Below are 57,671 nucleotides of genomic sequence, written 5' to 3'. Positions count from 1 at the left end.
ATAGACAAAGGACGAATGATTGAGCTTGCCGTGGTTGCCCGACCAGTCGCGGCGCACGGCGTAGTCGTTGGCCGGATCTTCACGAAGCCGGGCTCTGCGACGAGACCGCGCCAGCCGCCAGGCCAAAGCCGCAACGACAGCGGCGAGCCCGACAAGGAGTATTGCCTTGATCACGGACGGCTCAAGCAATGCTGTCGGCATCTGGATCTCCTGCGCATGCATCGATCATATATCGATGCTGCAGGCGCTTGAGCAACCGGACACGGGACTGGCGGACACGGCATCGGCGTCACATACCCATTTCAGGCACCTATTCCGGCGATGGCACCGGCGGCCTGGTGGTCAGCGCGGCTCCGAAGGCGGCGACGACCACGGCGGCGATGCCCGCGCATTGCAACGGGCTCAGGATCTCGTGCAGGAACAGGAAGCCGGCCAGCGCGCCCAGCGCCGGCTCCAGACAAGTCAGCGTGCCGTAGAGCCTGGCCGGCATCCGGGTCAGCGCCACCATCTCCAGCCAGAACGGCAAGGCGCTGGAGAACAGCCCGACCAGCAGCGCGCTGACCAGGATCGCGGGTGCGATCAGGCCGGTACCCGCCTCGGCGAGGCCGAACGGCAGGGCGACGGCAGCGGCTATGACCAGCCCGTAAGCCGTGGTCTGGCTGCCGAGCTCGGCGCCCGCCTTTTGCGCAAAGACGATGTAGAGCGCCCAGCAGCAGCCGGCTGCCAGCGCCAGCATCACGCCGAGCGGGTCGAGTGCACTGCCGGAGTGGATGAAGGGCGACAACAGCAATATGCCGGAAACGGCCAGGACCACCCAGACGAAGTCGGTGGCGCGCCGCGACGACAGCGTCGCCACAAGCAGCGGGCCGGAGAATTCGAGCGCCACCGCGACGCCGAGCGGAATTCTGGCGAGCGCTGCGTAAAACAAAAGGTTCAGCGCCGCGAGGTTGACGCCGTAGGCGATGAGCCAGGGCAGCACGGCGCGCGACGGCCGCACCCGCCACGGCCTCAGCACCGCCGCCAGCATCAGCGCGCCCACGACCAGCCGCAGCGCCGTGGTGCCGTTGGCGCCAATCAGTGGAAACAGGCCCTTGGCGAAGGTGGCGCCGATCTGGATCGACACCATTGCGCCAAGCAACGCGCCGATCGGCAAGCCCTTCGCTTCAGCTACGGCAATCGGCGTCGACGTCAATTCCAGTCCCTCCCCACGCGGTGCGCCGCAGCGTTGGCCCGAGATATGGATAATAGGCCTGGCTGTCGTGTGGCACGGGCAGACTGTTGATGGGGCAAGACGTGGAAAGGCGAACGCCGACGCATTTCCTCTCCCCCGTCGATCGGGGGAGAGGTGTCGAGCGTAGCTCGACGGAGTGGGGGTCGACCGTTCATCCGCTGATTNCTCTCCCCCGTCGATCGGGGGAGAGGTGTCGAGCGTAGCTCGACGGAGTGGGGGTCGACCGTTCATCCGCTGATTGCCTGCTTGCAGGCGTTTCGCGCTCGCTTCCGTCGCTCCTGTTTCGCGGCGACCGTGGGTTTCATGAGCGCCTTCCCCCACTCCGTCGCCGCTTCGCGGCGCCACCTCTCCCCCCTCCGGAGGGAGAGGAAAATGCCAGCTCGCATAAGCTCGCGCCCTTCCTCTCCCCCGTCGATCGGGGGAGAGGTGTCGAGCGTAGCTCGACGGAGTGGGGGTCGACCGTTCATCCGCCTGATTGCCTGCTTGCAGGCGTTTCGCGCTCGCTTCCGTCGCTCCTGTTTACGGCGACCGTGGGTTTCATGGCCGCCTTCCCCCACTCCGTCGCCGCTTCGCGGCGCCACCTCTCCCCCCTCCGGAGGGAGAGGAAAAGAAGCTAGCTCGCCAGCCCATACACCAGGCTCACACGTCCATCCGAAAGCGCCTCGGCCTTGCGCAGTTCCAGTCTGTGCCGGGCGTGCACCATGCCGAACAGCGCCTTGCCGTCGCCGGCGAGCAGCGGGTAGACGATGAGCCGCATTTCATCCACTAGCCCCGCCTGGATCAGGCTGGCGGTGATGCGGGCGCCGCCCATGAGATAGATGTTCTTGCCGGGCTCGCGCTTCAGCGCCGCGATGTCGTCGAGGCTGCGCAGGAAGCGCGTCGAGGCCCAGGCGGCCGAAGTCATGGTGTTCGACAGCACATAGTGCGGGGTTTTCGCGGCAAAGCGCGCCCATTCGAGTTCGGCCGGGTCGACCAGCCTGCCGGTCATCGGCAATGGCTGGTCCGGCTCGTTCTGTTGGATCGCGCTCCAGTAGCGCTCATAACCGGCATACATGACGCCGCCGAGCAGGCAGGCGTCGATCTCAGGCATCAGGCCGTATTCCTCCGACCAGTTGTCGACCCAGTCGGCAAAGCCTTCGGGGCCTTCGATCTTGCCGTCGATGGAGATCTTCATTCCGGTGATCAATTTACGCATGACTTCCTCCTTCGGGCTTGCGGGATGCAAGCACGTTGCCTGGTTTCATTTCCGCTGGCGCGCCGCGGTGTCTGGCGAAGGCGCGTGTTTCGCCGGCCCCTGCGCCGGCATCCGGCGCAAGGGATCGATGGTGCCCGGTTGGACCGGGCGATGCGTCAGGTCAGGTCAGGCCGGCAGGCGCCGGTCGTATTCCGCCACGATACGGCTAAAGCTGTCCCAGAACGGTTCGGGCTTCTCGGCCGCCACGCGGGCAACCAGGAGGTCGAGATGCACGTGCCAGCCTGCGGCATGCATCATCAGGCTCGAGCGGTCTGGCAGGCGGCGGTGGACCAGGGTGAGCAGAACGTCGTCGCCGCGCTGCGCCAATTCGAAGGTGACATTGCCGCTGCCGTTCCAGGTGATGGTGAGCTTGCGCGGCGGATCGCACTCGACAATCTGGTTGTGCATCCGCTGCTCGCCGCCACTGAAGCTGGCCGGCCTGTCGCCGGGCGGGTCGGTCAGTTCGTCATTGCGCCAGACCAGCTCGAAGGAAGAGCCTTCCTCCATCTCCATGTCGCCGGCCGCCAGCCATTTGCAGCGCAGATCGCTCTGCGTCAGATATTCCCAGACGCGCTCCCTGGTTCCGGGCAAAAGCCGTTCGATCCTCAAAGTGGCCGGCTGGATCAGCTGGGCGTAGCCGTCGAAGCTGTTCATCTGATTCATCGGTCGTCTCCCTTGGAAGGTGTTGGCCTGGGTGATTCCGGCTTGGATGGTTCTGGATTTGCCGGTGCCGGCATTGTCTGCGTTGTCGACGTTTTGCGCCCCGCCTCCTCGCGCAAAAGCTGTTCGAGGACATCGAGGCGGCTGTTCCAGAAACGCGCGTATTGGCCGAGCCACTGATAGGCGGTGGCCAGCGGGCGGGCCTCGAGGCGGCAGACATGGGTGCGGCCGCGCACTTCGCGCCGGATCAGCCCGGCATGCTCCAGCGCCTTGATGTGCTTGGAGGCGGCGGCCAGCGACATGGCAAAGGGTTGAGCCAACTCGCTCACCGTACGCTCGCCGCCGGCGAGGTGGTTAAGCATGTTCCGGCGCGTGGCGTCGCCAAGGGCGTGAAAAACCTGGTCCATCTGGGGCGTCTCTAATTCAACCATGTAGTTGAATATAGAGGCGAGATTTTAGATAGTCAACTAGTTGGTTGAATGTTTTGGGGAGAGGCGCTGGCCCCCTACCTCCCCCTTGTGGGGAGGTCGGACCGTAGGTCCGGGCGGGGGTGCTTGGCGCAGGCGAGCGCGAGGAGCGCAATCTCCCCCCTCGTGGGGGAGATCAGCAGCTTCAATCTCACCCGGCCATGGCCAGCGGCACTGCGCTCTTGTTGGGGATCTGGATGTCGATCTCCAGCGTCGACATGGTCTCGCCGCGGTCCATCGAGACTTGCAGATAGTCCTGGTCGATCTGCACATGCTTGGCGATCACCGCCATGATCTCCTCGCGCAGGATGGAGACGAGATCGGGCTGNATCGGGCTGGCTGCGGTTGCGGCGCTCATAGGCGAGAAGCACTTGCAGCCGTTCGCGCGCCACCGGCGCGCTGGTGCGCCGCTTGAAGATGTCGAGCAGGTTCATGCCGCCCTCCTTCCCAAAAGACGATCGAGGAAGCCCTTGCGCTCGAAGGGCACGATGACCGGCAGCTGTTCGCCCTCGAGGCGCTTGGCCGCGTCGATGTAAGCCTTGGCGGCGGCGTTCAGCGGCTCCGACAGCGTCACCGGCGAACCGAGGTTGGAGGCGCGCAGCACATCCTGGCTTTCCGGAATGATGCCCAGCAGCGGCACCGACAGGATTTCCAGCACATCGTCGATCGACAGCATTTCACCGCGCGCGGCGCGTCCCGCATCGTAGCGCGTGACCAGCACATGCTTGGCGATCTGCTCGCCCTCCTCGGCGCGCAAGGTGCGGGAATCGAGCAGGCCGATGATGCGGTCGGAATCGCGCACCGACGACACTTCCGGATTGGTGACGATGACCGCCTCGTCGGCAAAGCGCATGGCAAGCTGCGCGCCGCGCTCGATACCGGCCGGGCTGTCGCAGAAGACATAGTCGAACACCGAGCGCAGCTTGCCGATGACCTCGGCCACGCCCTCCTCGGTCAGCGCATCCTTGTCGCGCGTCTGCGAGGCCGGCAGCAGGAACAGCGTCTCGACCCGCTTGTCGCGGATCAGCGCCTGCGACAGCTTTGCCGAGCCCTGGATGACGTTGACGAGATCGAACACCACGCGCCGTTCGGCGCCCATGATCAAATCGAGGTTGCGCAGGCCGACATCGAAATCGACCAGCGCCACCTTCTTGCCGGTCTTGGCGACCGCCGCCCCCAGAGCCGCGGTAGAGGTCGTCTTGCCGACGCCCCCCTTGCCCGAGGTGACCACCACTACCTTGCCCATCAATAAAGCCTCCGTTGTTGTTCGTTATGTCGTTGTCGGGCGACGCATTAGCTGAAAGGGGCGATGCGCAGCATGCCGTTGTCGAGAAATGCCTGCACAGGCTTGCCCCGGACTGACGGGTCCATCTCCTCGGCCGTGCAATACCAGCCATCGACCGAGAGAAGCTCGGCCTCGTTCCTGCGGCAGAAGACACGCGCCGCCGTGTTCCCTTGAGCGCCTGCCGAAGCGCGGCCGCGCAGCGTGCCATAGACATGGATCGAGCCGGTGGCGACGATCTCGGAGCCGGACGCGACGGAGCCCAGCACGATGACATCGCCATGCGGATGGAAGATCAGCTGGCCCGAACGGATCGGCGAGCGGATCATCAACGTGCCAGCGTCGGGTGCGGCAATTTTGGCGTCATGCGACGGCTTTGCATCGCCCGCCGGTTTCAACTCCCCTGCCTTCAAATCGCCGGCCTCAGCCTTGATGCCACCGGTCGCCTTCATGTCGCTTACGGCAGTGGCGTCCTCCGCCCTGCCCGCCTTGCGGCTCGGCTGCAGCAGCAGACCGTCGGTGGTCGCCTCCTTGGCGCCGACCAGCACCGGCGGCAGATGCGCGCCAAGCTCGGCGCCGCCATCGAGCTCCATGGCATAAATGCGGATGCCGCGCTGGCCGAGCAGATCGACCAGCGCTTCGATGGCGACGACATCGGGCTTGAGCACGTTCAGGTCGAGCACCACCGGGCGCCCGGCAAAATAGCCCGGCGAATTGCCGACCCAGCGATCGAGGCTCTCCAGCCAAACATCCAAAGGCGCCTCCGGCGTCAGCGTGAACGCGACGAAGGAGCGGGCGCGAAAGCGAATGGATTTGGCCTCGAGGGGAGCGGCAAAGGTCACGGCGGGCGATTCCTTACTGTGAGGTAAACGCTAGCGGTGGTATGGTTAATGAAAGGTTAACGGGAAGGGGGGTGATGACACCAGTCTGGCGCCCACCCGCCAAGCCTATCCAAGGCTGCCGGATGGAATCATCGGCGGTTGAGAGGAAAAAATACCGAACGATACCAACACGTCGGCGCGAGGCAGGTTAAGTGTACAGCTTAAAAAGCGTTCGCCCAATGGACGTAGCTTTCACCAACAGATAATGAGAAACTCCGACTTCACTTAGCTGGAAAGTACGTAGTCATTGGGACATAATCAAATTCGGATTGCACTGCTTGCCAAAGGGTATTTTCCAAAGGAGCTTCCTGCGGTCTTCACGACGAGCGACTTCGGAACTCATTCCGCGGAGATACTGTCCGAATGGAAAGTAGGCGCTGTATTCTCAACGGACACGAAATCTCTGGGAAAGACGTCCGAAAAGAAGATACGCCGTAACGCATATACATATAAAATTTGGGACGCAGAAGCCGAGATTATCTCAAAACCCAAGAAGGGCTACGAGAGACGGAATATCCACATTACGCATCCGATTCCTCAGGCTCTTTTGATTCACGAATTATCAAACAACTGGAAAGCCGTCCAGAAATGGCTTTGCCGACAAACGTTCTCCGAGGACGAGATACGTGTTTCGAGTCAGTACGAACGATCTATCAAAGGTATAAATTTTCCTATTCACGGAGCGAAGAAGGCGTACCTAGAGGCAACTTCAGACTGGGTGGTCAAGACAGACATATCTCGCTTCTCTCCCACCATATATACTCATTCCATTTCTTGGGCGGCATATGGGAAAACACGCGTAAAGCAAGAAATTAACAAGTATAAAGGATCTCTCGCTGATCGTCGATTTGCTGATTAGATCTTGCAACCGCAATCAAACAATAGGGATTCCAATCGGCCCGGAAAGCTCACGAATAATAGCGGAAGTCATATCCTCTAGGATAGACACTGAATTCCATAGTAGGTGTAGGCATATACCGAGAGAATGCATTGATCGCCTCCAGGACGACTGGTTCGTTGGCGTAGACAGCCTCGAAAAGGCAGAGAAAGTACTCTCGATAATAAGTTCAGTTTATCGCGATTATGGATTGGAGATTAATGGTAGTAAAACTTCCATCGAAAGCTTAGTTGCATCAAAAACTACAAGCTGGATCGCTGAAATCGGCGCCTTCCTGTCTCACCGGCCCGGTCAGCTCAATTCCGTGCGCCTCCGAGAGTTCTTGCAATTATGCCTTCGTCTTCAGACCGAGTTCCGGAGCGAGCCTGTCGTCAGCTACGCTCTTTCAGTAATTGAGAGTTCACTTAGCGCACGGTCAGAGGTGGAGATATTGGAGTCGTTCCTCCTCAAGGCTGCGGCAATCTCCCCGATGTCAATGGATCGTGTCTGCAGAATATTTTTGAACCTCCAGCATCGGACCAAGGCTTTATCGAAGCAGAGAGTTACGTCCCGATTCACAACGCTCGCAGAACGTTACATGGAAAGGGGCCACTCGTTCGAAGTAATTTGGCTATTATACACTTTACGAGGACTCAAATGTCCCCTTTCGTCGAAGGTAATTTCAGACGCGGCAGAAACCACTGCCTCGAGTTCACTAGGGCTCGTGCTACTCGACATGCAGAGCAAGGGCTTGTGCATTAGATCGCTGCCAAAGGCTGAATGGGAAAATTCCATTACTGATGACAGAGTGCGCTCGGACTGGATCTGGTTGTTGGCGTATGAGGGTTTTCGGCATGGTTGGCTCAATGATAAAAAGGGCCTTATGGCTAAATCATTTTTCAAGCCGATGGCATCGAGAAACGTAGTCTTCTATGATCCAAAAAAGAACGTTCAAAAGTCAGAGAAGATAGTCAAAGCAGTCCGCGGCGCAAGCGTGCGCAATGCCTTCGCCGTTGCCAAGATGTTCGAAACGCTTCGTGGGCTAAATAACTTTACTATTTCTGAGGGCTACTGAAGCGTCGATTTTGCTAGGGCGCGGATAGGTCCTGTGACGAGGGAGATTGGCCGTCATCTCCGCTTTCGCCAATCTCCAACGCGGCCGAGCAGCCTCCAGGATCTGGTTCAAGGCCTCCCTCACCTCACCTGCCCGGCGAACGCGACCCACCGCAACGTGCCTAACGCCGGAGCAGCTTGTCGTGTTACGATTGCCCGTCGGCAGCCTGCTGCCCTAACGCGGCTGCAAGTGCCGGCTCGTGAATATACTGCCAAACATGACGGCAGAAGATTTTCCTGCCGCTTCGCAAAGCAAGGAGACGATGATGAGCGCAAGGGGCCGAATTTGCCGTAGCCTGGTGGCTGTCCTGTTTGCCGGTGTCTTCTGGGTGGATGCCGCCCATGCGCAGGATGCAGGGTGTACGTTCGAGCCGGTGGCCGGTACGTCCCGACAGATTCTGAGATGTCGAGAAGGCCTTGCCGTCATTGTGGAAGGTGGCGCTCGCTTTACGCTGCAGGATCGCGATCGAAACGGCAGTCCCGACGCGGTCAGGTTGCGGCGCAAGGCGCTGCTGCTCGATGCTCCGGCCGGCGCGGTCCAGGGTGGCTTCGCGGTGACCACCCCGCAGGCGATCGCCGCGGTGCGAGGCACAAAATGGGCAGTCGACGTCGGCAACGGCAAGACGTCTGTTTTTGTCCTGAGAGGTCGCGTCGCCGTGCAAAGACCGGCATCCACCGCCGTCGTGGTCCTCGCACCGGGCGATGGCGTGGACGTCGAGGCCGGGACAGGCAAACTCATCGTCAAGCGCTGGCCCGCCAAGCGCGTTTCCGCATTGCTGGCCCGTTTCGGCCAGTGAGCTTGCCCAGTGAGCTGGCCCAGTGAGCTTGCAATGAGCCGACGAGGGCTTCCGACGCTGATCGCGCTCATTCTGGCGGGGCTTTGGGGCGCCGGCCTGGGCTTCGCGCACTGGCGCGGCAATTTGTGGTTTCTCGATCGCGTCGAGGCAACGATGACCGATCTTCGAACGCTTGTTCGAGGAACGGCAAAGCCGCCGGAGCTGATCACCATTGTCGCAATAGACGATGAAGCGGTGCGGCGCGAGGGCAGCTATCCCCTCAGCCGCGCCACGCTTGCCCGAATCATCGATACGATAGCGCCGCTTGGGCCGAAAGCCATTGCGCTCGACCTGCTGCTGGTCGACCCCGGGACAAAAGATACTGACGAGGCGCTCGCGCGTTCGCTGAGCAGGAGCAGAAGCGTAATCGCTGCAGCGGCGATCTACCCCGGAAGCAAACAATGGACGCTGGGCGAAGGACCGCTGGCCCGCGTGCCGAACGCCGAGCGGTTTCTGTGGCCCCTGAAAACCTTTTCGGACGCCGCCGCTGTGGGCGTCGTGAACGTTGTGACCGACAGGACTGGAACGCCCCGGTTCGCGCCGTTGCTGTTTCGGGCCGGAGACCAGTTGCAAGCGTCCTTCTCCTTGGGTGTCGCCGCCATGGCGGCGGGAGAGGACGCTGGAATTGCGCCGGATGATCTATCGCTGGACGGACGGTCGATCCGAACGGACGTTGGTCACATCCTGCCCCTGACATTCTATGGCCCGCGCGGCACGATCCGCACGATAAGCGCCGCGACGGTGCTGGAGGGCCGATTCGATCCCGGCACTATCCGGGGTCGGATTGTCTTGATAGGAGCGACCGCAACCGGCACCGGCGATGTCTTTCCGACACCGTTCGATCCCATACTGCCGGGCGTCGAGGTCATGTCGACGGCGATTGCCCATCTGATGACCGGCGACGGCGTAGTGCGCGACCAGAACGTTCGCGTTGCAGACGCGGGCTTTGCAGTGGCGCTGCCCATGCTTCTTGTCGGCCTGTTGGCGTGGCGCCGAAACGCCATCGGCCTGGCGGCGATCGCCGGCGTGGTCCTGATCTGGGTCGTGGTCAACATGACCGCTTTCCTGCACCATATCTGGCTGAGCGCCGCGCTGCCGATGACCGCTGCCATTCCGCCGGCAATCCTGTTTGGGGCCGCGCAGCTTTGGCTGGGCAGGAGCCGGGCCCAATATTTCGCCACGCAGAGCCAATTGCTTCAACGCGTTGAAGCCCTAGGACTGGGGGCATGGCTCGCCAAGCATGGCGACTTCCTCTCGGAACCCGTCCGGACAGAAGCCGCCATCCTGTTCATCGACCTGTCCGGCTTCACCGGACTGAGTGAAACATTGGGACCGAGCGCCACACGCGAACTCCTGAACAATTTTCACGCATTGGTGGACGAAGAAGTGACAAGCTGCGGTGGCGTCGTCACGAGTTTCATGGGTGACGGAGCCATGATCCTGTTCGGCCTGCCGGAACCGGCGACAGACGACGCCTTCAATGGCGCCCGCTGTTGTGTCGGGCTCTCCAGCCGCACCAACGATTGGCTCGCCTCGTTGCCTGCGTCGACCGCATCCCGGATCGGCTTCAAGATTGGGGCGCATCATGGAACAATCGTGGCCTCTCGACTCGGCGGCGAAGGGCGTCAGCACATCGCGGCCATCGGCGACACCGTCAACGTTGCAAGTCGCTTGATGGAAATCGCTGCCGACCAGAATGCCGAAGTGGCGGTGAGTTACGAAATGCTCGAAGTCGCCGGTCGCGACTGCGCGTTGTTCAAATCCGGTGCTTTAAGAGGACCTGTGGAGACACATATCCGTGGACGATCCGGCTCGCTCGCAATCTGGTTTTGGCAGAGTGCCCGGGCGCCGCAGTAGATCCGGCCTTGTGATCGACAGCGCGCCATCCATGCCTTCGCCCGGCGCGCATGCCGAAATGGTGCACCAAAGCCTCGACGCTCGACACCGCTTTCGGCCTGCACATAGCTCGCAATCAGGACTTCCGCCTCCCCTCGCTCCCCCTCGCCGCCTGCTCAACCGCCGCCCGATCCGTGCCCAGCCTGTCGATCAGCTCCTGCGCCTCATCACCCGATATGCCGGTGCGCACGGCGAGTTCCTCGACCGCCAGGATGTCGGTGCTGGCGATCTCGCGCGGCAGGGCGTCGTCGGCGGTTAGCGGCAGGGCTGCTTCGCGGTCGATTTCGGCCTCGGCCCGGTGCCAATGATGCTCGGGGTCGCCAGTGCCTTCGCGCTCCCAGATCTGGTAGGCGCGCTGCTGTATCTTGTGATGCCGGTCGTCTTCCATGGTGGTTCTCCCTGGGCTTTGAGGACGATCCGAACGACCCCAGAAATCGCGCGGTCGCAATCGTTCGCGGCGCCCTTCGCGCTGGCTATTCGCATTGCCGTCTCGGCCCGCCGGAATATGGCTGGTAGCTGTTGTCTTCCGGACGGTAGGAGCGATAGCGGCTGAAGCAGGAGGCGACATGGTCCGGTTCGCCGCCGGCGGCCGCGTAGGCGCCCGCGCCCTCGACATAGCTTGCCTCTCGCGGCGCGGCGCGGTCGGCGGCGAGATAGGGCGAGACGCAGGTGCGCTGCTGTCCGCTATAGGACATGTAGCTGTTGTCGTAGGGATCGTAGGAGCGGTAGCGGCTGGCGCACCAGGCGAGATGCGGCGGCGGCAGTTCGGTCCGCGCGATGGCGCCGGTGACTGTGGGATCGGGCTGCTGCCTGGCCGGGTCCTGGGCTGGCTCCTTGGCGGCGATGTCGGCAGGCGCGGACTGCTCGGGCACACGTTCGAAGTCCTGCGCCGTCTTGTCCACGGGCCGCGCTTTCCGGGTCCACAGTTCCGCCACGCTGACGGTGGGCCTTGCCTCCCGCACAGGCTTGGCGGCAAGCAGCCAGGCTGCGAAAACCAGCCCGCTGCCGAACACCGCAAGGGTCAGCACGAAGCCGCCGACCAGTCCCAAAATCGCTTTCACTCGACACTCCTTGTGTCCCTGCCAATAAAATGCGGGACATCACGGCTTGTTCCAGAAAAGCAGGCGCGAGGGACCTAAGTCTGACCGACCCACAACCGGCAGCTCGCCGAGAACCGGGTGCGGCGCGATTTCTTTCGACGGTGAAAATCAAGGGAGCGGTCGAGCCATTGGGCCAGATCACGTCCCGGCTATTCCGCCGCCTCGGCATAATCCACGGGCACATAGTTGAGGATCGGCCCAAGCCAGCGCTCGGCATCGGCCAGCGGCATGGCTTTGCGGCGGGCATAGTCCTCGACCTGGTCGCGCTCGACTTTGGCGACGCCGAAATAATAGCTTTCGGGATGGGCGAGATAGATGCCGGACACAGACGAGCCCGGCCACATCGCATAGCTCTCGGTCAGGCCGACGCCGGCATTGCGCTCGCCGTCGAGCAGCCGGAACAAGGTCGCCTTCTCGGTATGATCGGGCTGCGCGGGATAGCCGGGCGCGGGGCGGATGCCGCGATAAGGCTCGCCGATCAGTTCGTCGGGCGCCAGCTTCTCGTCTGATGCATAGCCCCAGAATTCCTTGCGCACCTTCTCGTGCATGCGCTCGGCAAAAGCTTCGGCGAAACGATCGGCCAGCGCCTTGACCATGATCGAGGAATAATCGTCATTGGCGCGCTCGAAGCGCTCGGCGATCGCCACCTCCTCGATCCCCGCGGTGACGATGAAGCCGCCGATATAGTCCGGCTTGCCGCTGTCGGCCGGTGCGACGAAATCCGACAGCGCGACATTGGCCTTGCTGTCGCGCTTGATCAGCTGCTGGCGCAGCGTGAAGAAAGTGGCAAGCTCCTGCGAGCGCGCCTCATCCGTGAACAGCCTGATGTCGTCGCCGACGGCGTTCGCCGGCCAGAAGCCGATGACGCCGCGCGGCGCGAACCATTTTTCCGCGATGATTTTTGTCAGCATCGCCTGCGCATCCTCGAAAAGCTGGCGTGCCGCCGGTCCCTGCTTCTCGTCGTCGAGGATCTTGGGGTAACGCCCTTTCAACTCCCAGGTCTGGAAGAACGGCGTCCAGTCGATGTAGCGCGAGAGCTCAGTCAGGTCCCAGTTCTCGAACACTTTCACGCCGGTGAAGGACGGCTTCGGCGGTTCATAGGCGGACCAGTCCACCCTGTGCGCATTGGCCCTGGCCTTGGCCAGCGGCAGCCGCTGCTTGTCGGCCTCGGAGCGGGCATGCGCGTCAGCGACCTTTTTGTACTCGGCCCGCACTGTGTCGACGTAGCCGCCCTTGGTCTCCTTCGACAGCAAGGACGAGACGACGCCGACCGCCCGGCTGGCGTCATTGACATAGACCGTCTGTCCCCTGGAGTAGCGGGGATGGATCTTCACCGCCGTGTGCACGCGGCTGGTTGTCGCGCCGCCGATCAAAAGCGGAATGTCGAAGCCTTCGCGCTCCATCTCGGCGGCCATGTGCACCATCTCGTCCAGCGACGGGGTGATCAGGCCGGACAGGCCGATGATGTCGACATTTTGCTCGCGAGCCGTCTGCAGGATCTTCGCCGCCGGCACCATGACGCCGAGATCGATGATCTCGTAATTGTTGCACGCCAGAACGACGCCGACGATGTTCTTGCCGATGTCGTGGACATCGCCCTTCACCGTCGCCATCAGGATTTTGCCGGCCGTCTGGCGCTCGCCATTGTCGATCCCATTGGCGGCATTCGCCAGTTTTTCCGCCTCCATGTGCGGCAGCAATCCGGCCACCGCCTGCTTCATCACGCGCGCCGACTTCACCACTTGCGGCAGAAACATCTTTCCAGCGCCGAACAGATCGCCGACGACATTCATGCCGGCCATCAGCGGGCCTTCGATGACATGCAGAGGCCGCTCGGCCGCAAGCCGCGCCTCTTCGGTGTCGGCGTCGATGAATTCGGTGATGCCGTTGACCAGCGCATGCGAAATCCGCTGCTCGACTGTCCAGTCGCGCCAGGCGAGATCGCGCTCCCTGGCTTCCTTGCCGGCCGTGCCCTTGAAACGCTCGGCGATCTCCAGCATGCGTTCGGTGGCGGTGCCGCCGGCCCTGGGCGCGCGGTTGAGCACGACGTCCTCGCAAGCCTCGCGCAGTCCCGGTTCGATCGTGTCGTAGACGGCAAGCTGGCCGGCATTGACGATGCCCATATCCATGCCGCGCTGGATGGCATGGTAGAGGAACACCGCGTGCATCGCCTCGCGCACCGGCTCGTTGCCGCGGAAGGAGAAGGACAGGTTCGAGACGCCGCCCGAGATATGCACATGCGGCAGCGTGGCGGTGATCTCGCCGGCGGCCTCGATGAAGTCGACGCCGTAATTGTCGTGCTCCTCTATGCCGGTGGCGACCGCGAAGACATTGGGGTCGAAGACGATGTCTTCGGGCGGGAAACCGGCCTGTTCGGTGAGCAGATTGTAGGCGCGGGTGCAGATCTCGACCTTGCGCGCCTTGGTGTCGGCCTGACCGGCCTCGTCGAAGGCCATGACGACCACCGCCGCGCCGTAGGCGCGCACCAGCTTCGCATGATGCAGAAAGGCTTCCTCGCCTTCCTTCATCGAGATGGAGTTGACCAGTGGCTTGCCCTGCACGCATTTCAGCCCGGCCTCGATGATCTCCCATTTCGAGGAGTCGACCATCACCGGAACACGGGCGATGTCGGGTTCGGCGGCGATCAAATTGAGGAACTCGACCATCGCCTTTTTCGAATCGATCAGGCCTTCATCCATGTTGATGTCGATGATCTGTGCGCCATTGGCGACCTGGTCGCGCGCCACGTCGAGCGCCGGGACATAGTCGCCCGCCGTGATCAGCTTTCGGAACTTGGCCGAGCCGGTGACGTTGGTGCGCTCGCCGACATTGACGAAGGGAATCTCATCAGTCAGCGTGAACGGCTCCAGCCCGGACAGGCGCATCTTGCGCTCGATCTCGGGGATGGCGCGTGGCGGATATTTCTTGACAGCCTCGGCGATGGCGCGGATGTGGTCCGGCGTCGAGCCACAGCAGCCGCCGACGACGTTGACGAGCCCTTCCCGCGCAAAATCCTCGATCTGCGCGGCCATGAAGTCCGGGCTCTCGTCATAGCGGCCGAATTCATTGGGCAGGCCGGCATTCGGATAGGCGCAGACGAAGGTGTCGGCGACGCCCGATATTTCAGCCAGATGCGCGCGCATGGCGTTGGCGCCGAGCGCGCAGTTGAGGCCGATGGTGAAGGGGCTCGCATGGCGCACCGAATGCCAGAAGGCGGTCGGCGTCTGGCCCGACAGGGTGCGGCCGGAGAGATCGGTGATGGTGCCGGAAATCATCACCGGCAGCCGTACGCCCTTTTCGAGGAAAATCTCATTGCAGGCGAAGATCGCCGCCTTGGCGTTCAACGTGTCGAAGATAGTTTCGATCAGGATGATGTCGGCGCCACCGTCGACCAGTCCGCGCAACTGCTCGCCATAGGCCAGGCGCAGATCGTCGAAGGTCACGGCGCGATAGCCGGGATTGTTGACGTCGGGCGACATCGAGGCGGTGCGGTTGGTCGGCCCGAGCGCGCCGGCGACGAAGCGCCGCTTGCCGTCCTCCTGCTGTGCCCTCGCCGCTGCCCGACGCACCAGCCGCGCGCCGTCGCGGTTCAGCGCGTAGACGGCATCCTCCATGCCGTAATCCGCCTGGGCGATCGAGGTCGAGGAGAAGGTGTTGGTCTCGAGGATATCGGCGCCAGCGATGGCGTATTGATAATGGATCTCCTCGATCGCCTTCGGCTGCGTCAGGATCAAGAGGTCGTTGTTGCCCTGCTGGTGGCAGGCGCAGCCGGCGAATGCCTCGCCGCGAAAATGCTCCTCGTCGAAACCGAGACCCTGGATCTGCGTGCCCATGGCGCCGTCGAGGATGAGGATGCGCTCGCGTGCCGCTGCCGTCAGCGCCGCAAGCACTTCGGACCCATCGGGCTTTGCCGCGACGGGGCCGAACAATGCGTCCAGCGATGCAGAATTCTGCGACATTTTTTATCCTTGAGGCGACAACCATCACATAAGGATATCTTTATGTCAACATACGGAATGCAGGCGAACGCGTCGTGGCGAGAGTTTGGTGCGATGGTCATCCCGATCGACAATGTGACGGCGGCGGTCATCGTCGCCGCTGCGCCCTGCCTACACCACGACGTCCCGATACAGCCTCACCTCGCCGTCCTGGCCGCGGATGCGCCAGTCCTGCCCGTCCCGGCCCTCGACATGGCATGGCCCGAGCGGCACCTTGCCACCGCCTTCCGGCAGGTCCAGCACATAGACCGGATTGCAGATGCCCGACAGGCGGGCGCGCAGCGCGCCGGCCAGCGCCTGTCCCTGCGCAATCGTGGTGCGCCTGTGCGCCATGCCGCGCGCGAGGTCGCCATGGTGCAGGTAATAGGGTTTGACGCCGAGCCGGTACATCAGTTCGCGGCAGAGTTCCTCCAGCACCTCGACCGTGTCGTTGACGCCCTTGAGCAGGACACTCTGGTTGAGCAGCACGAAGCCTGCCTGGCGCATGACGCGGCAGGCCAATTCGGTGGCCGGCGTGATCTCCCGCGCATGGTTGAAATGGGTGACGATTGTGACCATCAGCCGGCCCTGCAACGCGCCAACCAGCCCCGGCGTGATGCGCGCGGGCAGTACGACAGGCACGCGCGTGTGGATACGCAGCAGCCTGACATGCGCGATCGCCTCGATGCGGGCGCGGATTTCAGCCAGCGCCTTGTCGGGCAGCGAAAGCGGATCGCCGCCCGTCAGGATCACTTCGCGGATTTCGGTATGGCCTTCGATATAGGCAAAAGCCTCTTCGAGCGCTTCTCGCGTATAGCCGCGGCCGATCGAGGTCAGGGATTCCTTGCGGAAGCAGAAACGGCAATAGACCGCGCATTGGTAGGTCGCAAACAACAGCACGCGGTCGGCGTGGCGGTGCGTCAGTCGCGGCACCGGACTGAAGGCATGGTCGGCGATCGGATCGTCGAGCTCGCCTTCCGTTTCCGTCAGCTCATCCGGCGATGGAATGACCTGGGCGCGGATCGGATCGGCGGGATCGTTCCAGTCGATCAGGTCGAGATAGGTTTTTGGGGCACGCACCTTGTGGCGCGTAGCCGCCTCCTGCGCCGCCGCGCGCTCGGCGGGTGACAGCGGCAGGGAGGCGAGATCGCGGACGTGGCGCACGCCCGCGCGGATGTCGTTTTGCCAGGCGGTGTCGGCATCGCGTCCTTCGTCGGCGATGGCCGCGTCATCGAAAGTTGAGTCTGGGGTCATTGGGGCCTCGGGGCAATTCTGGCGGTGCTATCGGCCGGATGGACGGTTCGGTCAACTCCAGTGGCTCGGCGCGGATTGTCGCTGCGCTGCGGTCCTTCGCATCCCCCGACTATCGCCGTAATCGACCAGCGCAGCAATTTCAGGCAATCTGACCGATAAGGCGCTCCAAGGGGAGATGGGCGCCGCTTAGGGAGGACCGCGATGAGCAAAATGCCGCGCTATGAGGATGCCGTTCAGCGCTTTCGCATCGAAGATGAGATCGCGCGGTTGTATGGCAACCCTGGGACCGGCATCAATGCCTATGTCGAATGCTGCGGCCGCTACACCGGAGAAGACCGGCTGGCGCTGCGCGCGATCTCGGCCGGTGGTGAGCTTCGCGAATTCAGCTTCGACGATCTCGCCGACATGTCGGGGCGCGCCGCCAATGTGCTCAAGGCCGCCGGCGTCCGTGCCGGCGATGTCGTCGCCGGCATGCTGCCGCGCGTCCCCGAACTGGTGGCGCTGATCCTCGGGACATGGCGCATCGGCGCGGTCTACCAGCCGCTGTTCACCGCCTTCGGTCCGAAAGCCATCGAGCACCGCCTCGGCTATAGCGGCGCCAGGATCGTGGTGACCAACCCGACCAATCGCGGCAAGCTCGACGAGGTCGAGACATCAGCGCAAATCGCCAACATCCTTGGCAATGGCGATGTGCTGCCTGCAGGCGACATCGATTTCCGCGCCGCGCTTGGCACCGCCTCGCCCGACTGCCAGCCGGTGATGCGCAAGGGCGACGACTTGTTCATGATGATGTCGACGTCGGGAACGACCGGCCTGCCCAAGGGCGTCCCGGTGCCGCTCCGCGCCCTGCTCGCCTTCGGCGCCTATATGCGCGACGCGATCGGCTTGCTGCCCGACGACATCTTCTGGAATATCGCCGATCCCGGCTGGGCCTACGGCCTCTATTACGCCATCACCGGCCCGTTGCAGCTCGGCATCGCCACGACCTTCCATGAAGGCGCCTTCAACGCCAAGAGCACTTACGACATCATCGAGCGGCTCGGCGTCACCAGCCTTGCCGGCTCGCCGACCGCCTATCGCCTGCTGATGGCGGAAGGCGCGGAAGCTGCGGCCCGAGTCAAAGGCAGACTGCGCGTGGTGAGCAGCGCCGGCGAGCCGCTCAACCCGGAAGTCATCCGCTGGTTCGACGCAAATCTCGCCGCGCCCATTCACGACCATTACGGCCAGACCGAGAACGGCATGATGGTCAACAACCATCATGGGCTCTCGCACGTCGTGCGCGTGGGCTCGGCCGGCTTGGCAATGCCCGGATATCGCATGGTGGTATTGGACAAGGCCGGCAACGAGCTCGGCCCCAACCAGCCCGGCATCCTCGCCGTCGACATCGCGAAGTCGCCGCTGCGCTGGTTCGACGGCTATCACCAAGCCGAGACGCCAGCGATCACGGGCGGCTACTACCGCACCGGCGACACGGTGGAGTACGAGCCGGACGGTTCGGTCTCCTTCATCGGCCGCGCCGACGATGTCATCACTTCGGCCGGCTATCGCATCGGCCCGTTCGACGTCGAAAGCGCGCTGATCGAGCATCCGGCGGTCAACGAGGCGGCTGTCGTCGGCGTGCCCGATCCGCAGCGCACCGAGATCGTCAAGGCCTTCGTCGTTCTGGCGCCGGCTTACAAGGGCAATTCGGAGCTCGCCGAAGAGCTGGCCCAGCACGTCAAGAAACGGCTGTCGGCGCACGCCTACCCGCGCGAGGTCGAGTTCATCACGGAACTGCCGAAGACCCCAAGCGGCAAGATCCAGCGCTTCCTGCTGAGGAAGGCGGAGGTGGAGAAGCGCAAGGCGTGATTAGGCGCCAATCTCCCCCCTCGAGGGGGAGATGTCGCCGAAGGCGACAGAGGGGGNACGCGGTAGGGCGGGCGAAGCGGCTAATCTCCCCCCTCGAGGGGGAGATGTCGCCGAAGGCGACAGAGGGGGTCGTTGCGCGTGAAGCGCTAACGTCGTCTCGCGCTGCAAAAGGAGTCAGCGCTTCACGCGCGGCGACCCCCTCTGGCCTGCCGGCCATCTCCCCCTCATGTGGGGAGATCTGCAGCTCCAACGGCGTCTTTTTTCAGCCCAATGTTGTCATGTATCCTTGGAATCGAACGTAGAGCAGGGTTTATATCATGCGGTGGGTCTGGACGTTTCTGTTTGCACTGGTGAGCAGCGTGGCTTTCGCGGCCTCGCCGGAGGACGACTATGTGGCCGCGCGTGACAAGGCGATTGCTGATATCGCAGCGCTGAACAGTGCGAACGCGGCAATCGAGACCATCGACGCTGAGAACGAGAAGGCGCTGGCCGACCTCCAGCAGCGTCTTGCCGGCATCATCGGTCCGCTGGCGGTCAAGGACTTTCCGCCAACCGGCACAATCAATATCGAAAGCCTCAGCGACTCCGATATCGGCTATGGCATGCTCGATGGGCTGCGATACACCAAGGGCGACGACGGCCCCAGCCTAGTGGCAACGACGCGAGGGCTGCTGGAGCGCTGGCTCCAGTCCAGAACCGCCGAGACCGACGAAAGTTTCAAACTGCCCGCCGGCATCGATGAGGCGCTTAAGCTGGATGCCTTCTATACCCAGGCGATCAACAGCGACGCCGCCTTCGAGGGAACGCTCGACTTTCCATTGAAGAAACCCGAAGGCGCCGACATCGCCTTCGCACGGCTCGGCGGCTGGACGCAGGACGTCGGGCCGATCTATGAGCAGGAAGTCATCGTTACGCTCGTCAAAGGCAACAGCGTGAGAATTATCGCAGCGCCGGCAGCCCCTGCCGTTCCGAAGATCGCCGCCTGCGACGCCGTGTGGGCTGCTGCGGACGCCGCCGCGCAGAAATTCCAGGAGGCCTACCAGGCATCGGACCTGAAGGACGAAAAAGCGTTCGAGTCCTCCAACGCCGCCTGGGACAAGGGCGACAGCGACTACCGGGCCTGCATGGCGCAGCGCCTGCCGGCTGACCCGGCTTTCCCGGCGCTGCTCGCCCAGGCGCAGGCGCTGGCCGATCAAATGGCTGGGAAGTAAGCCTCCCGCAAGGGCCCGCGCGGCAAGATCAGGCGGCTTGTTGCAATCTGAGGCGAATATGACTTCGCCGCTGGGTTGCAGAACGCTGCAACCTGGCGTCCTACTTTCGGACACTCATTCAGATTTCGGCTGGACCCTGGCAGCCAAAAGCTTACCGTTTGTTCTCGGATTCGTCTCGAAGCTCAAACTTAAGCTTTAGCTACTATGGTCGACCGAAGGACTACTGTCCTGGAAAGGTCTTCGGATCGAGTTGGCAGGTGCAATGCTCAATTCCGGCCGGTTGAAACGGGCCGTTTTTTCTTCCGCCAACTTGCCGGCGGCGATTGCCTTTGTCGTGCTTCTCGTCTGCGCCCTGGTTGCCGACCAGAGGAACAGAGAGGTCTCCGATCAGCTGGCGCGCGCCGACGTCCTGGCCAAGGTCAACATCATACGTGCCAAGCTCGAAGGCAACATAAGCGGCAATCTCCAGCTGGTTCAGGGTCTCGTTTCGACAATCGTTACCGAGCCCTATATGGGCCAGCAAAGATTTGCGGCACTCGCCCGTAATTTGTTCGAGCAAAAATCGCAGTTGCGCGATATTGCCGGTGCGCCCGACCTCGTCATCGCGCTGATATATCCGCTGGAAGGCAATGAAAAAGCCATCGGGCTGGACTACCGCAAGAGCGATACGCAACGCATGGCCGCGCTTCGCGCTCGTGACCAGCGCGCGCTGGTGCTCGCCGGGCCGGTCAAACTGGCGCAAGGCGGACGTGGCTTCATCGGCCGTATCCCGGTCTTCGTGCCGACGGCGGGTGGCGGCGACCGTTTCTGGGGTATCGTCTCGGCCGTGATCGATGTCGATCGGCTCTACGCTGCCAGCGGACTGACCGACCCTGATCTGGATATCGATGTGGCGCTTATCGGCAAGGATGCGCTCGGCGGCGGCGGGGAACTGTTCTTCGGCGGCGATAATGTCGTGTCCGGCAATCCGGTGATGGCAGAGGTGCAATTGCCTTCAGGCTCCTGGCAAATTTCAGCCATACCGAAGGGCGGTTGGCCGACCGCTCCGAAAAATGAGTGGCTGTTGCGTCTGCTCATGGCGCTTGCCGGCGCGCTGGTGGTGCTGCCGATCCTCGTGGCAGGACGTCTTTTCGGTGAGCGGCAGAAAAATGACGCCGAGTTGAGGCGCCTGTCCCGGCGGCTGGAGCTGGCGTTGGAAGCCTCTGCTATAGGCGTGTGGGAGCACGATACAGTCAGCAACGAACTCGTATGGGACGACCGCATCAACGAAATCTATGGCAAACCCTCAGGCGGCAAGTCCCGTAGCTATGACGACTGGGCCTTGGCGATTCATCCCGAAGACTTCGAACGGGCTAAAGCAGATTTCGATTCGGCTGTTGCAACACAAGGCCCCTACTCTTCGCAGTATCGGCTCGTGCGGCCGGACGGCACCATTCGCCATGTGCGCACCCGCGCCAGTTTCTTCCGGGACATCGACGGCACGCCAAAAATGATCGGCGCCGAATGGGATGTGACAGGCGACGTGCTGCTCAACGAGAATCTCGTGCGTGAACGTCGCCTTTCAGAATCGAAAAATGCCGAACTGAACCTGGCCAAAGCCCGCATCGAGCATGTCGCGATGCATGATTCGCTGACCGGTCTGCCCAACCGTCGGTATCTGGACGAGATGCTTGCCGAAAACCGCGAAGCCGACGGCCGTGCGGCGTTGCTGCATCTCGACCTTGACCGGTTCAAGCAGATCAACGACACGCTCGGCCATGCAGCGGGCGATGCATTGCTGGTGCATGCTTCGAAAGTCATCAAGGCCAGCGTCGGCAGTGCCGATTTCGTTGCGCGCATCGGCGGCGACGAGTTTGTCGTGCTGAGCCATGGACGCGACGACAAGGACCTCGCCGCGCTGGCCGACCACATTATCGATGCGATGCGCCAGCCGGTCGACTATCTGGGTCACCAGTGCCGGTTCGGCGTCAGCATCGGCATTGCGGCCAATAGCGGCGTCGATGCCAAGCAGTTGCTTGTCAATGCCGATCTGGCGCTGTACCGGGCGAAAGGCCGCGGCCGCAACCGCTACGAGTTTTTCAACGAAGAGCTGCAGAGCGAGATCGTGCGGACCAAGCAAACCGCCGACGAGATTCTGGGCGGGCTCGAGCGGAACGAATTCATCGTCTACTATCAGCCGCAGTTCGACGCCAAGACGCTGGAGATCGTCGGCGTCGAGGCGCTGTCGCGTTGGGATCATCCGCAACGCGGCATGCTGACCCCCGACGCCTACATCAAGGTGGCTGAAGAACTTAATGTCGTGGCGCTTATCGACCGCACCGTCCTGGAGCAGGCGCTCGATAATTTTGAGCGTTGGTCGCGCAGCCACCTCAACATCCCGCGCGTCTCGGTCAACGTTTCCGCACGGCGCCTGGAAGACAGGGACCTGATCAAGGGTTTGCGCAAGCTTCCGATCAAGGAAGGGACCGTGTCGTTCGAACTGGTGGAGTCGATTTTCCTCGACGAAAACGACGAGCTGGTCAGCTGGAACATCGAACACATCAAGGGGCTCGGCATCGACGTCGAGATCGACGATTTCGGCACCGGGCATGCCTCGATCGTCTCGCTGTTGAAGTTGCGGCCCCGTCGCCTCAAGATCGACCGCCAGCTGGTCACCCCCATCACCAGCTCAACCGCACAGCGGCAGCTTGTGTCGTCCATCATCGACATCGGCAAGTCGCTCGGGATCGAAGTGATCGCCGAGGGCGTCGAGACGATGGAGCACGCGCGCATCCTGAAAGAGCTTGGCTGCGACATCCTGCAAGGCTTCCTGTTCGGCTACCCGATGGATGCCAAAGCCTTCAAGGCCTTCGCGCAGTCGCGCAAATGGCTGGCGGCGAGCTGACAAATCCTGGCTTTGCTGGACGCAAATGCGGACGCAGGACCTGCGTCAGGTCCGCAGCCCCGGCGCCTCGTGCCCGGTCCTCTCCACATATTCGGTATAGCCGCCGCCATAGGTGTGGATGCCTTCTGGCGTCAGTTCCAGTACGCGGTTGGAGAGTGCGGCCAGGAAATGGCGGTCGTGCGAGACGAACAGCATGGTGCCTTCGTATTGCGACAGCGCCGTGATCAGCATCTCCTTTGTGGCGATGTCCAAATGGTTGGTCGGCTCGTCCAGCACCAGCAGGTTGGGCGGGTCGAACAGCATCAGCGCCATTACCAGGCGCGCCTTTTCGCCGCCCGACAGCACCCGGCATTTCTTCTCGATCTCGTCGCCGGAAAAGCCGAAGCAGCCGGCGAGTGCCCTGAGCGGCGCCTGGCCGGCTTGCGGAAACGCGTCCTCCAGCGTCTGGAACACGGTCCGTTCGCCCTCCAACACCTCCATGGCGTGCTGGGCGAAATAGCCCATTTTCACACTCGGCCCCCGAGCAACTGTGCCGGCATCCGGGTCAGACGCGCCGGCCACCAGCTTCAGCAGTGTCGACTTGCCGGCGCCGTTGACGCCCATGATGCACCAGCGCTCGCGGCGGCGGACCTGGAAGTCCAGCCCCTCATAGATCGAGCGGCTGCCATAGCCCTTGTGGACGTTCTTCAGCGTCACGACATCCTCGCCGCAGCGCGGCGCCGGCTGAAAATCGAAATTCACGATCTGACGGCGCTTGGGCGGCTCGACACGATCGATCTTGTCGAGCTTCTTCACCCGGCTCTGCACCTGGGCGGCGTGTGACGCCCGCGCCTTGAAGCGCTCGATGAAAGCGATCTCCTTGGCCAGCATGGCCTGCTGGCGCTCGAACTGCGCCTGCTGCTGCTTGTCGGCGATCGCCCGCTGCTGCTGGTAGAATTCGTAATTGCCGGAATAGGCGGTGAGCGAACCGGCGTCGATCTCGACCACCTTGTTGACGATGCGGTTCATGAACTCGCGGTCGTGCGAGGTCATCAGCAGCGCGCCCTCATAACCTTTCAGGAACTGCTCCAGCCAGATCAGGCTTTCGAGATCGAGATGGTTGGACGGTTCGTCGAGCAGCATGACATCGGGCCGCATCAACAGGATGCGGGCCAGCGCCACGCGCATCTTCCAGCCGCCGGACAGTTTGCCGACATCGCCGTCCATCATTTCCTGGCTGAAGCCCAGGCCGTCCAGCACTTCGCGGGCGCGGCCATCGAGCGCATAGCCGTCGAGTTCCTCGAAACGGTGCTGCGCCTCGCCATATTTCTCGATGATCTCATCCATCCGGTCGGCCTGCTCGGGATCGGCCATGGCCGCCTCGAGTTCGGCCATTTCGGCCGCCACGTCGCTGACCGGCCCGGCGCCGTTCATCACTTCGGCCACAGCACTGTGGCCGGCCATGTCGCCGACATCCTGGCTGAAATAGCCGATGGTGACGCCGCGATCGACCTGCACCTGGCCCTCGTCGGGCTGCTCCTGGCCGGTAATCATGCGAAACAAAGTCGTCTTGCCGGCGCCGTTCGGACCGACAAGGCCGATCTTCTCGCCCTTCTGTAGCGAGGCCGAGGCCTCGATGAAGACAAGCTGGCGGCCGTTCTGTTTGCTGATGCTTTCAAGACGGATCATGAGGCGGTCCGGGGGAGTTGGTGCAAAGTTGAGGGATTTGCCCGGGGCCATACGCGAATGAGCGCAAGGAGGAAAGAGGCAGAAGCGCCACAGATGGTGGCGAGGACCCCGTCATCGCGCTCGAAAACAAAAATCCAGCGATTGTCGAAAACCGCCCTCGCGGACCGACATTGGCACGGCGGCCTGCATGGCCCCCAAACAGCGACACCAACAGGCAGGAATATGACGATGGCCAAGATGCTCGTGATCTACAAAACCCCGGCTGATCCGGAGGCGTTCGACCGGCACTATTTCGAGGCTCATGTGCCGCTGGCCAAGAAGCTTCCCGGCCTGCGGCGCTACGACATCAGCAGGCGGCCCATCATCAAGCGCTCGGCGGGCGAGATTCCGTATCTGGTCGGGACACTCTATTTCGACAGCCTCGCCGATATGCAGAGCGCATTTGCCACCGAAATCGGCATTGCCTGCGCCGCTGACCGGCGTATACTCGCCCCAGGAGACGATGACTTGACGATGCTGCTGTTCGACGTCGACGAAGTGTGAATCTTAGCCGATCTCGGAGTGGAACGAAGGAGCCGCGCCGAAGCGGACGACGTTACTTCGCGTCGTGGAAGATGATCCCCACCGTATGCCGCCGTCCCGAGCGCAGGCGGCTGACGCCGTGCCGGAGATTGACGCGGTAGTGCCCTTTCGTGCCTTGCACCGGGCGATTGTGGACAGCAAAGATCACTGCATCGCCTCGGGTCAGCGGCACCACTTCGGCTGCTTTGCATGCGCGGGCGCTGCTCGGTCAGCACGAATTCGCCGCCGGTGAAATCCTCGCCGGGCTGCGACAACAGGATCGCCACCTGCAGGGGAAAAGCGAGATCGCCGTAGAGGTCCTGATGGAGGCAGTTGAAGTCGCCGGGGCCATATTGCAGGAGAAGCGGCGTCGGCCGCGTTTGGCCGCTTTCGTGGCAAAGCTGGAGGAAGGCGGCGTGGTCATCGGGATAGCGCCGTGCCGCGCCCATGCGTTCGTTCCAGTCGTTGGCGACGCCGGCCAGCCTGGGATAGAGCGCGGTGCGCAGGCCACCGACCAGATCCGGCAGCGGATAGCGGAAATAGCGGTACTCGCCCTTGCCGAAGCCATGGCGGGCCATCACCACATGGCTGCGGAAATGGTCCTCATGCGGATAGAGACCGGCGATCTCGGTGCACTCCTCGGGTGAAAGCAGCGCCGGCATGACGGTGCTGCCGTGGCTGTTCAGTTCGCCGATCAGAGCACTCCAGTCCTGCGCTGCGATGCGCGCTTCGGCCGAATGGGCTGCGCGTTTGGTGCTTATCGAATGGATGGTCATGGATGCCTCCTTTGCTTGCGGTCAAAGTGGGGCGAACGAGGCGCCTGGGCCACCCGATTCCTGCGATGAACATTGTCATCTGCTGCCGGCAGCGATTAACTGTGTACATGCATCTTTCGATCGAACCGCTAAATGGCGTCAAAGGGCTTCCTCTCGGATCGTCTAAGGCGACTGTCAGATCCTTCTTTTCAGGAGAGCTCAAGGTCTTCCGGCGGAGCCCAACCAGCGTTCCGGCCGACTATTGGCCGGACCTTGGAGTATTCGCCTATTACAAGGCCGATGGCGCACTCGAAGCGCTAGAATTCACCTCGCCTGCGATCTTGGAACTGGGTGGCGCGTCGCTGTTTCCGATTTCCATGGAGGTTGCGCTGAGGTTCTTGAGACAAACCGACCCCAATGTGAAGGTCGAGATCGATAGCGCGATTTCGAATGCTCTCGGCATCAGCATCTGGACAGCCATAGGAAAAGAAGCGGACTCCCAGGTGGAAACACTTTTGCTGTTTGGAGCCGGCTACTACGGCTGATCCTTCCGGGCGATATCCACTGCAGATCGACTGCGTATCGATCGCATCAGACCGGATCGGCACCCTTGCGGCGATACGCCTCCAACTCAGGGTCCAGATCGACCCTCACCGCGTTTGTGAACAGGCAGGTCGCCACCATGATGCCGGCGAAGGCGACGAGGTTGACCAGCAGCGTGTCGTCATAGCGAGCCTTCAGCGCTGCCCAGATGTCGTTCGGAATGACATTGGCATCGGCGGCGACTGCCTTGCCAAATTCGATCAGCAACGCCTCGTCGGAGGTTGGCTGGATTGCCTCGGGATCAAGGCCACCATCGATCAGCGCGCGGCGGAAGAAGGTAAGCGGTATCTCGGCGCGGCATCTCTCGGAGATCGCCAGCGACAACAGCCAGACAGCGCGGTCGTCGAGTGCGGGCTTGAGCAGATCGCGCAGGGTGAACCATTCGGCATAGATGCGGTGGGCCGCCGGTGAATGCAGCAGGATGCGCTTCATGTTGGTCATGCGCCCGCGCAGGCCAAGCTCCCTGTCGTGCTCGGCGCGGATGTCATGCGATGCCGAGGCGTAGTCGATCGGCGGGATCATGGCCTTGGGACGGTCCTTGGTTGGTGGCAGCGAGGCATTCCGCGAAGCCCTCACCCAAGCGTCGTATGCAATTGCGGCGCGGCGCGCAGCGTGTTGGACACCGTGCAGATCGCTTCGGCGTCCTCGACGATCCGCTGCTTGGTCGCAGCGTCGAGATCGCCTGAGATGTCGAGCCTGATGTTGAGCCTTTCGACGCGCGACGGCTCGTCCTTGGCCTTCTCGCCGCTGACCTCGGCGCGCACCTCGCCAAGCGCGGCGGCAACCCCGAGGCGGGAGGCGGCGATGCGCGCACTCAGCACCATGCAGGCGGCGAGCGAGGCGTAGAGCAGGTCGAGCGGATTGAAGCCCGGCGCGCTGACGCCGGTGACGACATCGACTGCACCGCCGGTCGGAGTGGTGATGGAAGGCAAGCCGCCGGGCTGCAGCGTCGCCGTCGCGCCGGTGACGCGGGTTCTGACCTTCAACTCAGCCATCGCAAATCCTTCTGGCCGGCAGTCCGGCAAAGGGGTAAGGATCGCCCGTGGCGTGTCCTGTCCCGCTATATGGTATGTCCTGGGCCGATACCGCAACCTCCGCAGAAGCGGCACCCTGTCAGCAATCTTCACCACGCCCGTTCCCTCTCCGCCCTGCCCTGCGGTAGGCTCGCGCGATCCGCAACAGGATCGCGAGAGCCATGATCGTCCAGGCCTGCATCAATGGCGCGCGCGCCGCCGATTTTCACCCCACACTGCCGCTCGACTCCGACGCTATGGCGCGCGACGGGGCGGCTTCGATTGCCGCGGGCGCAGCTGAGCTGCATGTCCATGCCCGCAGCGCGGACCGCCGCGAGAGCCTTGCGCCGGCAGCGATGGATCCGACCATCGCAGGGCTGCGCCGTGCCTGCCCCGGTACGCTGATCGGCGTCTCCACCGGCGCCTGGATCGAGAATGACGATACAAGCACGCTGGTCGCCATCGCCGGCTGGCGCGAATTGCCGGACTATGCCTCGGTCAATCTCAGCGAGGCGGCCGCGCCTATCGTCATGGAGAGCCTGCGGCAGCGCGGCATCGGCATCGAGGCGGGTCTGGCGTCGGTCGCCGACGCCGAGCGGCTGGTCGGCCTCGACCATGGCGGGCGCGTGCTGCGCGTGCTGATCGAGATTTCCGAGCAGACGCTAGACGAGGCTTTTGCGGTCGCCGACGGCATCGAACAGGTCCTGGAGCGCGCCGGCATTCGCCGTGCCATCCTGCTGCATGGCGAGAACGCGACGGTGTGGCCGTTCGTGCGCCGTGCCGCGGATCGCGACTGGTCGACGCGCGTCGGGCTGGAGGATGGGAAGCATCTGCCGGATGGCACGGTTGCGGCCGGCAATGCCGCGCTGACGGCGGCAGCGGTGGCGATCTTCCAGGCCGGGCGATAGCGCATACAAGCAGCGCGCCAAGGCATCGCCGAGACGATGGCGATCGCAAGGCCCGGGCCGCGAAAGTCGGTGAAAGCTATTCAAATTTTATGTATTAATTAAACCGGCAGTTAATCGTCGCATCAACGATCTCATCTGTGTTAATATTCTCCGGCATCGGGGACATTTTTTAATGAACGTCATTCCGGATAATGATCACGCTGCGCCGCGTCGGATTCAACAATATACATCGATACAGACCCTGCGGGGGCTAGCAGCCCTTATGGTTGTTATCTATCATCTTCCGGCCGCACTAGGCGTGCTCGATTTGCCTATTCCCATTCTAAACAGCGGCGTCGACCTGTTTTTCGTCATCAGCGGTTTTGTCATGGTTCTCTCGACGGAGAACAGACATCGCGACCACCGTGCTTTTTTGATGCAGCGGTTCACGCGCGTCGTTCCGTTCTATTGGGTCATGACCTTCCTCATGGTCGCCGCACTTTGGCTGTTTGCCGGTCGTGGAGTGTCCTTTGAGCAGATTACCAATAGCCTGTTTTTCGTGCCCTATCTCGATACGGCCACAGGCTATGTCCAGCCAGTGCTTGGCGTGGGTTGGACGCTCAATCTGGAAATCCTGTTTTACATTCTGTTCGCGGCGACTATGGGTTTTGGTGCGCTGACGCAAATGGCCACGATTGGCGTTGTCTTTGCAATCGCCGTAGCCGCACGCATTATCTTCAAACCCGCCGCCGACACTGTGCTGTTTTTCTATACCACGCCAATCCTGTTTGAGTTCCTTGCCGGCATGGCTGTCGGCCGTCTGGTCGGCAGACTGCTGCGTTTGCCCGCTTTCCTGGGTGCCTCGGCTGTCGGGTTCGCTATTGTGTCCACACTGGTGATGGTACTTGGCTTCAACTTGCCGCGAACCCTTGCTCAAGGTATCCCGGCGCTGATCCTTGTCGCGGGTTGCATCAGCCTGGAGAGCTACTTCCGACTTTTTGCTCCTCGCGTGCTGGCAAGGCTGGGAGATGCTTCCTACTCTCTCTATCTGACCCATCCTATCGTGCTGCTCGCGATCGCTCCTGTCGTTGCAACCGCCAATGTGTCACCATGGCTTGCAGGCATAGCTATTGTCACCGCCTGCATCGCCGTGTCCCTGGCGAGTTATAGTTTTATTGAAAGGCCGCTTTTGGCCATGTCGCGAATGAGCCTCTCCGCTTATCAGGTGAAGGCGTGAGTTGCGGCTACGCCGCAACTTGGTCGGCCTGTTATGCGGGTGCGTTGCTCACTACGACCTCGCGTCGCGTTCAAGCGACCACGGCGGCGGCAAGATCGTCTTCGCACTCCGTCGCCTAGTGCTGTCGCGCACATCCTCGACTGCCCCAAAATGCGCAGCGGTTTTGGGACGACATGCATCCTGTCTTGCCCGAACGCACACGGAAGGGACACAGAGGGATGACATAGCTCTTGCTGCTGTTAAAAATTCCCCATAAGGTATTTTTCATATCCGAAAGAAAATCCGATCGTTTCTTTCCCTTTATGAAAGCCTTGCCTTTTGCGTGAGCATCTCGATCAAACCGATCGACGGCTGGTAAAGCTGTTGTCGCAGGATGCCCAGCCCGGCATCAACCGGCTCGCCGAGACGATGGCGATCTCGGTGCCGACGGTGCGCTCAAGGTTGCGCAATCTGCTCGACCGCAACCTCTTGAAGATCGTCGGGCTGCTCAATCTGACCGAACGCCCCGAGTTGATCTCGGCCATTGTCGGCATCAACGCTCAGGGACGTGGCCGCGCCCGGGAACTGGCGCAGCGCATTGCCGAACTGCCTTTCGTCAACTCGGCCTCGGTGGTTACCGGGCGCTTCGACATCATCGTCGACGTGACCGTCGCCGGCGATGTCGCCGACCTCTACCGCATCACCAGCGAGCTGATTCCGGGCGCCGGCATTCCCGGGGAAGTCGTGCGCAGCGAAACCTTCGTCGTCATGGCTTCATGCAACAAATGGGTCAGCCTTCCCGAAGGCTGCTGGTCGGAAGAAACACCGTCACGCAAGGAGCCGGCATGAGAATAGCTGTTCTCGGCGGCCTCGGCCTGCAGGGACGGGCGGCCATCGCCGATCTCGTCGCCAGCGCCGGTGTCGAGGAAGTCGTCTGCGTCGATACGTCGGCTGACGGCCCTGCCCGGCTTGCCGGGCTGACCGACCTTTCCCGCGTGCGTTTCGTCATGCCCGAGGGCGCGATCGGTCCGGCGCTTGCCACCGTGCTGGCGGATGTCGACGCCGCCATCGATCTGTTGCCGCAGCCATTGATGCGCGAGGCGGTGCAGGCCGCGATCGCAACGCGCACGCCGCTGGTCACTACCAATTACGGCAAGGCGATTGCCGATCTGGCGCCGGAGGCTGAACAGGCCGGCGTTTCGATCATGACCGAATGTGGGCTCGATCCCGGCATCGACCTCGTGCTCTATGCGCGCGCCGCAAAGCAGTTCTCTACGATCTCCTCGATCGATTCCTATTGCGGCGGCATCCCCGAACCGAAGGCGATGGCGAAGCCGCTTTGCTACAAGGTAAGCTGGAATTTCGACATGGTTCTGGTCAGCCAGAACCGCGACAGCGTGATGATCGAGCATGGCAAGCGCGTCGAAGTGCCGGCCGGCCGACAGCACGACAATGCCTTCATCCACGAGATCGAGGTCGCGGGCCTCGGCCGGCTGGAAGCTTTCCCCAATGGCGACGCTCTGCACTATGTCGAGATGCTGGCAGCCGCCAAGGGATTGCAACGCTCGGGCCGCTATACGCTGCGCTGGCCGGGATGGTCGGCGTTCTGGGCGCCGCTGAAGGAACTCGGCTTCCTCTCCGAAGACAAGGTGCCCGGCACCGGCGCCAGCCCACGCGAATTTCTCGGCCGTCTGCTCGGCCCGCAACTGCAATATGGCGCCGACGAGAAGGACCTTTGCGTGATGCGCAATGTCTTTTCCGGTCTCGAAGGCGGCCGCGCCAAAACGGTGACGTCGGACCTGATCATCGAACGCGACCTGGCATCAGGCCTGTTCGGCATGAGCCTTGGCGTCGGCTATCCCGCCAGCATCGTGGCGCAGATGCTGGCGCGGCGCGAGATCGCCACACCAGGGCTTTTGAACCCGCTGCTGCATGTGCCGGACGGGCCGTTCTTCGACGAGCTGGCCAGGCGTGGCATCAAGGTTGCCGAGACGGTGGCCTGGGACTGAGGATTTTCGAACGGTGGCTGCCGCCGGCAAACGGTGCCGCCGCTCAAAAAACACCCGAAAGGGTGGAATAACAAAGTGGAACAACAACGATAACAGGAGGAATGCCAAATGAAGATTGCCAAGCTTTTCATCGCCGGACTTGCGCTTGCGGGCCTGACCGCTGCTGCCAGTGCCGGAACGCTCGACGAGATCACCAAGCGCGGCGAACTGCGCGTCGCGGTACAGACGCAAGGACCTCCCTTCTCGCTGGTCGGCGCGGCCGGCGAGCGCACCGGCAGTTCGGTCGAACTCGCCGAACTGATGGCCAAGGAAATGGGCGTCAAGATCACCTTCCTCGACTATGATTGGGACGGGCTGATCCCCGCGCTGCTTTCGGGCAAGGCCGACCTGCTCGTCGCCGACATGACGCCGACGCTGGCGCGCGGCATGAAGGTCGCCTTCACCACACCTTACATGTATACGGGCAGCACCGTCTTCACCAAGGCCGACAGCAAGTTCAAGACAACCGAGGACTGCAAGGCCAAGGGCACCAAGATCGCCGTGCTGTTAGGCGCCACCGGCGAAAAGGAAGCCAAGAACGCCTTCCCGGATGCCGACATCAAGAGCTACAAGGGCGGCGGCCCGCTGCTGCTCGACGCAGTCAACAACGGCCAAGCCGATTGCGGCGTCAACGACGTCTCGGCGGTCAAGGGTCAGTCGACAGCCTATCCCGCCGGCACCTTCACCATCATGCCGGACCTGTTGTCGAAGGAGCCGCTTGCCTTCGCCACCCGCTACGACGAGCCGGACCTGTTGATCTGGATGAACCTGTTCCTCAACCAGGTCAGCATCGACGGCCGCTTGCAGAAGAACCTCGACTACTGGGTCAATTCCGACGCCTGGAAGAAGGATCACTAAGCAGAGGTAAGCAGGGAGTAGTGAGTAGGAAGTAGTGAATGGTGAATGGTGAATGGTGAACGGCCATTCCGGACGCCCTTCACTGCTCACCACTCACTACTCACTACTGCCCATTCACCATTCACAATTCACCGCCATGCTCGAAAATTTCAGCTTCCGCACCATCGTCGAATATCTGCCTTTGTTCGGGCAGGGTCTGATCACGACCGTGTGGCTGTCGGCGCTGTCCTTTGCGGGCGCGCTGGCCGTCGGCATCGTGCTCGCCGCCATGAACCTGCAGCGCGGCCAGCTGTTTCGCGTGCTGGCCAAGGGCTATATCGATGCCGTGCGCGCCACGCCGTTGCTGGCGCAGCTCTACTTCCTCTATTTCGGCCTGCCGCGTCTCGGCTTCGTCCTGCCCGAGCTCGTCGTCGGCATCATCGCTTTGTCGCTGAACAGCGGCGCCTATGTCGCGGAAATCATCCGCGCCGGCATCCTGTCGATCCCGCGCGGCCAGGTCGAGGCCGGGGTTGCCTCGGGAATGACCTATGTCCAGCGCATGCGCCTGGTCATCCTGCCGCAAGCCTTCAAGGTGACGATCCCGCCGCTGCTCGGCCAGGCGATCGTGCTGGTCAAGGATTCCGCGCTTTTGTCGCTGATCTCGGTTTCCGAACTGACGCGCGCCGGCCAGTTGCTGGCGTCCGACCGCTTCATGCCGGCGGAAGGTTTCATCACCATCGCCGCTTTCTATCTGCTGCTCTATTACGGCCTCAAAGGACTGGCGGGGCTGTCCAGTCGCTGGCTCGGTCTGCAGCCGGCAAGGAGCAGCACATGATCTGGCAACAGCTGCAAAGCCTGGCCGGCAGCTACCCCCTCGCCTTGCGCGGCCTTGGCATGACCGTGATGCTGTCGGCGATCAGCCTGGTGCTGGGCACGCTGCTTGGCTTCGGCCTCGGCATATTGCGCACCGGCGGCAACCGGCTGATCTCGAGCGTGATCGGCGCCTGGGTCGACCTGATCCGCGGCACGCCGTTCCTGGTGCAGATCTTCCTGATCTTCTTCATCCTGCCGGAATTCGGCATCGAGCTCGATGCCTTCACGGCCGGCATCATCGCGCTCACCAACCTCGCCGCGTGCTTCATCTGCGAGATCGTCGCCGCCGGCATCCGCTCGGTGCCGACCGGCCAGGTCGAGGCAGCTCTGGCGTCCGGCCTGTCGCGCTGGCAACGCATGCGCCAGGTGGTGCTGCCGCAGGCGATGCGCATCGTGCTGCCGCCGCTGGTCGGGCAATATGTACTGTTGATCAAGGATTCTTCCGTCGTCTCGGCGATCGGGCTGACCGACCTCACCCGCGTCGGCTGGCTGGTGGTGCAGCGTGTGCCCAACGGCCTGCTGGTCTTCTTCCTGGTCGGCGTCGGCTATTTCGTCGTCTGCTATCCGCTGATCATGCTCGCCCGCCGGCTGGAGCGCCGCATGGGCGCGGCGCATGGCGAGGTGCAGCTGTGACATCGAACCCAAAGGGCTGACCGCCATGACCAATCCAAGCCCGACCAAGACAAACCTGACCAAAACGGGCATGATCGACTTTCGCGGCGTCAACAAATGGTTCGGCTCGCTCAATGTGCTGAAGGACATCACGCTCAGCGTCGAGCCGCGCGAAGTGGTCGTCGTCTGCGGCCCAAGTGGTTCGGGCAAGTCGACGCTGATCCGCTGCATCAACGGCCTGGAAGCGATCAAGGATGGCGACCTCGTCGTCGACGGCCAGCGCCTCGGCGACCCCGCCACCAACATGACGCAGCTGCGCACCGAGATCGGCTTCGTCTTCCAGTCGTTCAACCTCTACCCGCACAAGACGGCGCTGGAAAACGTCACGCTGGCGCCGATCCATGTGCGCAAGATCCCCCGCGCCGAGGCCGAGCAGGCCGGGCGCGACTTGCTGGCCAAGGTCGGCCTCGCCGACAAGGTCAACGCCTACCCGTCACAGCTGTCCGGCGGCCAGCAGCAGCGTGTGGCCATCGCGCGCTGCCTCGGCATGCGCCCCAAGATCATGCTGTTTGACGAACCGACCTCGGCGCTCGATCCCGAGATGATTTCCGAAGTGCTCGACGTCATGGTCGCGGTGGCCGAGGAAGGCATGACCATGATGGTGGTAACGCACGAAATGGGCTTTGCCCGCAAGGTGGCGCAGCGCGTGGTGTTCATGGACGCCGGCGCCATCGTCGAAAGCGGCACGCCGGAAGCGTTTTTCTCCGACCCGAAGACCGACCGCAGCCGGGCTTTTCTAAGCAAGATTCTAAGGCATTAGAGTTTAGCCAAAGCCGGTCGTCCGAAAGGCCGCGGGGCAGGAACTGTCGACGCACAGCGCCAAACAACGAGCCGCCGGTAGAGTGGATCGGCTACGTTTAGGTCTCCGGCTACGCCTCTGGGACCTTCCACGTGCCGTCCAGAACCTTCGCGCGTGGTCGATAGAGCCGTACCATCCAGTTCCAGCCGGGCCACCAGTCAAGCCACCGGCGCCGCGCCGCGCCGCTCGAGCGCGGTCCTGCGGATGATTTCCGCGATTTCCGGGCTGCTGCTGCACAGCATCTGGAAATCCGCCGCGTGCAGCGACAGGAGTGAGACAGAAGTTGCGGCAGTGACGGTCGCCATACGCGGTTCGCCGCTGATCAGCGCCATCTCGCCGAAGAAGGCGCCAGGGCCAAGCTCCACCGGGTTGGGCGTCGCGACGCTGACGCGGCCCTCCACGACGAAGAACATCCGATCACCGGTCTCGCCACTGCGGCAGATCACGGCGCCCGCCGGCACCGTGCGAGGCCTTAACGCGCGCACGATCTCGACCAGCGTGGCCGGGCCAAGCTTCTGAAACAACGGAACGCCGGCAATCAATTGCCAATTGCGGACGAAATCCTCGCGACGGACTTCTTGATAAAAGCCGGAGGCAAGAATGCCGGCCCAGAGCCCGAAGATGCCGATGCCACACATCATGACAGCCCCGGCAAGGACGCGGCCGGCGAAGCTTTGCGGAATGTCGTCGCCATAGCCGGTAGTGGACAGCGTGACCACCGCCCACCACATTGTCTCGGGGATGCTGCCGAACTTTTCCGGTTGGACGTCGCGCTCGATGACATAGGCCGCGAGTGCGACACCGAACAGAACCAGGCCGAAGACCGTGGTGACGCCGACCAGGTTGCGCGCTTCGTTGGCCAGAACCCTGCCAAGCAGCGGGAAGAAGGTCGAGTCGCGCAGCGGCTTCAGCAGCCAGACAGCACAGTAGAGGCTCCGGTCGGGCGTGCCGTCGAGCAGAAATGCGGCGACTGGAACCAAAACCGCGAGCACATCGATCGCGATTGCCGGCGTCCTGTCCCTGAGGTCTCCCGCCCAGCGCTTGAGCAGGGTCTCAGCCATCTGCAGAAGATAGGCGGCCCAAATTACAGCGAGCACGGCAGCCAGAAGCAGTCTGCTTCGTCCGGACATGTTCGGCATCGTAAGCGCAGCCACCGCCAGAAGCCCAGGCGCAGCCAGCACCGCGTTTAGCGGCGCGTAAATTCTCAAGAAAGGCAGTACCGACATTCTATGCCCACCAGCGGCCACTGTGCTCCAGAATAGAGGCCTTCCGGGCAAGCGCAAAGGGTGCTTTGCGATCGCAAGATCTGGTCACGCCAACTCCTGTCGGGCGCCGCTATCGGCGCTCCACGGTCGCACTGCAGGCGACGGATCAGCTCGGGAGCCGCCACATTCGCACGCGACCCGCACCGCGCAATTCCGTTTCCTCGAGTGGGTCGCAAGCAAATTTCGGTCCAAGCAGCTGGTAAGTTGCATCGGAAATACGGATTTCATCGGGCTCCGCGGACGTTTGAATACGCGAGGCGAGATTAACGGTCTCACCCCACAGGTCATAAGCGAACCGCCTCTTGCCTATGACGCCGGCGACGATCGGTCCTGAGTGAATTCCAATTCTCAGCCTTATCGGCTCTCCTGCGAAGCGTTCCCGCTTGACCGCTTTGCGCAGCTCAATCGCATAGCGCGTGAGGGCCTTTGCATGATCGGATCGCGCCGTGGGCAGGCCGGCGACCACCATCACACAATCGCCAATTGTTTTGATCTTTTCGCAGCCGTATCGCTCAGAGAGCCGATCCGCCGCCTTGAAGAAGTAGTTTAATATAGCGAGCGTCGTCACCGCTCCGACGCTGCGCGCTCGTTCCGTAAAACCGACGATGTCGGCAAAAAGCACACTCACCTCTGCGTGGTTGTCGGCAATTTTCTTTTGCGCTTTCAATCGCTCCGCGATCGAGGCCGGGAGAATGTTGAGGAGCAGGTTTTCGGCGCGCTGATATTCACGCGCCAATCCCTCCTGGCTCTTCCTCAACGCCTCGTTCGTCGATTGCAATTTTTCGTTGAGTTGACGCTCCCTCTCTTGCAGGAGCGTCATTTCATAGGCCTTCTGTTGAAGCCGCTGCCTGTTGTCTCGTTCGGCAGTGGCGTCCAGAAAAAGCAGCCACACGAACGCATTGTCAGCAAAAAAATGGAGGTCGGCGACACGCCCGCCGGGCAGTTCAACCATGTCCATGCGAAACGGAAGCTCCGGGCAAGGCAGCAAACCCTCCATGAATTCAAGCTGCTCGGCAACAGGCTTGCCGATGCGAAGTGATGACAGCCCGTAATGTTCAACATTACCGCCCTTGGCAGCTATGCAAAGCTCAGGGTCGATTTTCAGATAAGCGACAGCGTGCCCGTCGAAGAAGAAATTGAAAAACCAATTTCTGACTTCTTTTGGCAATTCATGCATGGTCTATTTGGTGACCATCAAGGCAAGTTGACGAAAGGCGTCATCTACCTGCTCGCCCGAGAGCGCACTTGTTAGATAGATTTGCCATCCACGTTGCCTCAACTCGTTGATCTCACGATCCGATATCGCCCACCGATCGGCCAGATCGGACTTGTTGAACAGCAATACGAACGGCATGGCGCCGAATTCGGCCTCGACCCGTTCGCGCAGCGTGAGTGCCACGGCAAGAGTAGCGGCGCGGGTTCCATCGACGACTAGCACGAGCCCGGTTGCACCGCGAACATAGCTGACGCGGAATGAGCCGATATCGTCCTCGCCGGCCAAATCCCACAAAATCAGATCCACGGTTTTGTCCGGGAGCGCGACGCTCTTCTTGTCGATTTTCACTCCAACGGTGGTCAAGTAGGTTTCTGAGAAGATGCTCTGCACAAACCTGCGGACCAGACTCGTCTTTCCGACAGCGAAACCGCCCAGCATGCAGATCTTTTTTTGCAACATGTTGAGCTCCGCTAGTCCAGGTTTACGGTAATCGAAACCCGGCGATTGGTGGAGCTACCGGTTAGACTGTTTTCAGGTACAGCCGGCTCAAAAGTGCCCGCGCCCCGAACCAGCAGCAATTCGGGAGCGACGCCCCGCTTGTTGAGAAGCGCACGAACTGTCTCGGCGCGGGCGGCGCTGATCGACGCGTTGGCCGTCTCACGGCCCGTGGTGTCCGAATGCCCGGTCAACATGAACCGCGCCGTTACGCCGGAATTGCGGGCACTCTGGGCGAATTCCTTTATTTGATCCGCCAACCTGTCGAGAACCGGCGTCTGCTCCGGTCCCGGCACAACCTTGCCGGAAGAGAAGAAAATATCGGTCGTCTGGATGGCCTGCCTCAAATGATTAAGTTCTGCAAGGTTCAGCTCACGCAGTTGCGAGACATCCAGAACCACTCCGTCCGCCGAAAGTTGTTCAGCGGCGGCCCGCGCGCGGTTGATCCAGCCGGCAGGAGCCTCACCCACGGCCACGATGCGACCCTGGATGATCGAGAGCTGAACGGTTTTCGGCGGGGACAGCGCCGCCGTCAGCCGCTTCACCACAAACTTCGGATCAAGGCTCTGATAGAATTGCCACTGTGCATGAACGCGGGCAGGATCAACGTCCGTTCCGGAGAGCAGGGCTTGCGGGTCGGCGGCAAGCGGGTCTCTCAAGCCGGAAATGTAGAAATGTCCGCCCCTCGCGCTTTGTTGGGCGACGATGATTCCCGATTGGGCCTCAAGTCGCGACACATAATACTGCCAGTGCTCCGCCGCGCGTGCTTCGGGGCTCACGTCACGAACCTTGGAGATGTCGAATTCGGGTCCGCCTGCCGAAAGCTGCCGGGCCGCCGCGCGCGCGCGATCGATCCAGGTGTCTGGAGCCTCACCCTCGGCAACGATGCGATCATCGACGATCGAAAGTCGTACTGTATCCGGCGGATACAGCGACGCCGTCAGCCGCTTCAGCACGAACTCCGGCTCAAGGCTCTGATAGAACTGCCACTGCGCATGAACCCGGGCGGGATCGACCTCTGTTCCCGACAACAGCGACTGCGGATCGGCGCCAAGCGGGTCTCGCAGGCCGGCAATATAGAATTGGCCGTCGCTTATCTTTTGGTCTGCAACGATGATGCCCGGCTGGGTCTCCAGTCGCGACACATAGGCGTGCCAGCGCTCCGCCTCGCGCACTTGGGGACTTACGTCACGAACCCCCGAGATATCGAAGACCGGCCCGCCTGCCGAAAGCTGCTGGGCCGCCGCGCGCGCCCGGCTGATCCAGGTGTCGGGAGCCTCACCCTCGGCGACGATGCGGCCATCGACAATCGAAAGTCGCACTGAATCCGGCGGAGCCAGCGACGCCGTCAGCCTCTTCAGCACGAACTCCGGCTCAAGGCTCTGATAAAATTGCCATTGCGAATGAACCCCGGCCGGATCGACTCCCGTGCCTGACAACAGCGACCGCGGGTCGACGGCAAGCGGGTCCCTCAGGCCGGCAATATAGAACTGGCCATCGCGTACCTGCTGTTCGGCAACGATGATGCCCGGCTGGGCCTCCACTCGCGACACGTAAGCCTGCCAGCGCGACACGTAAGCCTGCCAGCGCTGCGCTGATTGCCAGGAAAGAAAGTACCAAACGCCTGCCAGACTCAAGAGCAACAGGGCAACGGCCGCCACCAGCCACGGAAATCCGTCGTTTGATTCCTCTTGCTTGAGCTCGACGCAGGTCTGCAACTGCGCCTCTACGGAGGCCAGCTGCGAACCGTCGCCGTCGAACTGCTCTAAAGCCTCTGAGGATTGCTCATGGATGCGAAGCAACACATCGCGAACGATTTCATGCAATTCCTCCGGCGGATTTCCCCGGATCACCGAAACCAGTGTCGCAAACGGTCCAACTTCCGACCAGAGACGAAGCTCGCCGAAACGGATTGTGTCCAGGCCGCTCTGCTCTTTCTCGTTAAATGAGTCTTTTACAAAATCCTGAATCGCACTGAGCATCGAAGAAATGAGCTGAGGATCTTCGCTCGTCGCATTGTCGGCAGTTACATGCGCTATCAAAAGGCCGGAATTCCGATGAATGAGAAAGGCATGTTCCACACGGTAGACAAGGGAATGCTTCAGAACAACTGCGGAGAAGCTTGCCCCTGTTCTCCAGGCTTCAAGTCTCCACTTGAGCCCGTGCCAGGTGAATATGTGCCTTAGAGTTTCATTCAGCGACTGAAAGGTCTGGTCGATCTTTTCGCCGATCGACTTGCGAATTGCCGGCAGAAACACCGGGTACAATATGTCCGTCAGCGTGCGCGGGCTCTTCTGGATCGACCGTTGCACAGCCCGTTCGACAGCTGGCGCAAGCGCCTCGCCGAGTTGCGCGTAAGGCGCTCGTCCGGCAGCACTGGGAAGAACGTCGCCCACGGCCGCCGCAAGCTGCTCGGGTTCGTCGAGCAGATGCGTGACGCGTGAAAGCTCGGAGATTTCGCGGCTGACCAGCAACTGCCGCAGCGTTTCCATGCGCGGATCGGCGGTTGGAACCGCCTCGAACTGCGCACGGTAGTCCGGATCAACGTTCCGGGCAATTTCGATCAAAAGACGAGCCAGAGCCTCGCGATCAATCTCTGTATCGTTCGAGGCTGTTCTTTGCGGAAGGTTGAATGGGTCGACGGTGGACGTCAAGGTCCCATCAACTCACTTTCCAGCTACGGTCCGAGTTGCTCTTGCTCCCGACGGGATCCTGATTGAGACACTTTGCAACCTCGACAAACAGGCCAGCCAAAAGATTTCGGTCGGTCTTGACGTTGCTGAGGTCGGCAAACATCTTCTCGATCAGCATCTGAACGCCTTCATTCTTCTGCTTGATTTCCTCACGCAGCAAATGATCGTTTCGATTTATCCGGTCCGAAACGTCGCGCTCGAGCGCGCTCAACTGATCCGACAACGTGCGCACCTGCTTTTCAAGAGCCTGGTTTTGCTCGCGAAGATTCCGGTCGATCTCTTTGTCGGCATCGGCTCGTGAATCTTTTTCGCTCCGTAATTGCCCTGCAAGCGAATCGATCTGCTTCTTTGCATTCGACTCGTACATTTCGAGATTGCGCTTGGCCTCGGACTCGACATCCTTGAAGCGCTGCAACACCCGTTCTTCAAGCTTGGAAAAACGGCGGTCATAGTCCTGCATCTGGTTGCCGAACAGCAGGTCACGGATCTTGTCGACACCGACGGCGTCGCCGGCGGTTCCGTTTTCGCGAGCCTGAACTCCCATGAAGTTCAGCCCGTTTCCTTCTGTGTTACCTATCAGATTTACGTCCGCCTTCTTTTCTGAAGAAGCGGAATTCGAAGATTCCTTAGCCATCCATATACCCCCATTGAACACATGCCGTCAGGTAAGCATGTCAGCAATCGGGCCGCAAGCCGGATTCGTCTTGACTTATGCCTATTCATGGGGCAGCCGAGCGCGATGGCTAACGGCCCGGCAATGGCAATCAGGGGCGATGCCCTCTTGAAGGCGCGGAGCGTGCGGACGGTTCCGGGTATCCAAAAAGCGGCCTTCAGTCGAACGTCGCCAGCGGCTCGGCATTGATCTCGACCCACTCACAGCGCCGGCTTTCGTGGTAAAAAGACTGAAATGGCGGCGGGAACGACGGGTCGGCGAAGGCGCCGACGGGAATGGCGATCACGCCGGGTTGCGTGTCGATGCGATAGTGGACGGCGGCGCCGCACTCCGGACAGAAATTGTAGATGACGCGGCCGCCCTCGTCGCCGGTGCGCGTGAACTGCTTCGCCCGCCCCTCGATCGATACATCAGCTTGCGCAAACCGGACATTGTAGCTGAAGGCGCTGCCGGTGCGGCGCTTGCAGTCGAGGCAGTGGCAGACCGAGATGCGCACCGGCTCGCCCGAACAGACGGCTGAAAGCTGGCCGCAGAGACATTGCGCGCGGCGCGAGACCATAGTTTCTTCCTCCCCTTCACATCACTGCGTATCGGCGCTGGCCCTCAGTTCCGTCCGCTTCTGTTCCGAAACCATGGCCAGATCCAGCACCTTCTGCAGTTCGGCGGCATGGTGGAATGAAGGCTCGGCCTGCACGCCGCTGCGAACCGCATCGACGAAGCGCTGGTAATTGGTCGGCACCGTGCCGGCGTCGAGCACCTGCCATTTGCCGTTCTCGATATCCTCGCCGACACACGCCTTCAGTTCCGAACCCTCGAGATTGTGCACGACTTCGATGCCGCCCTTGTCGCCATAGATGCGCAGGCGCAATTCGTTGATGTGGCCGGTCGCCCAGCGGCTGCCGTGAACGACGCCAAAGGCGCTGTTGGAGAAATCCAGCGTCATGGCGAAGCTGTCATTGGCGTCGAGGTCGTATTCGCCGATGCGGTTGCCTGGCGCCTTGTCGAAGGTGCGCAGCCGGCAAAACACGTGGTCGATGTCGAGTGCGGCGCCATAGCTGGCGAAATCGAGGATGTGGATGCCGACATCGCCGAGCACGCCGTTGGAGCCGTGGTCACGCGACAGCCGCCACAGCCATTTCGGGTCGGTGCGCCAGTCGCCCCAGAATTTCGACACCAGCCAGCTCTGCAGATAGGAGGACTCGACGTGGCGGACGGTGCCGATCTCGCCGGCCAGCACCATCTGCCGCGCCTTCTGCAAGGCAGCGACATTGCGATAGGTGAGATTGACCATGTTGACGATGCCGGCGGCCTCAGCCGCTTTGGCCATCTCGCTTGCCTTGCCGAAGTCTTCGGCCAGCGGCTTTTCGCACAGCACCGGCTTGCCGGCCGCGATCAGCGCCATGGTGGTCGGGTGGTGAATGCGGTCGGGCGTGACGTTGGCGACCGCATCGAACTCGCCCCACGCCAGCGCGTCTTCCAGCGATGTGAATCGCTTCGGTATCTTGAACCCGTCGGCAAATTCGCCAACGCGCTGTTCATCGACGTCGACAGCACCGACGATCTCGACGCCGTCGATACCGCCGAAGCGGCGGGCATGCTCCTGCGCCATCCAGCCGGTACCCAGTATCAAAAGCCGCATTCTCTGCACTCCGAGCGAATTGGTTCGATTCAATCATATGGCGCAGATACGGTCTAGGAAACCCATGCGGAAAGCCGCTACGCCTTTTTTCCTGGATTTTGCTTTAGCGGAAGCCGGCCTCGCCCGAAGCGTGCAGCTTGCCGCCGCGCTCGACGATCGGCTCCAGCGCCTTCTCGACCGGTACGTTCGGCGCCTCAAGGATCGCCGACTTGGTGCCCTGCGGATTGTGCGCCCACTTCACCGCATTGCGCAGCACCTTGTGCACATTGGCGTCGTGATAGGTCGGATAGGTCTCGTGGCCCGGGCGGAAGTAGAAGACATTGCCGGCGCCGCGGCGATAGGTCAGCCCAGAACGGAACACCTCGCCGCCCTGGAACCAGGAGATGAAGACGGTCTCCAGCGGTTCGGGCACGGCGAACTGCTCGCCATACATTTCTTCATTCTCGAGCTCGAAATATTCGCCGACGCCTTCGGCGATCGGATGGCTGGGACTGGTCACCCAAAGCCGCTCGCGCTCGCCCGCCTCGCGCCATTTCAGCGTGCAGGGCGTGCCCATCAGCCGCTTGAAGATTTTCGAGAAATGGCCGGAATGGAGAACGATCAGCCCCATCCCCTCCCAAACGCGGCGGGCGACGCGCTCGACGATCTCGTCGGCCACCGCGCCATGATCCTTGTGGCCCCACCAGACCAGCACGTCGGTCTCGGCCAGACGGTCGGCCGGCAGGCCGTGCTCCGGCTGCTCGAGCGTGGCGGTCGAGGCGGAGATCGCCTTGTCGGCATTCAGCGCCTTGGCGATGGTCGTGTGCATGCCCTCGGGATAGAGGGCTGCGACCACCTCATTGGTCCGCTCATGGATGTTCTCGCCCCAAACGACAGCGCGTATTGTCATGGATGTCCTCGTGGTGAAGCCGACCCGCAGGGGTCACTCATAGTCTGCCTGGGGGTGAAAAGGGAATAGGCAGTGGGGAATAGGCAATAGGGGCAGAAAAACAAGGAACAGACGATGGACGCTCCTGGGCCCTACTGCCTACTGCCTACTGCCTACTGCCTACTGCCTACTGCCTACTGCCTTACGCTCCCCGGCCTTCCTGAGCGACCCGCGTCAGCGGCTTGGTCAGGCGCGGCACGACGACGAGGCGCTTGATCTTGCCCTTCTTGTAGGCGGCAAGGAAGCGGGCGTAGTCCTTGAAGACGACGCAGCCATTGGATTCCGCACGGCCGCCGCGCAGCATGTAGGTGTGGGCGAGCAGGCCGTCGCGGCCGTATTTATTGCCGCCGCTGACGGGAGTGAGACGGAGCGCCTCGACGCCATGGAAGCGGGATTCGCGCAGTCGCAGATCATAGGTGTTGGGCGGCGTCGGGCCGACATTCTTCTTGTGCACGAAGCGCGGCTGGTCGACCATCGAACCCAGCCCCGAATGGGCCTCCAGCCGCGAGCCGTCCGGCATATAGACGGTCTTGGCCGAGATATCGTACACGGCGACGCCGCCGCCCATTCCGGGCGTGGCGAACAGATCCTTGAAGGCGCGACCGACACCGCCCGCCGGGACGTCCGGCTTGGCATAGGCCAGCATCTCGCCGGCCTGTGTCTTCGACCGTTTGCCAGGCTTGATCCGGCTTGATTGGATGCTCTGGCTGTCTGGCACGCCAGGCAGTGCGGCGACCTCCGAAGTACTGCGTGGCGAGCGCGGCGACGAATTGCCCGGCGACTGGGGTGCGGGGCTCTCGGGCGTCCTGTCGGTCTGTGGCTTGGCTGCCCTGGGCTTGCTGGCTTGCCGAGCCTCGGCAGGCTGAGCGGTTTCGGCGCGTGGACGCCAACCGGGCAACGCAATGTTGTCGGGCAGATCGTCCTGCGGCGGCAGCGAAGCGACCTGGACCTCGGCCTGCTCAGGATCCTGCCCTCCGGCGATTGCTTCAACGGCCGGCGGCGGCGCCAGCATGTCAGCGTCTTCCGGCAAGCTGTTGGCCAGCGCCAGCGCCAGGCGCGATGAGCGTTCGATCTCAGCCACTTCCGGCCCAAAGCGTTCCGAGGCCGGGCCATGCTGATCGGGCAGCCGGACTTCGGCGAAACGGGCAGCGACCGGAAGGCTGGCAAGCATGAAGGGCGCATTCGAGGCCTTGGCGAAGGCGGCAGCCAGCTTTTGCGGCGACAGTTCTGCCTTGGCCACCACGCCGTCGAAGCGCATGCCGCGCGAAGTGGCGAGAGCGACGCTGGTGTTTGGCGCAATGTTTGAGGCGACACTGCTCGGGGCCACAGCGTGCGTGGCCGGCTTCAGCCGCGCCATCTTGCCGTCATGCGCGAAGTTCGCGGCGGCATGCGCGCAGCCGGCGTCGCATTGGCTGAGCAGCGAGGCCTGTGATTTTTGCGCCGAAAGCCGCGGCGCCCACGAATTGGCGAGGCTGCGGCGCGAATCGGCAAGTGCTGCGTTCGGCAGAAGCAGACTGTGCGGAAGGCTGTTGGAGGCTGCGGTGAGCGAGGTACCGAGCGAATAGAGGCCGGCCATGGTTGCCACCGACCACAGCGCCAAGGCCGCGCCGACAACCGGCACCACCACCCAGCGCTGGCCGGATCTCTTCGAAGTCAAACCCCGTTCAGGAGTATCGCCCCGGTCTTTCAAACGCAAAAACGCCATACAACCACTCTCAATCGGCATGCAGGCTTGCGACCCTCGCATCCGTGACATCCACAGTTCGCTGGTGCCCCCTGCACCTTTCGCGTCTGTTGCCGATTGAATCAAAAGATGGACAAAGTTGGTTAACCAATCCCTCCATCAGCCACCGATTATGCGGCGCCTGATACGAAAAAAAGAGCACTCCATGGTCTGCGCCACGGTAGAATGCTCTCCCTCACCCCCGCCTTGCTGCCCGTTTTTGCGATCCAAGTCAAGGAAACGCTGCGTCAGCTTGCTGCAAGCCTGTGCTGATTGCCCGCTGATCGGCCTTCTCAATCAGTTGACCTTCCGGTGGCTGGAAGGTCTATCTGCTCAGAGACGGAGACCTCCGGCGACGGAAATTTACCGATGAGAACCGGCATCACGACCGAAGAATCCGACTGCAGGTCGAACCCCTGCTGCGGCTGGCTGAGCACGGATGGATGGGGCAAGGACATGGCGCCGTGAGATGGACTGTGAAAGCGGCGCTGCTGTGGCTGGTCTGTGCCCTTACGATGGGCGCCTCCGTCGGCAGCGGGCCGATCGTCGCGGCCCGCCAGGCGTCGATGAAGGAGATGGCGGCGGCTGCGAAAACCATTGCCGGCATGTTCGACCGCAGGCAACCCTATGACGCCGCAGCCTTCAAGGCGGCAGCGGACACGCTGCGCGCTCGCACCGGCCCTGCCCTGATTGCCGAATTTCCGAGCGGCTCGCTTGGACCGCCTTCGCAGGCCAGGCTGGAGATCGATCAGTCACGGGCGGAATTCGAGGCCCTGGCAAATCATATCGGAACGCTGGCCGACGCTCTGGCCGCCAAGGCCGAAAGCGCGCCGGCCGTCATCACCGATGACATGCGCATGGGCACCGGCCTGGCGATGGGCGGCGGCAGCCTGCTCGGCAAGCGCTCGATTCCAGAGGAAGCCGATCCGACCAAACTGCCGGCGGAGCATATCCTGCATCTCATCCTGCAGGATTGCTCGACCTGTCATTCGAAATTCCGGCAAAAGGTACAGTGAAGCGACATTATCCGGCGGAGCATTTTCTTGCTGGCCCGCGCCACAGTCACTTTGCATACAAGTAAATTCGTTTGTGCTAATATATCGCCGGTCGTGCATATCCATGCATGACGAGCATCGGGAGGATGCAATGAAAACCATGAATCGCAGGTCTGCAATTGCCCTCGGTCTGACGACCGCCGCGGTAGCGCCTTTGTTCACCTTGGCGGCATCGGCAAAAATCAAGAAATACGGCCCGAAAGAGGGCAAGGAGATTGCGCCCGGTGTCAGGGTGGTGGAGGTCGGCACCGGCAATGCAGACATTCCCGCCTACAAGAGCATCGCAATTATCGACGTTGTGTTTCAGCCCGGAGCACATGCTCCTCAAACCGTGATGGACAACGACATGGTGTGCACCATTACCTCAGGTGCATTCACGATCAAGAAAGCGGACAAGGAATTCAAGCTCAAGACGGGTGATATGTACACCTGCTCCAAGGGCAAGACCGATGAAGCGACGAATACAAGCAAGGAGGTCGGCGTGCATCGCATCGCCGTATTGATACCCGCATAGCAGATGGAATTCCGGCCGGACCACGCCGTCGCGAGTCCGGCCGGCCAGACGAGGCGATCTCGTTCCGTCGTCAGCGCGGCCATCTCACGCCAGCCACTCCCTGATCGCCGGGCGGGCGGGAACGGCGCGCATGTGGTCTTCGCGCTATGGCTTTGTTTGGGCATGATCTTTTGGGGAAGCTGGCTTGGTTTCAAAATCAACGGCTAGGTCGAATGGCTGATCAATCAGCGCATCCACGTAGCCAATACGGAGATCGAAAACCGCACGAGTTTTGCCGGCCACCAGGCGGTGTTCGAGGCGATCGAGCGCCGCGACCCGGAAGCGGCCGGCCAAGCGATGCGGGCGCATCTGGAAAACGCCCGGCGCAAGTTCAACTCAGGTTCGGGCAGATTGGACTAGCCGGCAGACGCGGCAGCGCTCTGGCGCAAAGCAAAAAGCCCGCCGTTCAAAGCCGGCGGGCTCCCTTCAATCATACAGCGCGATCCGGTCGCCGATAACCAGGACGACCGAATTTCGGCCTTCAGCGGCTGGTTGCGCTCAGGGGGCGGGCTTCGACGGGTTCGAAGCGACCAGCGATCCCAGTTTGCCGGCTTTGGCCAGACTCGGCCTTTCGTAGGTTTTTTTCACAGAATCCCTCCTTAATAGCATCAATTTCGTCTGCCGGGCCCGTTTTGTCAAATCTGGCAGCAGTCCGTCACAGGTCCCGGCGGCAATTCGTGCCGTTACGCCGGCTCGCGCTTCAGCGCCTGCGCCATGCAGTGAATGCCGCCGCCGGTCTTGGAAATCTCGCTCATGTCGACGGCAGCAACCTCGAAGCCGCGCGCTTTGAGTTGGCCGATCAGCGACTGGCTCGACGTCGGCGCGATCACCCTGTCCTTGCCGAGCGACATGAAGTTGCAGCCGAGCGCCATCGTGTCCTGGAAGGGCACGTCGATGATCTCGTGGCCCTGGCCCTTCAGCCAGTCGACGATGCCGGGCTCGGTGCAGGCGAGGCACACCGCGGTGAGCTTCTCGGCGATCGGCACCACCATCAGGTCGATATGGACGTAATATTCGTCGATGAAGGCGAGGCGCGTTTCCCAGCCTTCCTTTTCGAACCAGTCCTGCACCTGGCGGGCGCCCTCTTCCTGCGTGCGGGCGCCGCCGCAGCCGATCAGCACCACGCCCTCCTCGATGACGTTGAAGTCGCCGCCTTCGAAGGTGCCAGCCGTGACCATGTCGTAGATGGGGATGCCGAGCTTTTCATAGGTGCGGATGGCGGCATAGTTCTCGCCGCGCCGCCACCAATTGGCCATGGCGGTGATGAAGGCGCCGTAGGGCGTCATGACGCTGGAGTCTCTGGAATAGACCTGCATCGGCAGTTCCGGCGTCGGCTCGTGCCAGTGGATGTTGACGCCGAAATGCTCGTAGGCGGCGACGAGGTCCTTGTGCTGCGCCTGCGCGATCTGGACGTTGCAGGGCGCTTCGCGCAAATGCTTGCGCGACAGCGAGCTGGTCGAGAGGTGGCGCAGGAAGTTTGGCGAGCCGAGCAACACGTCTGTCAGCACGTCGGTCTCGTTGGCAAAGCCCCATGACGTCAGCGGCTTGGTGCCGCCGGCGGGATTGCGGCGCTGCAGCGAGAACGGTTCGGCGATGATGCGATCATGGACGGTCATAAGGTTCTCCTCGATTTGACTATGCAGCTTGATTGGATTGGCTGCTCGGAATCCACCAATCGCGCCCCCGCGCGGTGGTGACATATTCCGGCCAGCGGAAATTGATCGGCGGGTCATAGTCGCAAAGCGGCGCGATCCAGTTGGAGCCACCAATGCCGCCGCCGCTGCGGGTGACGAATTCGTCCATGGCCGCATCGCGCGCGGCCTTGTCCTCGAGCAGGCGGAGGGCTGCAAGCGCAACCGTCTTGGCGGCGCAAATGACCATCGGGTCGATGGTGGCCGAGATACCGCCCAGCGCGTTCATCGCCCAGGATGGATAGGCATGGCCATTCGCCGAGCGCAGCGCCGGGCGAGCGACATAGAAGCGTGCGGTCGGCGTGTGCCACGACATGTCGGTGTAGTCGTCGGAGGTCGAGTTGATCTGCGACGGAGGCAAATCGCGGCGCAGGATTGCCTCGGCCTCTTGCGGCGCAACCAGCCGCTCCATCTCGTCGATGAAAGGGTTGTCGGTCGCGGTGCCGCCGGCATTGACCTGGACCTCGCGACCGATCGCTTTCGCCGCCTCGTCCCAGCTCGGAGCGCCAACGGTGGACAGCGCCTCATAGGCAATCCCCGCCATGGCGTGATTGGCGAGGCCCGGCCTCGACTTCGACACCCAATGGCGCTCATAGCGACAACCGCTGACCGCCGCGGCCGCGGCCGCATTACGGTCGAGCACCGCGGTGACCTGCTCTGCCATGGCAATGGTCGGCACGCGGATCATGTACTGGATCTCGGCCAGCCCCGCCGGCAGATTGTCGGCGGTCGCCTGCCCGGCGGTGAGGATCGCCTCGCTGATCGACCAGCCGCCCTGGTGAGGCAGCATGGAATCGCGCAGCGCCTTGGAGGTCATGTACATCGTCATCAGCGCGTCATTGGCGCCGGGCGCCCGCACCGCCGAATGCGCCTGCGGGATCGGCGCGCCATCGCTTGCGCGAACCCAGTTTTCGGGTTCGTCGCAGACAAATCGGTAGATCATCGCGTAGGCCGCGCCGCAATGCGTGTCCCAACGCGCCGTGTTGCAGAGCGGCAGCATATAGAAGGGATGGAACGAGATCATGCCGGCAAGGCCGTCATAATAGCCTTTGGCTGCATGGATCGGCTTCGAGCCCCTGACCTTCTCGGCCGGCTCGCCGGTGAAGCGCAGCGTCCCCTTGATGCCGTGGCGTTGCATTGCCGCCTTGGTGACCAGAAGTCCGCCGAGGCTGGCAATGCCTAGTCCGGAATGCGGATCGGTGTGGCCGCCGGCCTCGACGCCGAGGCCCGGGCGGGGCCTCTTCACCGTTGCCGCATCCTGGCAATTACCGGGCACAGCGTCATATTCGCTGTACATGCCGATGGTCGGACCTGGGCCATTCGTCCAGTGGGCACAGAAGGCGGTCGGCATGCCGGCCGACCCTTCCTCGACCGAAAAGCCCTCATGCTTCAGCCGCGCGACATACCAGGCCGCCGACTGGTATTCGCGCCAGGCTGTTTCGCCGAAATCGAAAATGGTGCGCGTCCACGCCGACAGCGAGGGCTGGATGCCATCGAGACAGGCAAGCGCGGTGGCTTGCGCCGAGGTCGTCACCGGTTTCTCCATGCGGCCCAAGAAAGCAGTGAAGCGGCATTGCAAAAAGTGATATGTTTTTCCGGTTCATGCAAATTCGGTTCACCTGAGGCCTCTTGCGAATACCTTCCACACAGGCGCTGCGCGCCCTCGACAGTTTTGCCCGTCACGGCAGCGTCTGGCGCGCCGCCGACGAACTGCACCTCACCCGCAGCGCCGTCAGCCATCAGTTGCGGCTCCTCGAACGCGACCTCGGCTTCGACCTGCTGGAGCGCATCGGCAAGGGCGTGGCGCTGACACCGCGCGGCCAGCGCTATGCCGCCGATGTGAGGAAGGCGCTGACCGTGCTTGGCGATGCGGTAACGCGCCAGGCCGGCACCGGCGTCGGCGGTTCGTTCGCCGTTTCCTGCACGCCGGGCTTCGCCTCTCTGTTTTTATGCACCCACATCGGCGAGTTCCGGCAGATGTATCCGGACGTGGCGCTGTCGATCCTGACGCCCAGACGGCTGGACGATGTCAGCAATCCGGACGCCGATGCCTTCATTGCCTTTGGCGTCGGCAACTGGCCGAACCGCTCGGTGGAGTTGCTGTGCGAAATCTCGTTCACGCCACTTTGCAGCCCGACACTGCTCAACAAGGTCGGCGGCTTTTCAAAACCGGCCGACGTGCTGCGCGCCAATCTCCTGCATCTCGGCGACACCGAGGACTGGGCGCGCTGGCTGGCGCTGTCCAAGGTGGAAAACCCCGACACCGAAGGCGGCATCTTCTTCTCGGACATGAACCTCGTTTTTTCCGCGGCGATCGCCGGCCAGGGCATCGCCATGGGCGACGAGCTGACCAGCCGCCGGGCGCTGAGCGAAGGCCGTCTGGTGCGCCCCTTCGACATCGCGATCCCCTCGCCGCGCTCGTATTTCCTGGTGTCGGAACATGCCAAGGCCAGCCACCCGGTGCTGGAAGCATTCAATGGGTGGTTGAGGTCGAAGCTGTCGGAGAACCGGATCAGCCCGTACTAGCCTCCCATCCGTGAATCAAATTTGCCGATCTGGCGAAAACTATTCGGTTGCGGTGAGCCGGCGCACTGCCCTACGCTCAAGCCACGATCAAGGAAGAGGCAGGATGCAGCAACCCGGCCGGGCCGCAGAGATCAAGGCAATCGGGATCGGCAAGAGCTTCGGCTCGTTCCAGGCGCTGGACGATCTGACGCTCAATATCGGCCGCGGCGAGTTTTTGACGCTGCTCGGTCCCTCCGGCTCGGGCAAGACCACATTCCTGATGATCCTCGCCGGCTTCGTGCAACCGACCGCCGGCAAGCTTTTCAGCGACGGCATCGACATCACCGAGCGGCCGGCCGAACAGCGTGCCGCCGGCATGGTCTTCCAGGGCTATGCGCTGTTCCCGCACATGTCGGTCGAGGCCAACATCGCCTTCCCGCTCAAGGTACGCAAGAAATCGGCTTCCGAGATCAAGCGCCGCGTTGCCGAGATGATCGAGCGCGTCGGCCTCAAGGGCCATGAGACGAAACTGCCGGCGCAGCTTTCCGGCGGCCAGCAGCAGCGCGTGGCACTGGCGCGCGCGCTGGTGTTCGAACCCGGCGTGCTGCTCCTCGACGAGCCGTTCTCGGCGCTCGACAAGAGCCTGCGCGGCCAGATGCAGGCCGAGATGAAGCGGCTGCATCAGGAGACCGGCACCACCTTCGTCTTCGTCACCCACGACCAGAGCGAGGCGCTGGCGCTGTCGTCGCGCGTCGCCATCTTCAACCACGGAAAATTGCTGCAGGTCGGAGCGCCGGACGAGGTCTACGACCGGCCGGACAACCGCTTCGTCGCCGAGTTCCTTGGCGAGATCAACATGCTGCCGTTGAAGGGGGTCAAGCCCGCCGACAATGGCTCGACGGGCCTCTGCGAGGACCGCGCGGTCAACATGCTCTGCAAGGCCGAGAAAGTCCGTGGCGATGCCATATTGGCGATCCGGCCCGAACATATGTCGATCACGCGCGAAGCCGCCGCCGGCGAGAACGGCATTGCCGCCACCGCCATCGGCTCGACCTATCTGGGTGCGGCGACCAAACTCGATCTGACGACACGCCAGGGCGCCAAGGTGACCGTCTCGGTGCCGAACGAGGTCGCGGCGGCGGCGCTGAGCCAAGGCAATTCCGTCTGGCTGACCTGGCCGGCGGAAAAGGGTTTCCTCCTTCCGGACGGAGGATGACGACGAGAACGGCGAAGTCTTCCAGCAAAGAATCTGGAGCGCGCCATAACCACCGGAACCAACAACGAAAAAGGGGAACTAAAATGACAGACCAAAGCAAAAAACAAGCCATGGACGGGCTATCCGCCCGGGCAGTGCGCGGCGAGATTTCGCGCCGGCAATTCACCCAGCTTGCAGCCTTCGTGCTGGCCGGCACGCCGATGCTGCTGCGCTCGACCGGCGCGTTTGCGCAGGCCAAGGAACTGGTGCTGGTCAACTGGGGTGGCGATGCCCTCACCGCTTATGACGCCGCCTATGGCCAGGCCTTCACCAAGGACACCGGCATCGCCGTCAAAATGGACGGTTCGGGCCCGACCGAAGGCGCGATTGCCGCACAGTTCAAGAGCGGCGCGCCGACCTGGGATCTCGTCGACGTCGACCCATTCTCGGCCATCACGCTCGGCGCGCAGGGTGCGCTCGAGCCGATCGACTACGCCATCGTCGACAAGAAGAAGATGCGTGAAGGCTTCGGCTGGGAATACGCGGCCTCGACCTATTTCTTCTCCTACGTCATCGCCTATGATTCGGAGAAATACGGCAAGGACGCGCCGACCGGCATGGCCGACTTCTTCGACGTGAAGAAGTTTCCGGGCAAGCGCTCGCTCTACAAATGGGGCGTGTCGAGCTGGGAAGCAGCGCTGCTTGCAGACGGCATCGCGCCGGCCTCGCTCTACCCGCTCGACCTGAAGCGAGCGCATGACAAGATCGCCGCTTTCAAGGAAAACGTCGTGGCTTACTGGGGCGGCGGCGCCGAGAGCCAGAGCGTGCTGCTCAACGGCGAAGCCTCGATGGCGATCGTGTGGTCGACCCGCGCCTCGCTGATCGAGCAGGACTCGGGCGGCAAGATCAAGTTCATCTGGGATCAGGGCCTGATTTCGCCCGGCGCGCTGGCCGTGCTCAAGGGCAACCCCGGCGGCAAGGACGCAGCGATGAAGTTCATCGCCAGCGCCCAGGATCCGCAAAAGCAACTGGTGATGTTCGACAAGCTCGGACAGGGTCCGGCCAATCCGGCCGCCGACGCGCTGATCCCCGCCGACAAGAAGCGCATCAACCCGGTCGATCCCGAAAACATGAAGAAGCAGATCGCGCTCGACATGGATTGGTACGCCAAGAATTACGGGGCAGCACTCGACGAATACACCAAGATCATCTCGGCCTGACCAGGCCGGGCACGAGCTTCGATGAGAGGCACCCTCTCCGACAGGATGGGCGCGGCGGTGCTGATGGCGCCGCTGCTCCTGTTCCTTGTGCTGGCCTACGCCTGGCCGTTCCTCGGCGTCGTCAAGTGGAGCGTCACCTTGCCGACACCGGGGCTCGGCCAGTATGGCGCGCTCGCCACCGATGCCCTGGTGCAGTCTGTGTTCATCCGCACGCTGCGCATCGCGCTGATCGTCACCGTGATTTCCGTGGCGGCGGCATACGCCATCACCATGGTGTGGGTGCGCGGCAGCCCGGCACAGCGCATAATCGCTGAATTCTGCATTCTCGTCCCCTTCTGGATCTCGGTGCTTACCCGCGCCTTCGGCTGGGTGGCGCTTTTGTCCAACCGCGGCCTGATCAACACCTGGCTGCAATCGATCGGCTTCATCTCCGAGCCGCTGGCGCTGGTGCGCAACGAGTTCGGCGTCATCGTCGGCATGACGCATTTCCTCATTCCCTTCGCGGTGTTCCCGCTGGCCTCCGCCATGCGCAGCCTCGACGAGCGCGTGCTGCTCGCGGCGCGCGGGCTCGGCTCCAGCCGCATGCGCACCTTCTGGACCGTGTTCGTGCCGATGACGCGCTCCGGCATCATCGGTTCGGCGATGATCGTGTTCGTCTTCTCGCTCGGCTTCTTCGTCACGCCGGCGATCCTCGGCGGCGGCCGCAGCGTGATGATCGCCGAGCTGATCTATCTCCGCATCTTCCAGAGTCCCGACTGGGGACTGGGTGCGGCGATCAGCGTCGTGCTGGTGCTGTTCGTCGGCGCGCTCATGGCGCTGCTGTTCCGCTATGTCAGACCGAAGCAACTGATCTGATGCCGACCTATCGCCCCGGTCCCGTCTCGCTGATCCTCGCCGTGCTGGTGGCACTGTTCCTGCTGCTGCCGCTGCTGGCGGTCATCCCGGTGTCGCTGACGCCAAGCCGCATGCTGGCTATGCCGACGGGCGAACTGTCGCTGCGCCACTACCGCGCGCTGATCGAGGATCCGCGCTGGTTCGACGCCATCCTGCTGTCGATCCGCATCGGCATCGTCAGCAGCGTCATCTCCACCGTGCTGGCGCTGTGCTTCAGCCTTGGCGCCTGGATGTTCCAGCCGCGATTTACCGCCGCCCTTGTCGGCTTCGTGCTGTTGCCGATGGTGGTGCCGCCGGTGGTCTCGGCGATCACGCTCTACTTCCTGCTGACGTCGATCTCGGGCATGAGCTCGTTCTTCGGCTACGACACCTGGCTCGGCGTCGCCATGGCGCATTCGGTGATGACGGTGCCTTTCGCCACGGTGCTGATCCTGGTCGCGCTCAGCCAGCTCGACCGCCGCATCGACCTTGCCGCGCGCGGCCTTGGCGCCGGCGTGTGGGAACGCGCCACGCGCATCATCATGCCCAACATCAGGTTCGGCATCGTCACCGCCGCGCTGCTGTCCTTCGTGCTGTCCTGGGAAGAGATCGGCGTCACCCTGTTCATCACCTCGGTCAACGCCATCACGCTGCCGCGGCTGATGTGGATGGGCCTGCGCGACAACATCGACCCGGCGATCGCCGCGCTCTCGGTGATCCTGATCATCATCACCGTGCTGGTGCTGGCGGTGAGGACTGTGGTGGTGAAGATGCGCGGCGGGCACTGAGCCAAGGTGGCCAACAACAATCGGCGATAGCCAAGCCGCTGTGTGAAGGGCGTTACGGACGGTGAGCGCCGGGTACATTACGCGGCGTCATGGGAAACCTGCCGCTGGTGACATTTGCCTTCGTGTCGGTGCTCGGAATGGCGGTTCCGGGACCGGACGTCGTGCTCGCCATCACCAACGGCTCCCGCTACGGTTTTCGGCGCGCGTTTCTCGGCATGGCCGGCGTCGTACTGTCTGATTTCGTTCTTATCAGCATCGTCGCGCTGGGCTTCGGCGCTCTTCTGCTGGCTTCGGAATTCTATCTCTCGGCTCTCAGGATGTTCGGCGCGGGCTATCTGCTTTTCGTCGCCATCGGTACCCTGCGCACCGCATCCCGACCTTCGTTCAACCCTAACCTTCCCGAAACACGCCATTCAGCCAAGGCACTCATTGGGCGCTGCTTCCTGGTGGCGGTCACAAATCCGGCGGCCTGGCTGCTTTTCCCCGCGATCCTGCCGCATTTTGTCCGCGTGGATGAGCCGATCGCGATCCAGTATGGCATCCTGGCCATTATCGCCGCGCTTGCCGATGTGTTTGTGCTGACGTTTTACGCAGCCCTTGGCGCGCGGGCTGCAAGGCTTCTGGCTGGGCCAAACGCCGTGTGGATCGACCGGTTGTACGGTATCGCCCTGCTTGGTCTTTCGAGCACTTTGATCCTGCAATCCCTCGGGCATCTGAGATAGTCGACACAGGACTACACAGGGCCGGATTTAGCAATCGGTCCGCCGTCAGCTTGCGAAGAATCTCGACAGCCTTGCAGCCGTGTCTTCGGGGTGCTCTTCCGGGAAGAAATGGCCCACCCTTGACCGAGTCGCCTTCGATGTTATCAGCCCATTGCCGCCAGATCGCCAATGGGCCACCTTCCTCCGCATACCAGTTTTCCAACCCGCCCTCGCCGCTCCAGAGCGCAAGCAGCGGGCATCTGATGCGACGGCCGTCAGCCTGGTCCTGCGCGTCATGCTCGCGGTCGATGCCTGCGGCGGCGCGATATTCCTCGCAGATGGCGTGGGCATGGGCGGGATCACGCAGCGCCTCGATATAGGCGGCCCTGACCTCAGCGGGAAAAGCATCTGGAGCCGAGCCCCAGCCGGCGATCGCATTGTCGATGACTACATCCGGTGCAGCAGCCAGAAGGCGTTCCGGCAGCGGATCGGGCTGGGCAAGCAGGCTCCACGGCCAGAAGGCCAGCGCCAGCCTGGCATCAGCACGATCCCAGGCGGAGGCCGTGGGGATGACGTCGAGAACGGCGACTTTCGACACGGTTTCGGGATGGTCGAGCGCCAGCCGGTAGGCGACGCGACCGCCACGGTCGTGGCCGGCAACCATGAAACGGTCGAAACCGAGAACGTCCATAACCTGCACCATGTCGCGCGCCATCGCCCGTTTGGAATAGGAGGCATGATCGGCAGTGGACACTGGACAGCCGCTTTGGCCGTAGCCCCTGAGATCGGCGGCAACCACGCTGAAGTGCGAGGCCAGGGCCAGCGCTATGTCGCGCCACATCACATGCGTTTCGGGAAAGCCATGCAGGAGCAGCAACGGCGGCCCTGAGCCACCGGCCCTGACGAAGATCGATGTCTCCTCCATTTGAACGGTCCTGGCGTCAAAGCCCGCAAACATCAGCTGCCGCCAACCATTCCGTGGCTGGAAAGGATGCGCAACACCTGGACACCCTTCGGCAATTCGATCAGGAACTCCTTGTCGCGGTCGAGATGGTGGATGCTTTGCGGATCGCCGCCGGTAAAGGCGGCCATCGCCTCGACGCTCTCCCAATAGGACATGGTGACGAATTCCGAATGCGTCGGCGTGTCCTCGCGAAAAGTCTGCACGCCAAGCGCTTTCTCGATCAGCGGCTTGATGCCGGCCTCGTAATTGTAGCGCTCATAGGCATCGGCCTTGTCGGGCAAGGTCCTGCCGCGCCAGATGCGCGCAATGGTGGGCGTCTTCGGTGCCATCTCCTATAACACCCGAAGGCGCGCCGCGTTCCGACTATCCTGACTGGCCGCACAACTGGCTGATAGTCGACGTATGGCAAAGGCTCCGTACAGTAACTTGCACTGGACACGCGGCTATCCTGTCAAGTCCAAACGTGCTCTCTTGTGCTCAACTTGGGAGGGCACAATGAAACTACGTCTAGCTTTCGCTGTATTCACCGCAGGAATTTTCTTCGCATTGTCGGCTGCCTCGGCCGGACAAGGGGAACAGCAAAACATCAACTTCCTGGCTCGGATGTCCGATGCAAGGTTAAATTTGGCCGCCAGAATGGCCGGTGACCTCGTTGGCGTAAGGCAAAGATGTCCGGCGTTGAGGCCAACGGAAGACGGAAAAGCAATTTTCGCCGTCCCGGTCCTTTTGTATGATGGGCGGGACAAACACCTGACCCCAGACCCCCGAAAGTTCAACATGGCCATCCATACCTATGAGAGGGCTTTCGCAA

Annotated in this window: 52 protein-coding genes and 3 pseudogenes (2 of these 55 cut by a window edge); 26 read left to right on the top strand and 29 right to left on the bottom strand. The window is 62.4% G+C overall.

Translation table 11 applies throughout. From position 1 onward, the window contains the following. From X751_RS160215 to minC, 8 genes and pseudogenes are all read right to left on the bottom strand, one after another. On the bottom strand, positions 1-201 hold the 5' portion of the coding sequence (locus tag X751_RS160215) for a hypothetical protein (protein WP_031243020.1). 996 nt of this gene lie to the left of the window's left edge; 201 of the gene's 1,197 nt are visible here — the first part of the coding sequence; it begins with the start codon at positions 199-201; its stop codon lies off the left edge, out of view. Positions 202-310: 109 nt separating this feature from the next. Then, complete coding sequence (locus tag X751_RS160220) at positions 311-1,192, bottom strand: DMT family transporter (RefSeq protein ID WP_023743863.1); 882 nt, start codon at positions 1,190-1,192, stop codon at positions 311-313. Positions 1,193-1,844: 652 nt separating this feature from the next. After that, a complete protein-coding gene (locus X751_RS160225; protein WP_031202995.1) occupies positions 1,845-2,426 on the bottom strand; it encodes a dihydrofolate reductase family protein in 582 nt (193 codons plus the stop codon). A 165-nt stretch (positions 2,427-2,591) separates the two neighbouring features. After that, positions 2,592-3,128 carry an SRPBCC family protein gene (locus X751_RS160230; RefSeq protein WP_023743860.1) on the bottom strand — a complete coding sequence of 179 codons (537 nt, stop codon included), beginning with the start codon at positions 3,126-3,128 and terminating at the stop codon, positions 2,592-2,594. Next, positions 3,125-3,556, bottom strand: a complete 432-nt coding sequence (locus X751_RS25525) for a metalloregulator ArsR/SmtB family transcription factor (protein ID WP_023743859.1) — start codon at positions 3,554-3,556, stop codon at positions 3,125-3,127. The genes X751_RS160230 and X751_RS25525 overlap by 4 nt, the downstream gene beginning before the upstream one ends. A 187-nt stretch (positions 3,557-3,743) precedes the next feature. Then, positions 3,744-4,026, bottom strand: a pseudogene (gene minE, locus X751_RS01000000163470) (cell division topological specificity factor MinE). Then, positions 4,023-4,838 carry a septum site-determining protein MinD gene (gene minD, locus X751_RS160235; RefSeq protein ID WP_023670342.1) on the bottom strand — a complete coding sequence of 272 codons (816 nt, stop codon included), beginning with the start codon at positions 4,836-4,838 and terminating at the stop codon, positions 4,023-4,025. Before minD ends, minE begins: the two are co-directional and overlap by 4 nt. Before the next feature lie 47 nt (positions 4,839-4,885). Continuing rightward, a complete protein-coding gene (gene minC, locus X751_RS160240) occupies positions 4,886-5,716 on the bottom strand; it encodes a septum site-determining protein MinC (RefSeq protein WP_023743858.1) in 831 nt (276 codons plus the stop codon). A 1,652-nt stretch (positions 5,717-7,368) separates the two neighbouring features. Here minC and X751_RS1000000167425 point away from each other — a divergent pair. From X751_RS1000000167425 to X751_RS160250, 3 genes are all read left to right on the top strand, one after another. Next, positions 7,369-7,707 carry a hypothetical protein gene (locus X751_RS1000000167425; protein WP_198022427.1) on the top strand — a complete coding sequence of 113 codons (339 nt, stop codon included), beginning with the start codon at positions 7,369-7,371 and terminating at the stop codon, positions 7,705-7,707. Positions 7,708-8,011: 304 nt separating this feature from the next. Next, positions 8,012-8,542, top strand: coding sequence for a FecR domain-containing protein (locus X751_RS160245; RefSeq protein WP_023743857.1), 531 nt, complete (start codon positions 8,012-8,014; stop codon positions 8,540-8,542). A gap of 33 nt (positions 8,543-8,575) precedes the next feature. Continuing rightward, entirely contained in the window at positions 8,576-10,438 is a 1,863-nt protein-coding gene (locus tag X751_RS160250) for an adenylate/guanylate cyclase domain-containing protein (RefSeq protein WP_023743856.1), read from the top strand. Positions 10,439-10,553: 115 nt separating this feature from the next. On the opposite strand, the gene X751_RS160255 is transcribed toward X751_RS160250, so the two are convergent. The 4 genes from X751_RS160255 to X751_RS160270 all read right to left on the bottom strand — a co-directional run bounded on the left by X751_RS160255 (position 10,554) and on the right by X751_RS160270 (position 16,808). Then, on the bottom strand, positions 10,554-10,865 hold the full coding sequence (locus X751_RS160255; protein ID WP_023743855.1) for a DUF2934 domain-containing protein: 312 nt from the start codon (positions 10,863-10,865) through the stop codon (positions 10,554-10,556). Positions 10,866-10,950: 85 nt separating this feature from the next. Continuing rightward, positions 10,951-11,538 (bottom strand): BA14K family protein, encoded by a 588-nt coding sequence (locus X751_RS160260; RefSeq protein WP_023743854.1) that lies wholly within the window; start codon positions 11,536-11,538, stop codon positions 10,951-10,953. Positions 11,539-11,726: 188 nt separating this feature from the next. Next, the gene (gene metH / locus X751_RS160265) at positions 11,727-15,536 is read right to left on the bottom strand and encodes a methionine synthase (RefSeq protein ID WP_023743853.1); all 3,810 of its coding nucleotides are present in this window, start codon (positions 15,534-15,536) and stop codon (positions 11,727-11,729) included. A gap of 150 nt (positions 15,537-15,686) precedes the next feature. After that, positions 15,687-16,808, bottom strand: coding sequence for a KamA family radical SAM protein (locus X751_RS160270; protein ID WP_031246886.1), 1,122 nt, complete (start codon positions 16,806-16,808; stop codon positions 15,687-15,689). Between the two features lie 201 nt (positions 16,809-17,009). On the opposite strand from X751_RS160270, the gene X751_RS160275 reads away from it, so the two are divergent. From X751_RS160275 to X751_RS160285, 3 genes are all read left to right on the top strand, one after another. Beyond that, a complete protein-coding gene (locus tag X751_RS160275) occupies positions 17,010-18,656 on the top strand; it encodes an acyl-CoA synthetase (RefSeq protein WP_023743851.1) in 1,647 nt (548 codons plus the stop codon). 317 nt (positions 18,657-18,973) lie between these two features. After that, a complete protein-coding gene (locus X751_RS160280) occupies positions 18,974-19,867 on the top strand; it encodes a hypothetical protein (RefSeq protein WP_023693888.1) in 894 nt (297 codons plus the stop codon). Positions 19,868-20,129: 262 nt separating this feature from the next. Then, positions 20,130-22,751, top strand: a complete 2,622-nt coding sequence (locus X751_RS160285) for an EAL domain-containing protein (RefSeq protein ID WP_031246884.1) — start codon at positions 20,130-20,132, stop codon at positions 22,749-22,751. A gap of 45 nt (positions 22,752-22,796) precedes the next feature. On the opposite strand, the gene X751_RS160290 is transcribed toward X751_RS160285, so the two are convergent. Then, positions 22,797-24,419: an ABC-F family ATP-binding cassette domain-containing protein gene (locus X751_RS160290; protein ID WP_023689031.1), complete on the bottom strand. Its 1,623-nt coding sequence runs from the start codon at positions 24,417-24,419 to the stop codon at positions 22,797-22,799. A gap of 228 nt (positions 24,420-24,647) precedes the next feature. On the opposite strand from X751_RS160290, the gene X751_RS160295 reads away from it, so the two are divergent. Continuing rightward, the gene (locus tag X751_RS160295) at positions 24,648-24,962 is read left to right on the top strand and encodes an EthD family reductase (protein ID WP_023695528.1); all 315 of its coding nucleotides are present in this window, start codon (positions 24,648-24,650) and stop codon (positions 24,960-24,962) included. Positions 24,963-25,014: 52 nt separating this feature from the next. Here X751_RS160295 and X751_RS1000000165205 read toward each other — a convergent pair. Further along, positions 25,015-25,756, bottom strand: a pseudogene (locus X751_RS1000000165205) (2OG-Fe(II) oxygenase). Between the two features lie 65 nt (positions 25,757-25,821). Between X751_RS1000000165205 and X751_RS0132560 the strand changes: the two are divergent. Then, positions 25,822-26,280: a hypothetical protein gene (locus X751_RS0132560; protein WP_050586866.1), complete on the top strand. Its 459-nt coding sequence runs from the start codon at positions 25,822-25,824 to the stop codon at positions 26,278-26,280. 46 nt (positions 26,281-26,326) lie between these two features. On the opposite strand, the gene X751_RS160300 is transcribed toward X751_RS0132560, so the two are convergent. Beyond that, complete coding sequence (locus X751_RS160300) at positions 26,327-26,860, bottom strand: hypothetical protein (protein ID WP_031246882.1); 534 nt, start codon at positions 26,858-26,860, stop codon at positions 26,327-26,329. A 50-nt stretch (positions 26,861-26,910) separates the two neighbouring features. Then, a complete protein-coding gene (locus X751_RS160305; protein ID WP_023670326.1) occupies positions 26,911-27,333 on the bottom strand; it encodes an OsmC family protein in 423 nt (140 codons plus the stop codon). A 200-nt stretch (positions 27,334-27,533) separates the two neighbouring features. Between X751_RS160305 and X751_RS160310 the strand changes: the two genes are divergently transcribed. From X751_RS160310 to X751_RS160345, 8 genes are all read left to right on the top strand, one after another. After that, a complete protein-coding gene (locus tag X751_RS160310; RefSeq protein ID WP_023743846.1) occupies positions 27,534-28,259 on the top strand; it encodes a 3-keto-5-aminohexanoate cleavage protein in 726 nt (241 codons plus the stop codon). Positions 28,260-28,431: 172 nt separating this feature from the next. Further along, a complete protein-coding gene (locus X751_RS160315; RefSeq protein ID WP_084558235.1) occupies positions 28,432-29,475 on the top strand; it encodes an acyltransferase in 1,044 nt (347 codons plus the stop codon). A 318-nt stretch (positions 29,476-29,793) separates the two neighbouring features. Further along, the gene (locus X751_RS160320; RefSeq protein ID WP_023670324.1) at positions 29,794-30,303 is read left to right on the top strand and encodes an Lrp/AsnC family transcriptional regulator; all 510 of its coding nucleotides are present in this window, start codon (positions 29,794-29,796) and stop codon (positions 30,301-30,303) included. Beyond that, positions 30,300-31,463 (top strand): saccharopine dehydrogenase family protein, encoded by a 1,164-nt coding sequence (locus tag X751_RS160325; protein WP_023733917.1) that lies wholly within the window; start codon positions 30,300-30,302, stop codon positions 31,461-31,463. Before X751_RS160320 ends, X751_RS160325 begins: the two co-directional genes overlap by 4 nt. A 108-nt stretch (positions 31,464-31,571) precedes the next feature. After that, the gene (locus X751_RS160330) at positions 31,572-32,360 is read left to right on the top strand and encodes an ABC transporter substrate-binding protein (RefSeq protein WP_023684789.1); all 789 of its coding nucleotides are present in this window, start codon (positions 31,572-31,574) and stop codon (positions 32,358-32,360) included. A gap of 136 nt (positions 32,361-32,496) precedes the next feature. Beyond that, entirely contained in the window at positions 32,497-33,174 is a 678-nt protein-coding gene (locus X751_RS160335) for an amino acid ABC transporter permease (RefSeq protein WP_023684788.1), read from the top strand. After that, the gene (locus X751_RS160340; protein WP_023684787.1) at positions 33,171-33,845 is read left to right on the top strand and encodes an amino acid ABC transporter permease; all 675 of its coding nucleotides are present in this window, start codon (positions 33,171-33,173) and stop codon (positions 33,843-33,845) included. The genes X751_RS160335 and X751_RS160340 overlap by 4 nt, the downstream gene beginning before the upstream one ends. Before the next feature lie 70 nt (positions 33,846-33,915). After that, entirely contained in the window at positions 33,916-34,644 is a 729-nt protein-coding gene (locus X751_RS160345) for an amino acid ABC transporter ATP-binding protein (RefSeq protein ID WP_023670319.1), read from the top strand. Positions 34,645-34,841: 197 nt separating this feature from the next. On the opposite strand, the gene X751_RS160350 is transcribed toward X751_RS160345, so the two are convergent. The 9 genes from X751_RS160350 to X751_RS160390 all read right to left on the bottom strand — a co-directional run bounded on the left by X751_RS160350 (position 34,842) and on the right by X751_RS160390 (position 45,249). Then, on the bottom strand, positions 34,842-35,909 hold the full coding sequence (locus tag X751_RS160350; RefSeq protein ID WP_023689038.1) for a cyclic nucleotide-gated potassium channel: 1,068 nt from the start codon (positions 35,907-35,909) through the stop codon (positions 34,842-34,844). Positions 35,910-36,054: 145 nt separating this feature from the next. After that, a complete protein-coding gene (locus X751_RS160355; RefSeq protein WP_023689039.1) occupies positions 36,055-37,125 on the bottom strand; it encodes an adenylate/guanylate cyclase domain-containing protein in 1,071 nt (356 codons plus the stop codon). A 3-nt stretch (positions 37,126-37,128) separates the two neighbouring features. Continuing rightward, positions 37,129-37,623, bottom strand: coding sequence for a Rab family GTPase (locus X751_RS160360; RefSeq protein WP_023689040.1), 495 nt, complete (start codon positions 37,621-37,623; stop codon positions 37,129-37,131). Positions 37,624-37,634: 11 nt separating this feature from the next. Beyond that, positions 37,635-40,313, bottom strand: coding sequence for an OmpA family protein (locus tag X751_RS160365; protein ID WP_027048849.1), 2,679 nt, complete (start codon positions 40,311-40,313; stop codon positions 37,635-37,637). Between the two features lie 7 nt (positions 40,314-40,320). Then, positions 40,321-40,986, bottom strand: coding sequence for a hypothetical protein (locus X751_RS160370; RefSeq protein ID WP_023670314.1), 666 nt, complete (start codon positions 40,984-40,986; stop codon positions 40,321-40,323). A gap of 196 nt (positions 40,987-41,182) precedes the next feature. After that, positions 41,183-41,584 (bottom strand): GFA family protein, encoded by a 402-nt coding sequence (locus X751_RS160375; RefSeq protein ID WP_023689042.1) that lies wholly within the window; start codon positions 41,582-41,584, stop codon positions 41,183-41,185. A gap of 21 nt (positions 41,585-41,605) precedes the next feature. Then, the gene (locus X751_RS160380; protein ID WP_023711879.1) at positions 41,606-42,664 is read right to left on the bottom strand and encodes a Gfo/Idh/MocA family oxidoreductase; all 1,059 of its coding nucleotides are present in this window, start codon (positions 42,662-42,664) and stop codon (positions 41,606-41,608) included. A 103-nt stretch (positions 42,665-42,767) separates the two neighbouring features. Continuing rightward, a complete protein-coding gene (locus X751_RS160385) occupies positions 42,768-43,553 on the bottom strand; it encodes a ThuA domain-containing protein (RefSeq protein WP_023701869.1) in 786 nt (261 codons plus the stop codon). Positions 43,554-43,734: 181 nt separating this feature from the next. Further along, the gene (locus X751_RS160390; RefSeq protein ID WP_023711880.1) at positions 43,735-45,249 is read right to left on the bottom strand and encodes a DUF2778 domain-containing protein; all 1,515 of its coding nucleotides are present in this window, start codon (positions 45,247-45,249) and stop codon (positions 43,735-43,737) included. A 530-nt stretch (positions 45,250-45,779) separates the two neighbouring features. Between X751_RS160390 and X751_RS160395 the strand changes: the two genes are divergently transcribed. From X751_RS160395 to X751_RS1000000168570, 3 genes are all read left to right on the top strand, one after another. After that, on the top strand, positions 45,780-46,331 hold the full coding sequence (locus X751_RS160395) for a cytochrome c (RefSeq protein WP_031199434.1): 552 nt from the start codon (positions 45,780-45,782) through the stop codon (positions 46,329-46,331). 130 nt (positions 46,332-46,461) lie between these two features. Next, positions 46,462-46,884 (top strand): hypothetical protein, encoded by a 423-nt coding sequence (locus X751_RS160400; RefSeq protein WP_023684778.1) that lies wholly within the window; start codon positions 46,462-46,464, stop codon positions 46,882-46,884. 288 nt (positions 46,885-47,172) lie between these two features. Then, a complete protein-coding gene (locus X751_RS1000000168570) occupies positions 47,173-47,283 on the top strand; it encodes an FCD domain-containing protein (RefSeq protein ID WP_348524571.1) in 111 nt (36 codons plus the stop codon). 323 nt (positions 47,284-47,606) lie between these two features. On the opposite strand, the gene X751_RS160410 is transcribed toward X751_RS1000000168570, so the two are convergent. Further along, the gene (locus X751_RS160410) at positions 47,607-48,539 is read right to left on the bottom strand and encodes a dimethylarginine dimethylaminohydrolase family protein (RefSeq protein WP_023743844.1); all 933 of its coding nucleotides are present in this window, start codon (positions 48,537-48,539) and stop codon (positions 47,607-47,609) included. Between the two features lie 19 nt (positions 48,540-48,558). Next, complete coding sequence (locus X751_RS160415; protein ID WP_031246879.1) at positions 48,559-50,160, bottom strand: peptidase M20; 1,602 nt, start codon at positions 50,158-50,160, stop codon at positions 48,559-48,561. 83 nt (positions 50,161-50,243) lie between these two features. Here X751_RS160415 and X751_RS160420 point away from each other — a divergent pair, with 83 nt between their 5' ends. From X751_RS160420 to X751_RS160445, 6 genes are all read left to right on the top strand, one after another. Then, a complete protein-coding gene (locus X751_RS160420; RefSeq protein WP_023684774.1) occupies positions 50,244-51,140 on the top strand; it encodes a LysR substrate-binding domain-containing protein in 897 nt (298 codons plus the stop codon). A 103-nt stretch (positions 51,141-51,243) separates the two neighbouring features. After that, complete coding sequence (locus X751_RS160425; RefSeq protein WP_023743842.1) at positions 51,244-52,335, top strand: ABC transporter ATP-binding protein; 1,092 nt, start codon at positions 51,244-51,246, stop codon at positions 52,333-52,335. Between the two features lie 83 nt (positions 52,336-52,418). Continuing rightward, positions 52,419-53,534 carry an ABC transporter substrate-binding protein gene (locus X751_RS160430; protein WP_023743841.1) on the top strand — a complete coding sequence of 372 codons (1,116 nt, stop codon included), beginning with the start codon at positions 52,419-52,421 and terminating at the stop codon, positions 53,532-53,534. Positions 53,535-53,555: 21 nt separating this feature from the next. Then, positions 53,556-54,389, top strand: a complete 834-nt coding sequence (locus tag X751_RS160435) for an ABC transporter permease (RefSeq protein ID WP_023743840.1) — start codon at positions 53,556-53,558, stop codon at positions 54,387-54,389. Continuing rightward, positions 54,389-55,195 carry an ABC transporter permease gene (locus tag X751_RS160440; RefSeq protein ID WP_023743839.1) on the top strand — a complete coding sequence of 269 codons (807 nt, stop codon included), beginning with the start codon at positions 54,389-54,391 and terminating at the stop codon, positions 55,193-55,195. Before X751_RS160435 ends, X751_RS160440 begins: the two co-directional genes overlap by 1 nt. Before the next feature lie 89 nt (positions 55,196-55,284). Continuing rightward, complete coding sequence (locus X751_RS160445) at positions 55,285-55,917, top strand: LysE family translocator (RefSeq protein WP_023705218.1); 633 nt, start codon at positions 55,285-55,287, stop codon at positions 55,915-55,917. Positions 55,918-55,962: 45 nt separating this feature from the next. Here the strand turns inward: X751_RS160445 and X751_RS1000000165195 are convergent. Continuing rightward, a pseudogene (locus X751_RS1000000165195) lies at positions 55,963-56,854 on the bottom strand (alpha/beta hydrolase). Beyond that, positions 56,854-57,189 (bottom strand): hypothetical protein, encoded by a 336-nt coding sequence (locus tag X751_RS160455; protein ID WP_031246877.1) that lies wholly within the window; start codon positions 57,187-57,189, stop codon positions 56,854-56,856. Before X751_RS160455 ends, X751_RS1000000165195 begins: the two are co-directional and overlap by 1 nt. A 166-nt stretch (positions 57,190-57,355) precedes the next feature. Between X751_RS160455 and X751_RS1000000167420 the strand changes: the two genes are divergently transcribed. After that, positions 57,356-57,671: the 5' portion of a hypothetical protein gene (locus tag X751_RS1000000167420; RefSeq protein WP_023743836.1), read on the top strand. It continues 65 nt past the right edge of the window; 316 of the gene's 381 nt are visible here — the first part of the coding sequence; it begins with the start codon at positions 57,356-57,358; the stop codon falls past the right edge of the window.

It is taken from the genome of Mesorhizobium sp. LNJC394B00, from assembly GCF_000502555.1.
Lineage (GTDB): Bacteria > Pseudomonadota > Alphaproteobacteria > Rhizobiales > Rhizobiaceae > Mesorhizobium.
Note: the sequence above shows the minus strand (reverse complement) of the source record. Positions and strands in the feature narration are given on the sequence as shown.

Coding starts and splice junctions, on each gene's coding strand:
- X751_RS160225 (WP_031202995.1), bottom strand. CDS start 2,426: ATGCGTAAATTGATCACCGGAATGAAGATCTCCATCGACGGCAAGATC.
- X751_RS160230 (WP_023743860.1), bottom strand. CDS start 3,128: ATGAATCAGATGAACAGCTTCGACGGCTACGCCCAGCTGATCCAGCCG.
- X751_RS25525 (WP_023743859.1), bottom strand. CDS start 3,556: ATGGTTGAATTAGAGACGCCCCAGATGGACCAGGTTTTTCACGCCCTT.
- minD (WP_023670342.1), bottom strand. CDS start 4,838: ATGGGCAAGGTAGTGGTGGTCACCTCGGGCAAGGGGGGCGTCGGCAAG.
- X751_RS1000000167425 (WP_198022427.1), top strand. CDS start 7,369: ATGCAGAGCAAGGGCTTGTGCATTAGATCGCTGCCAAAGGCTGAATGG.
- X751_RS160245 (WP_023743857.1), top strand. CDS start 8,012: ATGAGCGCAAGGGGCCGAATTTGCCGTAGCCTGGTGGCTGTCCTGTTT.
- X751_RS160250 (WP_023743856.1), top strand. CDS start 8,576: ATGAGCCGACGAGGGCTTCCGACGCTGATCGCGCTCATTCTGGCGGGG.
- X751_RS160255 (WP_023743855.1), bottom strand. CDS start 10,865: ATGGAAGACGACCGGCATCACAAGATACAGCAGCGCGCCTACCAGATC.
- metH (WP_023743853.1), bottom strand. CDS start 15,536: ATGTCGCAGAATTCTGCATCGCTGGACGCATTGTTCGGCCCCGTCGCG.
- X751_RS160270 (WP_031246886.1), bottom strand. CDS start 16,808: ATGACCCCAGACTCAACTTTCGATGACGCGGCCATCGCCGACGAAGGA.
- X751_RS160275 (WP_023743851.1), top strand. CDS start 17,010: ATGAGCAAAATGCCGCGCTATGAGGATGCCGTTCAGCGCTTTCGCATC.
- X751_RS160280 (WP_023693888.1), top strand. CDS start 18,974: ATGCGGTGGGTCTGGACGTTTCTGTTTGCACTGGTGAGCAGCGTGGCT.
- X751_RS160285 (WP_031246884.1), top strand. CDS start 20,130: ATGCTCAATTCCGGCCGGTTGAAACGGGCCGTTTTTTCTTCCGCCAAC.
- X751_RS160290 (WP_023689031.1), bottom strand. CDS start 24,419: ATGATCCGTCTTGAAAGCATCAGCAAACAGAACGGCCGCCAGCTTGTC.
- X751_RS160295 (WP_023695528.1), top strand. CDS start 24,648: ATGGCCAAGATGCTCGTGATCTACAAAACCCCGGCTGATCCGGAGGCG.
- X751_RS0132560 (WP_050586866.1), top strand. CDS start 25,822: ATGAACATTGTCATCTGCTGCCGGCAGCGATTAACTGTGTACATGCAT.
- X751_RS160300 (WP_031246882.1), bottom strand. CDS start 26,860: ATGATCCCGCCGATCGACTACGCCTCGGCATCGCATGACATCCGCGCC.
- X751_RS160305 (WP_023670326.1), bottom strand. CDS start 27,333: ATGGCTGAGTTGAAGGTCAGAACCCGCGTCACCGGCGCGACGGCGACG.
- X751_RS160310 (WP_023743846.1), top strand. CDS start 27,534: ATGATCGTCCAGGCCTGCATCAATGGCGCGCGCGCCGCCGATTTTCAC.
- X751_RS160315 (WP_084558235.1), top strand. CDS start 28,432: ATGAACGTCATTCCGGATAATGATCACGCTGCGCCGCGTCGGATTCAA.
- X751_RS160325 (WP_023733917.1), top strand. CDS start 30,300: ATGAGAATAGCTGTTCTCGGCGGCCTCGGCCTGCAGGGACGGGCGGCC.
- X751_RS160330 (WP_023684789.1), top strand. CDS start 31,572: ATGAAGATTGCCAAGCTTTTCATCGCCGGACTTGCGCTTGCGGGCCTG.
- X751_RS160335 (WP_023684788.1), top strand. CDS start 32,497: ATGCTCGAAAATTTCAGCTTCCGCACCATCGTCGAATATCTGCCTTTG.
- X751_RS160340 (WP_023684787.1), top strand. CDS start 33,171: ATGATCTGGCAACAGCTGCAAAGCCTGGCCGGCAGCTACCCCCTCGCC.
- X751_RS160345 (WP_023670319.1), top strand. CDS start 33,916: ATGATCGACTTTCGCGGCGTCAACAAATGGTTCGGCTCGCTCAATGTG.
- X751_RS160350 (WP_023689038.1), bottom strand. CDS start 35,909: ATGTCGGTACTGCCTTTCTTGAGAATTTACGCGCCGCTAAACGCGGTG.
- X751_RS160355 (WP_023689039.1), bottom strand. CDS start 37,125: ATGCATGAATTGCCAAAAGAAGTCAGAAATTGGTTTTTCAATTTCTTC.
- X751_RS160360 (WP_023689040.1), bottom strand. CDS start 37,623: ATGTTGCAAAAAAAGATCTGCATGCTGGGCGGTTTCGCTGTCGGAAAG.
- X751_RS160370 (WP_023670314.1), bottom strand. CDS start 40,986: ATGGCTAAGGAATCTTCGAATTCCGCTTCTTCAGAAAAGAAGGCGGAC.
- X751_RS160375 (WP_023689042.1), bottom strand. CDS start 41,584: ATGGTCTCGCGCCGCGCGCAATGTCTCTGCGGCCAGCTTTCAGCCGTC.
- X751_RS160380 (WP_023711879.1), bottom strand. CDS start 42,664: ATGCGGCTTTTGATACTGGGTACCGGCTGGATGGCGCAGGAGCATGCC.
- X751_RS160385 (WP_023701869.1), bottom strand. CDS start 43,553: ATGACAATACGCGCTGTCGTTTGGGGCGAGAACATCCATGAGCGGACC.
- X751_RS160400 (WP_023684778.1), top strand. CDS start 46,462: ATGAAAACCATGAATCGCAGGTCTGCAATTGCCCTCGGTCTGACGACC.
- X751_RS160410 (WP_023743844.1), bottom strand. CDS start 48,539: ATGACCGTCCATGATCGCATCATCGCCGAACCGTTCTCGCTGCAGCGC.
- X751_RS160415 (WP_031246879.1), bottom strand. CDS start 50,160: ATGGAGAAACCGGTGACGACCTCGGCGCAAGCCACCGCGCTTGCCTGT.
- X751_RS160425 (WP_023743842.1), top strand. CDS start 51,244: ATGCAGCAACCCGGCCGGGCCGCAGAGATCAAGGCAATCGGGATCGGC.
- X751_RS160430 (WP_023743841.1), top strand. CDS start 52,419: ATGACAGACCAAAGCAAAAAACAAGCCATGGACGGGCTATCCGCCCGG.
- X751_RS160435 (WP_023743840.1), top strand. CDS start 53,556: ATGAGAGGCACCCTCTCCGACAGGATGGGCGCGGCGGTGCTGATGGCG.
- X751_RS160440 (WP_023743839.1), top strand. CDS start 54,389: ATGCCGACCTATCGCCCCGGTCCCGTCTCGCTGATCCTCGCCGTGCTG.
- X751_RS160445 (WP_023705218.1), top strand. CDS start 55,285: ATGGGAAACCTGCCGCTGGTGACATTTGCCTTCGTGTCGGTGCTCGGA.
- X751_RS160455 (WP_031246877.1), bottom strand. CDS start 57,189: ATGGCACCGAAGACGCCCACCATTGCGCGCATCTGGCGCGGCAGGACC.